Origin of the sequence: Rhizobium sp. B21/90 (assembly GCF_019355815.1) — a bacterium.
Taxonomy (GTDB): domain Bacteria; phylum Pseudomonadota; class Alphaproteobacteria; order Rhizobiales; family Rhizobiaceae; genus Rhizobium; species Rhizobium rhododendri.
Genome location: NZ_CP072164.1, coordinates 57,672 through 115,342 on the forward strand (window position 1 = coordinate 57,672; position 57,671 = coordinate 115,342).

51 protein-coding genes and 10 pseudogenes (1 of these 61 only partly in view) are annotated in these 57,671 nt (G+C 54.1%); 24 read left to right on the plus strand and 37 right to left on the minus strand.

Going from position 1 to position 57,671, the window contains the following annotated elements; translation table 11 throughout:
- Nucleotides 1–135 precede the first annotated feature (135 nt).
- Nucleotides 136–507, plus strand: a complete 372-nt coding sequence (locus J5278_RS26215) for a hypothetical protein (RefSeq protein WP_206423133.1) — start codon at nt 136–138, stop codon at nt 505–507.
- 34 nt (nt 508–541) lie between these two features.
- Here the strand turns inward: J5278_RS26215 and J5278_RS26220 are convergent, their stop codons facing one another.
- From J5278_RS26220 to J5278_RS26230, 3 genes are read right to left on the minus strand one after another with little or no spacing between them, the layout of a single operon-like run.
- Nucleotides 542–1,537: a tyrosine-type recombinase/integrase gene (locus J5278_RS26220; protein WP_111218327.1), complete on the minus strand. Its 996-nt coding sequence runs from the start codon at nt 1,535–1,537 to the stop codon at nt 542–544.
- The gene (locus tag J5278_RS26225) at nt 1,527–2,471 is read right to left on the minus strand and encodes a tyrosine-type recombinase/integrase (RefSeq protein ID WP_111218329.1); all 945 of its coding nucleotides are present in this window, start codon (nt 2,469–2,471) and stop codon (nt 1,527–1,529) included. The genes J5278_RS26220 and J5278_RS26225 overlap by 11 nt, the downstream gene beginning before the upstream one ends.
- Entirely contained in the window at nt 2,468–3,694 is a 1,227-nt protein-coding gene (locus tag J5278_RS26230) for a tyrosine-type recombinase/integrase (RefSeq protein WP_111218331.1), read from the minus strand. Before J5278_RS26230 ends, J5278_RS26225 begins: the two co-directional genes overlap by 4 nt.
- Nucleotides 3,695–3,843: 149 nt before the next feature.
- Between J5278_RS26230 and istA the strand changes: the two are divergent.
- Both istA and J5278_RS26240 read left to right on the plus strand, forming a co-directional pair.
- Nucleotides 3,844–5,028 (plus strand): annotated as a pseudogene (istA, locus tag J5278_RS26235) (IS21 family transposase); the annotation flags it as partial.
- Nucleotides 5,029–5,042: 14 nt separating this feature from the next.
- Nucleotides 5,043–5,543: pseudogene (locus J5278_RS26240) on the plus strand (ATP-binding protein); the annotation flags it as partial.
- Nucleotides 5,544–5,634: 91 nt separating this feature from the next.
- Here J5278_RS26240 and J5278_RS26245 read toward each other — a convergent pair.
- Genes J5278_RS26245 through J5278_RS26255 form a run of 3 tightly spaced genes read right to left on the minus strand, consistent with a single transcriptional unit; the run spans nt 5,635 to nt 8,860 of the window.
- A complete protein-coding gene (locus J5278_RS26245; RefSeq protein ID WP_111223097.1) occupies nt 5,635–6,666 on the minus strand; it encodes a tyrosine-type recombinase/integrase in 1,032 nt (343 codons plus the stop codon).
- The gene (locus J5278_RS26250; protein WP_111223096.1) at nt 6,663–7,640 is read right to left on the minus strand and encodes a tyrosine-type recombinase/integrase; all 978 of its coding nucleotides are present in this window, start codon (nt 7,638–7,640) and stop codon (nt 6,663–6,665) included. Before J5278_RS26250 ends, J5278_RS26245 begins: the two co-directional genes overlap by 4 nt.
- Before the next feature lie 11 nt (nt 7,641–7,651).
- Nucleotides 7,652–8,860 carry a tyrosine-type recombinase/integrase gene (locus J5278_RS26255; protein ID WP_111223095.1) on the minus strand — a complete coding sequence of 403 codons (1,209 nt, stop codon included), beginning with the start codon at nt 8,858–8,860 and terminating at the stop codon, nt 7,652–7,654.
- A gap of 160 nt (nt 8,861–9,020) precedes the next feature.
- On the opposite strand from J5278_RS26255, the pseudogene J5278_RS26260 reads away from it, so the two are divergent.
- A pseudogene (locus tag J5278_RS26260) lies at nt 9,021–9,284 on the plus strand (ATP-binding protein); the annotation flags it as partial.
- A 225-nt stretch (nt 9,285–9,509) separates the two neighbouring features.
- Nucleotides 9,510–9,860 (plus strand): 2'-5' RNA ligase family protein, encoded by a 351-nt coding sequence (locus J5278_RS31775; RefSeq protein WP_374108337.1) that lies wholly within the window; start codon nt 9,510–9,512, stop codon nt 9,858–9,860.
- A 61-nt stretch (nt 9,861–9,921) separates the two neighbouring features.
- On the opposite strand, the gene J5278_RS26270 is transcribed toward J5278_RS31775, so the two are convergent.
- Nucleotides 9,922–10,554: a CatB-related O-acetyltransferase gene (locus J5278_RS26270; RefSeq protein ID WP_111223091.1), complete on the minus strand. Its 633-nt coding sequence runs from the start codon at nt 10,552–10,554 to the stop codon at nt 9,922–9,924.
- Nucleotides 10,555–10,849: 295 nt separating this feature from the next.
- Here J5278_RS26270 and J5278_RS26275 point away from each other — a divergent pair, with 295 nt between their 5' ends.
- The 4 genes from J5278_RS26275 (at nt 10,850) to repC (ending at nt 14,058) form a co-directional block, all read left to right on the plus strand.
- Nucleotides 10,850–11,296, plus strand: a complete 447-nt coding sequence (locus J5278_RS26275) for a hypothetical protein (RefSeq protein WP_111223078.1) — start codon at nt 10,850–10,852, stop codon at nt 11,294–11,296.
- Between the two features lie 437 nt (nt 11,297–11,733).
- Nucleotides 11,734–12,369, plus strand: a complete 636-nt coding sequence (locus J5278_RS26280; RefSeq protein ID WP_111223092.1) for a hypothetical protein — start codon at nt 11,734–11,736, stop codon at nt 12,367–12,369.
- A 273-nt stretch (nt 12,370–12,642) separates the two neighbouring features.
- Nucleotides 12,643–13,854: a helix-turn-helix domain-containing protein gene (locus J5278_RS26285; protein WP_209186714.1), complete on the plus strand. Its 1,212-nt coding sequence runs from the start codon at nt 12,643–12,645 to the stop codon at nt 13,852–13,854.
- A gap of 45 nt (nt 13,855–13,899) precedes the next feature.
- On the plus strand, nt 13,900–14,058 hold the full coding sequence (gene repC, locus J5278_RS31780) for a replication initiation protein RepC (RefSeq protein ID WP_374108328.1): 159 nt from the start codon (nt 13,900–13,902) through the stop codon (nt 14,056–14,058).
- A gap of 85 nt (nt 14,059–14,143) precedes the next feature.
- Here repC and J5278_RS26295 read toward each other — a convergent pair whose 3' ends face one another.
- Entirely contained in the window at nt 14,144–14,425 is a 282-nt protein-coding gene (locus J5278_RS26295; RefSeq protein ID WP_111223080.1) for a hypothetical protein, read from the minus strand.
- 297 nt (nt 14,426–14,722) lie between these two features.
- Here J5278_RS26295 and J5278_RS26300 point away from each other — a divergent pair, with 297 nt between their 5' ends.
- On the plus strand, nt 14,723–15,589 hold the full coding sequence (locus J5278_RS26300) for a helix-turn-helix domain-containing protein (protein ID WP_111223081.1): 867 nt from the start codon (nt 14,723–14,725) through the stop codon (nt 15,587–15,589).
- Here the strand turns inward: J5278_RS26300 and J5278_RS26305 are convergent.
- Together J5278_RS26305 and J5278_RS26310 are read right to left on the minus strand one after the other, a co-directional pair.
- Entirely contained in the window at nt 15,576–17,111 is a 1,536-nt protein-coding gene (locus J5278_RS26305; RefSeq protein WP_161959402.1) for a response regulator, read from the minus strand. The genes J5278_RS26300 and J5278_RS26305 overlap by 14 nt on opposite strands.
- Nucleotides 17,112–17,272: 161 nt before the next feature.
- Nucleotides 17,273–17,797 carry an oxidoreductase gene (locus J5278_RS26310; RefSeq protein ID WP_111223083.1) on the minus strand — a complete coding sequence of 175 codons (525 nt, stop codon included), beginning with the start codon at nt 17,795–17,797 and terminating at the stop codon, nt 17,273–17,275.
- A 504-nt stretch (nt 17,798–18,301) separates the two neighbouring features.
- Here J5278_RS26310 and J5278_RS26315 point away from each other — a divergent pair.
- On the plus strand, nt 18,302–18,844 hold the full coding sequence (locus J5278_RS26315; protein ID WP_240539179.1) for a hypothetical protein: 543 nt from the start codon (nt 18,302–18,304) through the stop codon (nt 18,842–18,844).
- 299 nt (nt 18,845–19,143) lie between these two features.
- Here the strand turns inward: J5278_RS26315 and J5278_RS26320 are convergent, their stop codons facing one another.
- Both J5278_RS26320 and J5278_RS26325 read right to left on the minus strand, forming a co-directional pair.
- On the minus strand, nt 19,144–19,722 hold the full coding sequence (locus J5278_RS26320) for a Fic family protein (protein WP_209186716.1): 579 nt from the start codon (nt 19,720–19,722) through the stop codon (nt 19,144–19,146).
- A 2-nt stretch (nt 19,723–19,724) separates the two neighbouring features.
- The gene (locus J5278_RS26325; RefSeq protein WP_240539180.1) at nt 19,725–19,937 is read right to left on the minus strand and encodes a hypothetical protein; all 213 of its coding nucleotides are present in this window, start codon (nt 19,935–19,937) and stop codon (nt 19,725–19,727) included.
- A gap of 322 nt (nt 19,938–20,259) precedes the next feature.
- Here J5278_RS26325 and J5278_RS26330 point away from each other — a divergent pair, with 322 nt between their 5' ends.
- From J5278_RS26330 to J5278_RS31310, 6 genes and pseudogenes are all read left to right on the plus strand, one after another.
- Nucleotides 20,260–20,451 (plus strand): WGR domain-containing protein, encoded by a 192-nt coding sequence (locus J5278_RS26330; protein ID WP_307877492.1) that lies wholly within the window; start codon nt 20,260–20,262, stop codon nt 20,449–20,451.
- Between the two features lie 272 nt (nt 20,452–20,723).
- Complete coding sequence (locus J5278_RS26335) at nt 20,724–21,134, plus strand: SyrB-like regulator (RefSeq protein WP_111223086.1); 411 nt, start codon at nt 20,724–20,726, stop codon at nt 21,132–21,134.
- Nucleotides 21,135–21,277: 143 nt separating this feature from the next.
- A complete protein-coding gene (locus J5278_RS26340) occupies nt 21,278–22,072 on the plus strand; it encodes a hypothetical protein (protein ID WP_111223087.1) in 795 nt (264 codons plus the stop codon).
- A complete protein-coding gene (locus J5278_RS26345; protein WP_209186717.1) occupies nt 22,035–22,487 on the plus strand; it encodes a hypothetical protein in 453 nt (150 codons plus the stop codon). Before J5278_RS26340 ends, J5278_RS26345 begins: the two co-directional genes overlap by 38 nt.
- Nucleotides 22,488–22,672: 185 nt before the next feature.
- Nucleotides 22,673–22,843 (plus strand): hypothetical protein, encoded by a 171-nt coding sequence (locus J5278_RS26350; RefSeq protein WP_154677490.1) that lies wholly within the window; start codon nt 22,673–22,675, stop codon nt 22,841–22,843.
- A gap of 363 nt (nt 22,844–23,206) precedes the next feature.
- A pseudogene (locus J5278_RS31310) lies at nt 23,207–23,464 on the plus strand (hypothetical protein); the annotation flags it as partial.
- Between the two features lie 196 nt (nt 23,465–23,660).
- Here J5278_RS31310 and J5278_RS26355 read toward each other — a convergent pair.
- Both J5278_RS26355 and J5278_RS26360 read right to left on the minus strand, forming a co-directional pair.
- Complete coding sequence (locus J5278_RS26355; protein ID WP_111223089.1) at nt 23,661–24,740, minus strand: IS630 family transposase; 1,080 nt, start codon at nt 24,738–24,740, stop codon at nt 23,661–23,663.
- 390 nt (nt 24,741–25,130) lie between these two features.
- Nucleotides 25,131–25,391 carry a hypothetical protein gene (locus J5278_RS26360; RefSeq protein WP_111223090.1) on the minus strand — a complete coding sequence of 87 codons (261 nt, stop codon included), beginning with the start codon at nt 25,389–25,391 and terminating at the stop codon, nt 25,131–25,133.
- Between the two features lie 731 nt (nt 25,392–26,122).
- Here J5278_RS26360 and J5278_RS26365 point away from each other — a divergent pair.
- A complete protein-coding gene (locus J5278_RS26365; RefSeq protein ID WP_209187080.1) occupies nt 26,123–26,494 on the plus strand; it encodes a hypothetical protein in 372 nt (123 codons plus the stop codon).
- A 228-nt stretch (nt 26,495–26,722) separates the two neighbouring features.
- Entirely contained in the window at nt 26,723–27,124 is a 402-nt protein-coding gene (locus J5278_RS26370; protein ID WP_247750636.1) for an MATE family efflux transporter, read from the plus strand.
- A gap of 134 nt (nt 27,125–27,258) precedes the next feature.
- Here the strand turns inward: J5278_RS26370 and J5278_RS26375 are convergent, their stop codons facing one another.
- A complete protein-coding gene (locus J5278_RS26375; RefSeq protein WP_209187068.1) occupies nt 27,259–28,473 on the minus strand; it encodes an IS701 family transposase in 1,215 nt (404 codons plus the stop codon).
- 121 nt (nt 28,474–28,594) lie between these two features.
- Between J5278_RS26375 and J5278_RS26380 the strand changes: the two genes are divergently transcribed.
- Nucleotides 28,595–29,349, plus strand: a protein-coding gene (locus J5278_RS26380; protein WP_219259408.1) for an IS5 family transposase whose coding sequence is annotated in 2 segments (ribosomal slippage) — nt 28,595–28,928 and nt 28,928–29,349 — 756 coding nt in all. Because the reading frame shifts where the segments join, the coding sequence is not laid out codon by codon here.
- Between the two features lie 1,316 nt (nt 29,350–30,665).
- Here J5278_RS26380 and J5278_RS26390 read toward each other — a convergent pair.
- Together J5278_RS26390 and J5278_RS26395 are read right to left on the minus strand one after the other, a co-directional pair.
- A protein-coding gene (locus tag J5278_RS26390; protein ID WP_206423162.1) for an IS630 family transposase occupies nt 30,666–31,726 on the minus strand; the annotation gives its coding sequence in 2 pieces (ribosomal slippage) (nt 30,666–31,240 and nt 31,240–31,726; 1,062 coding nt in all).
- Between the two features lie 382 nt (nt 31,727–32,108).
- The gene (locus J5278_RS26395) at nt 32,109–32,678 is read right to left on the minus strand and encodes a RolB family protein (protein ID WP_111219450.1); all 570 of its coding nucleotides are present in this window, start codon (nt 32,676–32,678) and stop codon (nt 32,109–32,111) included.
- Between the two features lie 851 nt (nt 32,679–33,529).
- Between J5278_RS26395 and J5278_RS26400 the strand changes: the two genes are divergently transcribed.
- Complete coding sequence (locus J5278_RS26400; protein ID WP_111219448.1) at nt 33,530–33,889, plus strand: transposase; 360 nt, start codon at nt 33,530–33,532, stop codon at nt 33,887–33,889.
- Nucleotides 33,890–34,800: 911 nt separating this feature from the next.
- Here the strand turns inward: J5278_RS26400 and J5278_RS26405 are convergent.
- The 3 genes from J5278_RS26405 to J5278_RS26410 all read right to left on the minus strand — a co-directional run bounded on the left by J5278_RS26405 (nt 34,801) and on the right by J5278_RS26410 (nt 37,221).
- Nucleotides 34,801–35,178: a hypothetical protein gene (locus J5278_RS26405; protein WP_111219446.1), complete on the minus strand. Its 378-nt coding sequence runs from the start codon at nt 35,176–35,178 to the stop codon at nt 34,801–34,803.
- Between the two features lie 1,409 nt (nt 35,179–36,587).
- Nucleotides 36,588–36,827 (minus strand): hypothetical protein, encoded by a 240-nt coding sequence (locus J5278_RS31315; protein WP_257623503.1) that lies wholly within the window; start codon nt 36,825–36,827, stop codon nt 36,588–36,590.
- Entirely contained in the window at nt 36,775–37,221 is a 447-nt protein-coding gene (locus J5278_RS26410) for a RolB family protein (protein ID WP_257623504.1), read from the minus strand. The genes J5278_RS31315 and J5278_RS26410 overlap by 53 nt, the downstream gene beginning before the upstream one ends.
- Before the next feature lie 1,468 nt (nt 37,222–38,689).
- Here J5278_RS26410 and J5278_RS26415 point away from each other — a divergent pair.
- The gene (locus tag J5278_RS26415) at nt 38,690–39,838 is read left to right on the plus strand and encodes an NAD/NADP-dependent octopine/nopaline dehydrogenase family protein (RefSeq protein ID WP_219259410.1); all 1,149 of its coding nucleotides are present in this window, start codon (nt 38,690–38,692) and stop codon (nt 39,836–39,838) included.
- A gap of 2,254 nt (nt 39,839–42,092) precedes the next feature.
- On the opposite strand, the gene J5278_RS26420 is transcribed toward J5278_RS26415, so the two are convergent.
- From J5278_RS26420 to J5278_RS26490, 16 genes and pseudogenes are all read right to left on the minus strand, one after another.
- On the minus strand, nt 42,093–43,130 hold the full coding sequence (locus J5278_RS26420; protein WP_209186775.1) for an IS110 family transposase: 1,038 nt from the start codon (nt 43,128–43,130) through the stop codon (nt 42,093–42,095).
- 105 nt (nt 43,131–43,235) lie between these two features.
- Nucleotides 43,236–43,595: a transposase gene (locus J5278_RS26425; protein WP_156634900.1), complete on the minus strand. Its 360-nt coding sequence runs from the start codon at nt 43,593–43,595 to the stop codon at nt 43,236–43,238.
- A 142-nt stretch (nt 43,596–43,737) separates the two neighbouring features.
- Nucleotides 43,738–44,310 carry a group II intron maturase-specific domain-containing protein gene (locus J5278_RS26430; protein ID WP_307877489.1) on the minus strand — a complete coding sequence of 191 codons (573 nt, stop codon included), beginning with the start codon at nt 44,308–44,310 and terminating at the stop codon, nt 43,738–43,740.
- Nucleotides 44,255–44,566, minus strand: a pseudogene (locus J5278_RS26435) (transposase); the annotation flags it as partial. The pseudogene J5278_RS26435 and the gene J5278_RS26430, both read right to left, overlap by 56 nt.
- Before the next feature lie 79 nt (nt 44,567–44,645).
- Nucleotides 44,646–45,897 (minus strand): annotated as a pseudogene (ltrA, locus tag J5278_RS26440) (group II intron reverse transcriptase/maturase).
- Between the two features lie 418 nt (nt 45,898–46,315).
- Complete coding sequence (tnpB, locus tag J5278_RS26445) at nt 46,316–46,630, minus strand: IS66 family insertion sequence element accessory protein TnpB (protein WP_161959318.1); 315 nt, start codon at nt 46,628–46,630, stop codon at nt 46,316–46,318.
- A gap of 2 nt (nt 46,631–46,632) precedes the next feature.
- Nucleotides 46,633–46,740, minus strand: a pseudogene (locus J5278_RS31320) (IS66 family insertion sequence element accessory protein TnpB); the annotation flags it as partial.
- Nucleotides 46,741–46,931: 191 nt separating this feature from the next.
- Nucleotides 46,932–48,023 (minus strand): IS5 family transposase, encoded by a 1,092-nt coding sequence (locus J5278_RS26450; protein ID WP_209187069.1) that lies wholly within the window; start codon nt 48,021–48,023, stop codon nt 46,932–46,934.
- Nucleotides 48,024–48,087: 64 nt separating this feature from the next.
- The gene (locus J5278_RS26455) at nt 48,088–48,369 is read right to left on the minus strand and encodes a transposase (protein WP_111218078.1); all 282 of its coding nucleotides are present in this window, start codon (nt 48,367–48,369) and stop codon (nt 48,088–48,090) included.
- Between the two features lie 102 nt (nt 48,370–48,471).
- Nucleotides 48,472–49,056 carry a plasmid pRiA4b ORF-3 family protein gene (locus J5278_RS26460; protein ID WP_111217016.1) on the minus strand — a complete coding sequence of 195 codons (585 nt, stop codon included), beginning with the start codon at nt 49,054–49,056 and terminating at the stop codon, nt 48,472–48,474.
- The gene (locus J5278_RS26465; protein WP_219258763.1) at nt 49,056–50,714 is read right to left on the minus strand and encodes an IS66 family transposase; all 1,659 of its coding nucleotides are present in this window, start codon (nt 50,712–50,714) and stop codon (nt 49,056–49,058) included. Before J5278_RS26465 ends, J5278_RS26460 begins: the two co-directional genes overlap by 1 nt.
- A gap of 77 nt (nt 50,715–50,791) precedes the next feature.
- A complete protein-coding gene (tnpB, locus tag J5278_RS26470) occupies nt 50,792–51,073 on the minus strand; it encodes an IS66 family insertion sequence element accessory protein TnpB (protein WP_257625801.1) in 282 nt (93 codons plus the stop codon).
- Between the two features lie 62 nt (nt 51,074–51,135).
- Nucleotides 51,136–51,483, minus strand: a complete 348-nt coding sequence (locus J5278_RS26475; RefSeq protein WP_111217014.1) for a transposase — start codon at nt 51,481–51,483, stop codon at nt 51,136–51,138.
- 164 nt (nt 51,484–51,647) lie between these two features.
- Nucleotides 51,648–51,911, minus strand: a pseudogene (locus tag J5278_RS26480) (helix-turn-helix domain-containing protein); the annotation flags it as partial.
- Nucleotides 51,912–52,010: 99 nt separating this feature from the next.
- Complete coding sequence (locus J5278_RS26485) at nt 52,011–53,351, minus strand: amidase family protein (protein ID WP_111220954.1); 1,341 nt, start codon at nt 53,349–53,351, stop codon at nt 52,011–52,013.
- A 40-nt stretch (nt 53,352–53,391) separates the two neighbouring features.
- A complete protein-coding gene (locus J5278_RS26490) occupies nt 53,392–55,077 on the minus strand; it encodes an NAD(P)/FAD-dependent oxidoreductase (RefSeq protein WP_111220955.1) in 1,686 nt (561 codons plus the stop codon).
- 738 nt (nt 55,078–55,815) lie between these two features.
- Here J5278_RS26490 and J5278_RS26495 point away from each other — a divergent pair.
- A complete protein-coding gene (locus tag J5278_RS26495; protein ID WP_209187082.1) occupies nt 55,816–56,649 on the plus strand; it encodes an IS5 family transposase in 834 nt (277 codons plus the stop codon).
- Nucleotides 56,650–56,731: 82 nt separating this feature from the next.
- On the opposite strand, the pseudogene J5278_RS26500 reads toward J5278_RS26495, so the two are convergent.
- Nucleotides 56,732–57,061, minus strand: a pseudogene (locus J5278_RS26500) (DAK2 domain-containing protein); the annotation flags it as partial.
- 129 nt (nt 57,062–57,190) lie between these two features.
- Here J5278_RS26500 and J5278_RS26505 point away from each other — a divergent pair.
- Nucleotides 57,191–57,671, plus strand: a pseudogene (locus J5278_RS26505) (IS110 family transposase); it runs 559 nt beyond the window's last position.

Here is a 57,671-nt window from a genome sequence, read left to right on the forward strand (position 1 = left end):
ATTCCAATCAATAACCGGCCAGTTTTCGGCACTCAAGTTCCCCTGGGTCAGCAACCTTGGCATGTGTCCCCTCGATATCCACGAGGGGATTTAATGCCTGCAAAAAGAAAGCTGACCGTGCGACACATTCGATAAATGCTGCGGCTTGCGGGTAGCGGGACGAGTAGCCGCGAGATCGCGGTCATACTTGGCATTGCTCGCAGCACCGTGCAGGACAATTTGAAGCGGGCTGCGATGGCAGGGCTGAGTTGGCCGCTCGCCAGCGACCTGACAGACGATGTCCTTGAGGCCAAGCTTTTCGTCCACCCCGGCGTCAAGCAGGGCCAGCGATTGCGCCAAGAGCCCGATTGGGGCCCGCTTTCAATAGAGCTGAAGAAGCCAGGCGTTACGCTGCTTATCCTTTGGGAAGAATACCGCAGCATTCATCCAGATGGGTATGGATATAGCCGTTATGTTGCGGCCAAATTTATGTTGCGGCAGCAGGGAATGAGCCAAGGATTTCGGTGATTCCTTGGCCCAAGCCGTCACATAAGATAGTTGCCTACAATGCTTTCAGGAATGCCATCAATGACGGCAGGGATCGCTGCCGTGGGGTGCTTCTCAAGCCGCTGATATCAACCTTTTCCAACGCCTTGGCCTTCATCTCGAGATCCACCTCGGCGTAGATGTGCGTGGTATCCAACGACACATGGCCCAGCCAAGCGCGGATCGTGTTGATATCGACGCCTGCTCGCAGGAGATGGACAGCTGTCGTGTGCCGGATCGTATGGGGGCTGATGCGCTTCGTGGCCAATGTCGGCACGGTTTTGCTCGCCGTGGCAGCGTATTGCGTCACGACGCGGTGATTTCCGAACCTCGTCAGAGGCTCCTTCGTCCGACCCAGAAAGACCGCATCGCTCCTATCCCGATCGGCAATGAGTCGAGCCAGCGATATCGCCGTCGCTGGCCACAATGGGCAAATTCGTGTCTTGTTTCCTTTGCCGTGAAGGCGGACTGACGGAGACGTGCCCAACTGAAGATTGCCAATCGTCAATTTTGCGGCCTCATCCGCGCGAGCACCGCTGTTGTACAGGAATAGCAACAGAGCATGATCACGCGCGCCGATAGGCGTACGCCTGTCAGGTTGACCGAGAAGCGCATCCATCTCGGCCTTCTCGAGATACCCGATTGCGGCCTTCGCTGTCTTTTTGAATGGTATTGCCCTTATCTCGGAACACCACGCCAGATGAACCGGTGATCGCATGCCGACGAAGCGTGCCAGCGAATGAATGGTCGCCAGCCGTTGGTTACGGGTTGCCTCGCTGCATCGGCGATCACGTTCTAGATGGTCCAGGAATTTGCGGACGACTGCCGGCGTCAACTCCTCCACTGTCATACGTTCGATGGCGCAACTTCCTTTCTCACTCGCAAACGGCAACAGCAGTTTAAGTGTGTCGCGGTAGCTGGCTTGGGTGTTGCGGGAAAGATTGCGTTCGGCGACCAGATGCTCCAACAGGAAACGACGGATCCACGGACCAAGGAGGTTCTCATCCTTCATGGTCGGCCCCCATTGCATATTGCGCAAAGCGCTGGCTGGCTGCATCGAGGAGATCGGGCGTCATGTGCAAATAGCGCTGGGTCGAACGTATATCGATATGGCCAAGGTAGGTTGCGAGTTGCGGAAGCAACCTTTGCACGTCTTGACCGGAGCGATACCAGGCGACCACCCGGTGCACGGCGGCGGTGTGACGAATATCGTGCAGTCGTGGCGGCCGAAGCTCCCCGATAGGGCAACTGATTCCGGCGGCTCGACGGACATGCTGGAACCAGGAAATAACCCGCACGTAGTGCCACGGCCGGCCATCGCGCGTAGTGAACAACGGTGATTGTTCCCCACGCGGCAAAGGGAGAAGGCGCCGGCGTTCGATATGCGCAGACAGCTCGTAGTTGAGCTTTGGTCCGATCGGCACGAGACGCGTTTTGAAGAACTTCGTGTCGCGGACAGTGATGATCTGCTCGGTCAGGTCCACGTCTTGCAAGACCAAGCGAAGCGCCTCGCCGATGCGCATACCGCTACCGTAAAGCAGCAGGAGAAGGGTGCGATACATTGCCGGCACCTGAGGACTGTGCCCAAGCTTCAGGATAGAGGTCGCGTCCAGCAGCCGGCGCAGCTCTTCCGTCGAATAGACGTACGGCGTCTGTTGCGGCGGCAGCTTCGGCAATGATGTCGGCAGTGGCGAGAACGCCGGATAGTCGCGGCTGACGGCGAAGCGGTAAAGACCGCTCAACACCCTGTAACGCAGCATCCAGGTGGCGCTGAGCGATCCGCTGCCTTGGAGAAACGCGGCTACCGCCTCCGGGGTAATCTCGCTGATCTCGGGATTGCCCATCACGCGGCAGAATCTGCGCAACAGCACCTCGGCGGACTCGAAACGCATGCCCAATGACCGCTGCTTGGCCAGATACGCGTCGACAACATTGGACAGCATCATTGCAGCGCTCCCAAGTCGAATGCACCAACCTCGCGAAGGGCTGCCAAGTTCACCTTGGCGTAGATACTGGTCGTCGCCGCGCTGCGGTGCCCCAGATGGTCCCCGATCTCCTTTATCGACAGACCTTCGGCAAGAAGCCGAGAGGCGCAGGCATGCCGCAGTGCGTGCCCCCCGCGATGGGCCGCTTCGATTCCAAGCGCGACAAATCTGCGGTTCGCGACATCATAGATGCTTCCCGCCTTCAACGGCCGACGGGGCGCTTGCATGCATAGGAAGACTTCCGGGTGCGACGACGACGGCCGAACCGTGTCGATGTAGCGGGCAAGCGCCTCAGCAACAGACGAAACGAGAGGATAGATCTGCGGCTGGCGGCGCTTCAGACGGAAAAGCCCTAGGGTCCCACCGGCCCAGTCGATCCGATCGAGGCGCAATGCAACTATCTCGCCGCTCCGCATTCCATAGACCGCAAGCAGCAGCAGGATTGCACGATCGCGAATGTCCCGCGGCTTGTCGGTGTCGGCATCGGCCAACATGCGCTGCACGTCTGACCAGTTCGGGGCGTACGGCAGCGACTCCTCTCGGTAAAGCCGGGGACGATCGATCGATCCGGCCAGGTTGTTTGCGCATAATCCCCGCTTTCCGGCATAGCGCAGAAATACCCGCAGAGCAGAAGCAGTGGTGGCGACCGACACACGGGACCATCGTCCCGTTGCCTGGGACACAAAATAAGCGTCGATGTCGACCGCCTGAAGATCTCCGAGTTGCCGGTTCGTCTGATCGCACCAGCGCAGGAACCTGCCGATCACACGGATCCATTGCTCAAGCGTCGATGGTGTGAAGCCGCGCTCATCGCGCATCCATCTCACATACTCTTCGAGTTGCCCCTGATACTCGAATCCGGTACTCGGTTCTCGCCACCAACCAAGAAATCGAAGCCAAGGACGTCCGATATCGACCACTCTTCGGGCGGCCGTGAGCGCTCCGTGCGCCTGTTGCCTCTCAATCGCAATCTGTCGGAGGACCTCGATGTCGATGCCCTCCGAAGGAGCATTCGGACCGAGGCGCGGGGCAATCCACAACAGCTCGTTGCGTTTGATTTTGAGAGAAGCGTGAGTGGCACCGCGTTCCGCGCAGTGGCGAAGATAACGGTTCCGCTCTTCGGCAAACGGCGCGTCATCATGATAGTGGGCCGCCGAGCGGCCGGCATCAGTCGTATGATCCATAGCAAACCTCCATTGGAAAGCTTGCTACCCAGTCATCGAGTTATGTTGCGTCAAGCCCCCCACGACACCGAGGCGCTTGAGCAAGAGAGGCCTTCCACTACATAAATTTGGCCGCAACATAACGGCTAATATGTTATGCGAAACATATTAGCCGTTTTTGCGAGCTGTTCCGTGGCTTTGAGAAGTGCCTTTCACCGACGATGCGCCAGGAACACGTTGCCGGCGACAAAGTCTTCGTGGATTATTCCGGCAAGAAGGTGCCGATCGTTGATCGCAAGACGGGTGAGATCCGCGAGGCGGAACTGTTCCTCGGCGTGCTCGGCGCGTCGAGCTACACCTACGCCGAGGCAACATGGACACAGACCCTGCCGGACTGGATTGGGTCACACGTCCGCATGTTCACCTTCTTCGACGGTGTGCCCCGGCTGATCGTGCCCGATAATCTGAAGTCCGGCGTCAACCGCGCCAGCTTCTACGATCCGGAGATCAACCGCAGCTACGGGGTGATGGCTGCTCATTATGGTGTTGGCGTCCTGCCAGCACGTCCGCGACGCCCGAAGGACAAAGCCAAGGTCGAGAATGGCGTAAAGTTCGCCCAGAGTTGTATTCTCGGCCGCCTTCGCAAACAGACATTCTTCTCGCTCACTGAAGCCAATGCCGCGATTGCTCAGATGCTGGAGCGCATCAACAATCACGTTATGCGCCGGTTGGGCGTCAGTCGTCGGAACCTCTTTGAGACGGTCGAACGGGCAGCACTCGCTGGTCTACCTGCCGAGCACTACGAGTTCGCAGAATGGCGCTTGGCGCGGGTGTCGACGGATTATCACGTTGAGTTCCAGAGCTACTTCTATTCGGTCCCGCACGGCCTCATCCGGAGCCAAGTCGATATCCGCGCCACCGCACGGATGATCGAGATCTTCCACCGAGGCAAACGCGTCGCTGTGCATCAGCGCCGCTATGGTGGTCCGCGCTACGGAACAGACCCGGCGCATATGCCGAGTTCGCACCGCCGATATGCGGAATGGACACCGGAGCGCTTCCGACGATGGGGCGCATCCATTGGGCCGCAGACGGAAGGACTTATCATCGCCATTCTCGCCAGCCGTCCGCATCCGGAACAGGGCTTTAGAACATGCTTGGGGATTCTGCGCCTCTATCGCGATATCGGTCATGACCGCGCCGAGGCCGTTTCAGCACGCGCTGTCGATATCGGCGGCTTGAACAGCAAGACCATCGCCTCACTCATCGCCACCTACAAGGGCAAAAAGCCTTCCACCGAACCTGCCGCCGTTATGGAACACGCCAATTTGCGCGGTCCCGGTTACTTTCATTGAGGAGACATTCCATCATGCTGACCAATCCCACCATCGACATGCTGCGCGATCTCGGCCTTTCCGGCATGGCAAGCGCCTATCAAGAACTCGACACGCAGCCGGAAGTCAGGCACCTCGAGCACGGAGAGTGGCTCGCGCTTCTTCTTGAGCGAGAGACCACCGCACGCCGCCAGAAGCGCTTCGAGGCAAGGGCTCGGGCCGCAAACCTCCGCCATGATGCCCAGCTTGAGAACATCGACTTTCGCGCCACCCGTGGCCTCGATCGCAATCTCTTCCTGAAGCTCGCCGGATGCGACTGGATCCGGCAGCGCCATAGCATACTGATGATCGGACCTGCGGGCGTCGGCAAGAGCTGGTTGTCTTGCGCTCTTGGGCACAAGGCATGCCGCGAGGACTTCGCTGTCGCCTATCATAGGCTTCCGAGGCTCTTCGCGACCCTGGCTTTGGCGCGTGCTGACGGCCGATATCCAAAGGTTTTAAAGGCTTTGGCGAGAACCGACCTGCTCATTCTTGATTAATGTGCACTGCGCAGAGATGTGGAGTTGATACCGCATGAGCCCGCAACTGCGCACCTTTCCGACGATACCACTCCACATAACTGAGCTGCTATAAGCGGCGCAGCCAGCCTAACATCCCGCCATCATAAGCAATGATCGTCTGATTTTTTGTAGATGACATCACGTCCGGAAAGACCTGTTCGAGCGCTTGCCGCTTCATATCGATATCGGCTCGCGCGTAGCGCATCGTTACGTTCAGGCCCGAGTGGCCGAGCCACTGGCTGATGGTGGCAATGTCAACGCCCGCCTTGAGAAGGTGGATGGCCGTTGTGTGCCGCAGCGAGTGGGGATGGATGCTTTTTTCGGCCAGAGTGGACTCTTCCCGCGCGGCCATATCAACATATTTGCGCAGCAAGTATCGAACACCGAACCGGGTCAGCGGTGTGCCGCGGTCGTTGAGAAAGACTCGTTGCTCGGCGGGATTATCCGAGGGCGGATGCTGCGTGTTGATCAATTCCTGAAGAAGCTGGGCCGTGTTTCGCCAGATCGGGCAGAGGCGAACCTTGTTGCCTTTGCCATGCAGGCGCACCTGGCAGGGCGATACCAGACGAAGGTCACAAATGCGAAGGTTCAGAATTTCCTGAACTCGTGCACCCGTATTGAACATCAGCGAGAACAGTGCGTAATCCCGCCGTCCTGAAGGCGTGCGGCGGTCGATACACGCCAGGACGCTCTTGATTTCTGGCTCTTCGAGATATTCGACAGGTGCCACCCGCGCGCCCCTTTTGAAGGGAAGTGTCAACACCATTTGCAGGTTATCCATATGTTCGGGATGCTCTGAGATCAGGAACCGCGCAAAGGTATGCATCGCCGCCAGCCTTGCATTGCGGGTCGCAATGCTGTTGCCACGCTCGACCTCAAGCGACGTGAGAAAGCTACCGATCCTGTCGGCATTGATGTCGGAGACGTCGATGCTTTCGACGGATCCCTTGGTCTCTGCCGCTGCAAATCGCAGGAACAGGACCATCGTGTCGCGATAGCTCCGGATCGTATGATGGCTCATGCCGCGGAGAGCGGGAAGATATTCTTGAAAGAAGCGTGCCATGCTTCGTCCCAATGCCGTGGATTGATGCTTCTTCATGCCACGACCTCGCTGACGAGACCGCCGAAAGCCTCTTCAAAGCGGTCGCTGGCGATCGCCCTCAGCTTCGGAAGGAAGTGCAGATAACATGCCGTCGACGCGATGCTAACGTGACCCATGTAGAGAGCCAGCTTCGGCAAATTCGATTGCACATCGGCGCCGTCCAGATACCAACGGATGAGCGCCCCGACTGCAAAGCTGTGACGCAGATCGTGAATGCGGGGCCGTCGGCCCTCGCTATCCTCAACATTTGCGGCCTTGAACAGGGCATGGATTCCGCCACTGATCCCAGTGCCAGTATAGGAACGAAGACCGCCTTCCGTGTTGATAAGAAGTGGCGTGTCGGGATCCCTGCTGAACGGCGGGGCGAGACGTTTTCGAAGGTAGCTACACAATTCGGTATGTGCGTCGGGCGACAGCGGCAATATTCTTGATTTGTGGAACTTGGACTCCCGAACCCGTAACACTCCACTTTCAGGCTCACAGTCTGCCAGCGTAAGGCGCAACAATTCGCCGCGACGCATCCCGGTCGTGTACAGCAGAATGACGGCCATCCTATAAACCGCAGGCCGCAGCGGCGATCCAGAAGCGACGGGCATATTGTTAGCGGCGGTCAGCATTCTGGCTATTTGCCCGGGCTCCACAATAACGGGACGCCGGTACGGCCGGGGCCGCGCGAAGTACAAGGGATCGGGGACAAAGCAGCCCGGCTCCTTGCGCCGCCGATAAAGGCAGAACATGCGGACAACGCGTTGGCGATAACGCAAGGTATTGCTTGCCAGATGAGGGAATGCGGCACACCATCGATCAAAGCTTGCACGGTCAAGATCCTGTCCCGGGGTGCGGCTGATAAATTCACGCAAGGTCACTAGAACCCTTTCCTCCGGGTAATAGCGGCGGCCAAGAGCACGCTGATGGGCAAGCCATGCCACAATCGGCTGATCGAGGGGTGTCGGAGAGATGGTTGTGAACATTGCCATTCTCCTCAATGAGCAGCAGTGCCAGGTACTGGCAGAGCCACCGTACGCAGCATGTCCGTCTCGATGCGAAGATAAACACAAGTGCTCTCAAGGCTGTGGTGCCCGAGCAGGTCACCGATCGTTTTTACCCCGACGCCTCGGCCTAGCAATCGCATGGCAAACGAATGTCGCAATGCATATGATGAGACACCATCGAGCGGTAGGCCGCTTTGCCGTGCCCGTTTAGTGAAGATGTCGCATATCCCCCAGCTCGTCAGGGCTCCCACAGGACTACGCGCTTTCGGGAACAGGACGTCCGTCACCGTACCGCAGGGACGCCCTTCGGCAAGATATCTGTCGAGGATTTCAAGGGTCTGGTCAGCCAAAGGAAGAACCAGGGTGGAACGAGTCTTGCGCTGTTCTACGCGCAGAGTACGTCCCTTCCAATTGACCGCGTCTAGCGTCAGCGCTGCAATCTCAGAAGGCCGCAGACCGTAATAGGCCATGAGGTGGAGGATCGCATGGTCACGTCGGCCGAGATAATCAGTCCTGGCGACCGAGGCCAGCAATTTTTCGATCACCTCCCAACCAAGGGCACGAGGCGGCAATTCTCCACGATAGGTTCTGGGCGTATCGATGCGCTCAAGCCCTCGCGCAGTCTCACCACGATCGCCGCAAAAGCGCAAAAAAGCGCGCAGATGGGCGACTTTATGCTGGAGCGTTTGGCGCAGCACTCTGCGGCTCAAGGTATGGATGAAGTTTTCGACGTGCTCTGATGTCAGTGCGGAAAGGTCCTGTGCTGGTCCAGCCGACAAGGACAGAAAAACCTCGATCGTTGCCAGATGCTGGCCAATCGTCGCTGGTGCCAACCCCCTTACGTCTCGAAGATATTCTCGATATCGTAGCAGCAAGTGCTCCAGAGGCCCTTTCGGCTTTGTTTCTTCAAGCCGTCTTTCTGCCTCTAGGAAGCGGCGATATGCCCGCTCAGTGGAAGCGTCGCGCAGAGCGCCAGGAACGAGGGCTAACGCTTCTTCCAATTCGGCTTCGCGTATAAACTGGCCACACTCAAGGGCCGCTGTGGCCTCGAGGATGCGCTTCAATCGGCGGACATGACGGCGTGCCGCAGCACCAGGGAGATACCCTACTGCGAGCAACCACCGGGCAAACAATTCAAGCTCCGCGCCGAAGCGCGAATATTGGTAATGGCAAGACTTCGGGAATAAAACCTTTAGCATGGCGCTCTCCTGTTGGGTTTGGGGAGCGGTCAATCTAGGCGGACGATGATTCAGTTATGTGGAGTGGTATCGTTGGAATGGTGCGCAGTTGCGGGCTCATGCGGTATCAACTCCACATCTCTGCGCAGTGAACGTTAATCAAGTAATGTTGTGCTACACATTACTCGATGACTGGGGGCCGGAGAAGCTCAATGACGAGCAAAGGCGCGACCTCTTGGAGATCGTCGAGGACAGATATGAGAAGCGTTCCACCATCGTCACCAGCCAAGTCCCCGTCGAACACTGGTACGACATGATTGGCAATCCGACCATCGCCGATGCCGTCCTGGACCGCCTCGTGCACAATGCATACCGCATCGAGTTGTCCGGGGAGAGCATGCGAAAGCAACGCTCCGTTACCGCCGCGGAAACAACCCAGGCATGACGGCGCGACAATCAGGATCCATTCATTGCAAAGACCCAGAGTTCAGCTTGAGATGACCGGCTTCACGCCGGAATCGTGGCCGGAATGAATTCGGAATGGGTGGCCGGCTTCGCGTCGGAATAGATGGCCGGCATCATCGGAATACGCACCATGCAGGAATTAGGGTACCCGCCCCATCTGACGTTTGCAGTTCTAACTCAATGGCCTGTCGATATAAGCACGATCATGACGGCGGTGTTTTCAACGCAAGAAAAGTTGTCAATTACCTTAGACGCCGTGAAATATTTCGATAACGACCCTATGGTTCTATGGGCAAAACCGCGCCCGGACCAAGTGTTATCGCGCCTTCACGAGAGGTTGCACGACCATTTAGACCCGCTTACTTGTCACGAACACTATCGCGTCGGCCAATGGGTTCCCCACTGCTCCCTCGCAACCAAAGTACCGCTGTCTGCCAAACCGGCCGCTATTGAGTGGGCAAAGACCCGGAGGCTCGCGTTCACAGTCGAGTTCGATTTGGCGGATTTTGTGCGATTCCCGCCAGTCGTGGTTCACGAAGAGCTTCGGCTACTTTGAATGGCCGCTCTTGGCGCTTCTGCCAAGCGCGGTGTCAGCCCAAAGCGGACGCGGCCCGGCGCTAAGCGATCTTGAGAGCGGCTAGGTCACCATTGCTCAAGGATGTCAAATTCACTTCAATCTTCTCGATCGGCCAATCCCACCAGGCAATTTCGAGGAGGTCGCTTATAACGTCCGCCGGATAACGCATTTTAATGACGGCGGCCGGATTGCCACCGACCATTGCATACGGCGGCACGTCGCGAGTAACGACCGAGCTTGCGGCCACGATTGCGCCCGCACCAATGCTCACGCCGGGCATGATTGCTGCGTCGTGGCCAATCCATACGTCATGGCCGACGACCGTATCTCTGACAGGCAGGTCCTTGTAGCCAAATGTCTCGGGCTTGAAGACCCGAAATGGATATGTCGTGAAACCAGTCATTGGATGATTGGCCGAACTGGTTATGCAATAGCTGCCCCGAGCAATCTGCACAAATTTGCCAATCACCAGCCGCTCGCGACATGCGTGACCGAGATAGGGTGCCAGTATCTGTGCCGTTTCTTCCGGTTTTCCAGAATGCGTGAAATAGCTGAAGTTGCCGACCTCAATACGCGGGTGGTCAATGACGTTCCTCAGGTAAACCGTGTCTGAGTAGACTCTGCCGTCAGGCAGAGTGATTGGGTGGATTGCGTCCGCATCAAGTAGCGACATGGAGAACCTTTTCGAAGGGCCGATTGCCGCGCAACGGGGAGGTCTCGGCGCGATGGACAAGCTGAGCCGATCAACGATATCGCTGCCAAGCGGCCAAATCCAGCCTTCTGGCTTCATCGCTTCCATGAATAGTTTTAATGAGACGTTCCGATTATATTGACCTCAATGACCACTTCTGGCGCGATGTTGTCAAAGTCTTATGTCCGATTTCGGGCCGAAGCGGCCATAGACACTCGGCCCGCCAGTCGTGTCAAAAAGTCTATCGTTCAGGTGATAGACCGTTTTTGGGGGTGCCGTGCAGAAGATCACAGTCCAATACAAACCAGACGACGATCATCATGGTGAATTGACCGCTGTCGTCCAAAGCGGAGACTTCTCCGGAAAAAGCGCTGCATGGTTTAGCCTTGCCGAACTTCGTAAATTCGAGATGTCCCCTGGGGCATATCCAATAGGCCAAGGCGACGCCCCAGCGTTATTAGAGGGAGGCTTCTTCGAAGATGACTCGATTGATCATGTACATCTCAGCCTCCAAATCGTTCCGATTGGCCTGAGAGGATTGTTGAGTGTGAAGGTCCTCTTGGCTACATCCGCACGGGAAACCATGCAGATTGAGCAAGAGCGGAATAAATTCAGCGCCGAGTTTTCTGTAACTTACGGGGACCTTTCGCGTTTTCAGTCGTCGCTTCAAAGCCACCTCAGTGGAGAACGTGGCGACGCCGTGTTAAAGCAGTCGTCGACTTAGGATGATAGGGGCTTTCAGCAGCGCGGTCATGCCTCGTCGGAAACTACTTGCTGACGTGCAGCATCAGTCATCGTCCAACTGACAAAGGGCAATGTCGTGGAAACATTCGCTGCTGTACTTCTGGGACTTGGATGCGGGATCGTTCTGCTCGCAATAGCTTTTCGAGTTGGTTTCCGTAGAAAAGCCACACAGATAGGGCCACGCCGCTCCGTGCAGAACCAAGACGTATTCGATAGACCCGAGCTTCTACAGTCCAATGGATAAAGATACTGGTGATTAGGTAGATGGGCTTGAGCAGGTCAGTTGGCATGGTTCGGCCCCGCGATTTCTCGCGAAAGCTGTTGTCTTGCGGCCCGCATGGTCAACCTATATGATTCGAGGAGCGAATATTCGCTCCCTCCCTTCCAATTGGCTTGGCTCCTGGCTTCAAGATCAGCATGACATCACGCGAAAAATACAACGCCTATCGTCGGGCCTGGTGGGCTAAATCGCTCGGTGAACACCTGACCGAATCTCGAGTATTCCTTCCCCGGGACGCCCACGAATGGGTTATGCGCTTCGCGGCGGAGGTTGAGGAGCGAATGCCTCTCGTCCTGGGGAAGCTGGTTGTCGCGCAGATTGCGGCGTCTGAGGGACGGGCGCAGGACAAACCCGCCGTTTCCGACCAACCGCGGGCTGAGTCTGCTGAAACCGTGAGCAGCGTCGAGGCCGTCTCAGCCGACAATCTTCACAAGCTATTTTATGTCGTGCTGGCATCGCGTTTCCCTGGTGATACAGGATCTACGCGTTTGCGACAGGTCGGCTTCCTGGCAGCGGTAGCGGCAGAGATTGCCGCCGGCCGAAAGCCTACCGCCAGTTCGATTGCCAATTGCTCGGATAACCACGTCTCGCAGATTACTGGACTTGCGAAGACGATGAAGGAGAGGGGCGTCATTGACGTTAGGAGTGCCTCGTCGGTTCGAAAAGGCAAGGCTGCGAAGATCTTCAGTATCCGTCAGGACGCACTTAAAGCCTTGCACGCCGCTCACGTCGAGGTGACGGGACAAGCGATCGACGACATCACGCCTCCCTGAGAATATTTTTCAAGATCGCTGTGCTTACCCATCGACTGTGGGAGAGACGTCACGCGCTTGTATTCACCGCATCGTTTGTTATATTGCTCATTTAAGCGGGTTGCCTAAGCCGCTTAAATTGAAAGGCTTCAATATCAACGATTTATGAGATCAGCCGGTCCCTTGGCGAATCGATTAATCAGGTGAAAGGATAGCGCACGGCAAAACGAAAACGACCTCGAAAGTTGCCGCTTTCAAGGTCGATCCGTCAAAGCTCAATGCTTGGATACGGGGTTGATCACCCGCAAGAATGACGAGATCATCTCCAAAAACCCTATTGTTGTCAAGCATCGGCGCCATTTGGCGAGCGGATTTCTGCTGCCGTGTCCTTGGAAGAGGACGCTAATGATAAGCACGCCCAAATCACATCATGAACGTACACACCGGCGGGTGAGTGTCGCCAGCATCAAGACAGAACGCATCCTCACGGCTTACCGAACGGCTAAAGCAAGTGGGTGCAGCAAGAGCCATCCGTCGCGAACACAGGCCCTGCAGGTGGCCAAGCGCTTTGCATCGGCAATAGGGTTGAAAGCCGCAAAGATTGCCCTGATCGACCAGTTGTTTGCTTTCACCAAGGCGGTGGATTGGTCCGACATTGGCATAGACCCTGTCGTCTGGCCGTCAAATGAATTGTTGGCCCGACGCCTCGGCATCAAGATATCGACGCTGAAATATCACCTTGCTGGTTTGGTCGACGTCGGTCTGATTTGTTACTCGGACCATCCGACATATCAACGGCGCGGCCGGCGCGGTGAGGACGGCCATATCGTCGAGGCCTATGGTATCAATTTATCGCCAATTGCTGCTCGTTACCGCGAATTGCTCGATCTCGCGGATGCGGCGGAGTTTGAAGCAAGGCAGTGCAAGGTTCTTTCTTATCGGCGCACGTCGCTCAGGCGGTCCATTGCGGCAATCGTCGAGGCGGCGAGACGGGAATTGGGATCGCTGAACGAGACGTGGAATTTGCTGTTGGCCCGCCGTGACCGACTACGCGAGCGTCGCGCCCAGGGATCCCCGGAATTGATCGAGGTCGTGGGCGCGCTCGAGGCCCTGCGCATTGAAGCGTCCGAGCTCCTGGAGGCTCTCTATCAGAGCCGAGATGCTAACACCGTGCTGGTGAAATTTCGGCCCCTACAAACTACAGCCGAAACTCTAGATTCTGAATCTCGTAGTGAGCTGAGGAATTGCTCCGACGCGAACCGCATCAGTGAGGCCGGCGACATTGGCGCGAAGGCTTTTGAGGAAAACCCTTCGGAAGCAGCGGCGCTAATAGAGCAAGGAAGGCGGCCGGTGGGCCGGGATGACGACATCGTCTGCGTTTCATTGCCGCTCTTGCGGTCGGCATTTTTGCAACTATCGGAGATGGTGCCCGAAGTGTTCAGCCATTGGGCGGTGTTCCGTTCGTCAGGCGGGCTACTTTGCCGCCTTTGTCACGTCAATCCGTGAGTCTATCAGGAGGCGGTAGGCGCGCTTGGGCAAGATCTCGCGATCGTGGCGCTGGCACTGACCGCTGAACGAAGTGCGAATGGCTCGGTTTCCAATGCGGGTGGATATCTGCGGGAACTGGTCAAGCGGAGCAGGCGGGGGACACTCAGATTAAGCCGATCGCTCTTCGGGATGGCCGCAGCAGGGCGGAGGGTACATTCGTAAGAGCCGCGAGGCGTTCCCGCGACTCGAGGCGGATCGTACGCAAATTCGCCGGGATCGCTTTGTAGGCCAGATGAAAGGCCTACTCTTAGCTCTCTGCCTTTTGAAGCCGGAGAACGACCTCGTAGCCAAATGTTTTGAGCAGTATCCCCGCCGGTTCGTCTGAGGGAATGGTGACGTTGATAGAGTCGCTTTCACGGACTTCACCAGAGATCTGCAACGCCTGATCGAAGCAGTGAACCGACCATTCTGCAAATGATTGATAGCCCTGCTGTCTAGCAAATTGATCGAGCGCAAAGCCCCGCGCGCTGTGCTTGCCCAAACCGACATGGGGAACACTCACGACGATGTTGTTACCGGCGTCTTCCATTCGAACTCATTTCCTTCGTCGTCATTGATAGGCTGAGGCAAAGCAGCCGGGGTGATCGCCGATTTGTGGTGGCCGTCGAACGGTCCAGGACTAGAGAGCTGTGATTGCCGGACAAGACGTCAACGTCTGGCCCACTTCGCCTGCGCGCCAGTTGATTTAAATGCTGTCTTGAGACCGCCAGGATCCCGTCCCCACGGGTTGAACAAATGCGCTCCAACATCCGAAAGTAATGGCATTGCGTTGTGCTACATATATATATCCGTGAAGCACGCGTTCGCAAGAGTGGAATAGTTGCATATGAGCGAAAATGTCTCGAATGATATAGATGTTACCGAAAAACGCTCAGATGGGCTCGACGGCGAGCCCGGTCTTGCCGCGCGGTGTATTGCCGCCCTGTTGGTTCGTCACGGCATTCCAAAATATCGCCATGCGGTTACAGTTTCAGAAATTCTAGGGCTGTCCTATTCAGCCGCCAATCGCCGCCTGACTATGAACGCTTCCTGCTCCTTGGAGGAATTGACACAAATTGCCGCGCACTTCGGGGAAACATTGGAAGAGCTCATCAGTCTCGACACCACAGACGCACTGATTGACGCTTCGATTGTTATCAACAGTCACATCGTGCCCTGCCGGATCCGATTGGGAAATGCTGTGGGGCAGGTGCCTCCAGGCACTCTGATCGCAACCGAGATCGATGGTGCGTGGCGCGTCATGCCATCAGATGCCAAATCGACTATACCGGCACACGCTGTGACGCGTCTGTTGATCGAGCCGACCAACTCACGTCGTCGGGTGGCGGTTCTCGACGATCACGTCGACACCGCAGAAACAATTGTCCGCTATATGGAGACGTCAGGTCTTGATGCGGTGGCTTTCAACGACCCTCAAGATTTGTGCGATCAGAGCGGGTTCGACGCCTATGTGCTTGATTGGATCATCGAGCGTGATGCACGCCGCCAGACGGTGCTCGAGTTGGTCGAAAAAATTCGCACGCGTAACGCCCGCTGCCCAATCATCATATTGACGGGGCAGATCAGGACAGGCAATGCCGATGAAGCAAATATAGCCGCGGCTCTGGCGCGGCACGATCTGAAATTCTTCACGAAGCCTGCGAGTATGCCGATTCTTGTCGCCGCCTTGAATGCCAGTTTCAAGAGTGCATGATCGCCAGCAACTGCTGGTCACGTACCGGTTTATCCAATGCGGCGTCGAACAGTGACAGGTCATGCTGGGGGCGATGTCTTGCCGCTGTTATTGCGACCAATCTGGTCCGACGGTTCGGATCTAACTTGCGAATATGCGATGCCAGCTCACATCCTGTCATGACCGGCATGTCGAGATCGATCAAGATAATTGAATAACTGTGTGCGGCAAAAAAATTTAATGCCACCATGCCGGAAGCGGCAGTGTTGGCCGAGAAACCATGGTCTTCAAATACGCTTGAAAGCCCTTTCAAAACGTCAGGATGATCGTCGACAATCAGAACCCGTTTCTGGGTCTCAGATGCCTCGTTGGAATGTTCAGACGCTTCCACGGCAGGTATTTCCAGATCGAAGCCCGTGCCGCCACCCGGCAGGCCTTTGATTGCCATGCATGCACCGAGCTGTCGCAACAAAGTCTGGACAACCGACAGACCGATCCCTCTCCCGCCGCCAAGGCTCAGCAGTCCCTTTGCATAGAGGTTGCTCTCAAGGACTGTTGGTGGCAATCCAGGCCCGGTATCCATCAATCGCAATATCAGCTTGCCTACCTTCTTGTCGAAAGGGGCGAGATCAACCTGAACATAGCCGGACGGCGTGTATTTAACTGCATTTGATATGAGGTTATGCAGCAGTTGTGCGATGCGCTCACTGTCGGCCACGACGAAATAGGCCTCATCGGGAAAGTTTATCCGCAACTCGAGGTGCTTGGCTGTTGCAGCGGCCTGATAATCCCCGACTACCCCTCGAACGAGTTCCCGTATCTCAAATACGGCCGGCTGCAGCTCGATATAACCAGTTTGGGCACGGGCTAGCGTCAGCATGTCACGAAGCTGGATAGTCAGGCTGTTTGCCGCCCGACGAATGCGCGCAGTCGTTTCGTTCCGGGTTCTGCCGTCTTGAGGTCTGTCGAGAACATCCAACGCCGAGACGATAACCTGAAGCGGTGTTCGAAGCTCGTGGCTGATCATTGCGAGGAAGCTCATCTTGTCCTCGACAGCGGCTTCCGCTGCCTCTGCCGCGCGCGTCTTTGCCAAGATCGCCCGCCAGTAGAATATTGAGGTGATGAGAGAGGACAAAACGGCGCAAGCCAGCAGTGCGGCGATAACGAGAATAATCGAATTTGCGGTCCGGATGGTTTCGAGGGACTTTTCCTTTAACCGGCTGTCTTGGTCCCAGGCTTCCGTGGACAATCTCAGCAAAAGATTGCCCACATCCTCAAACGTTGGCATCAATGCTTTAGTAGCCGATGCCGATATTCCCGGCTTAATCGAAGGCAGAACGTTTGTCGCGAACTCCACTAGAAGCGGGCCATCGCGTGAAAATCCCGAGATGCGCTTGTATCCGTCGTTTAGTTCAGACGGCCGTACGATGATATCGATGCCGGATATGAGGACGTCGATGTGAAATGATAGCCCTTCCGGGTCGACGCCAGATCCGTCGGCAATTGACTTCAAATCTAGCCTGACGGTTTCAAGCTCCCTCATGACTTGCGCTGTCGGCCAGTAGAAATATATTGGGTTCCGGGTGCTGATGTCGGACCACGGCATGTATTCGGTTCTCAGTATGCTCCAGTGAGAAGCGACTATGCCGATGCATACCGCGACGATCGCTGCTGGGAAACCGAACCACGCCAGATGAAGAGACCTCATTCCACCTCGATCCCGCATAATTGCCAGACCATGTTGGATGCCCTGACCGGTGTGTCCAACTCCGTCCTAAAGCGATCACGAGGAAACATGACGAAGATCGGCCCGAAATCTCTCACAGTCATGCGTACTCCGTCCTTGGTGGTGGCCAGTATAGTGCCATACCTGGCAAGGAAATCACCATCTACTTCGACGCTGAAATTATCGAGCGCCATGAGGCGCATCTTATTTCCCTTCGCCGCGACTACTTGGAGCAAATCGCTGAATAAGGGCCCGACAAACTCGCTTTTGGGGGTCCAGGGTGTTGATGTCGTTACAGTGGATGTCGGCAAGGCAAGAAATTCACGCTCTGACAATTCATAGGTTTTGTCGATATTGTTTGTAATTTTGCCAATCCTGCCGCTGATCGTCAGGAAGACGCCTTTTTTGCATCCGTTGGCGGTCAGAGCGGTCGCACCTGCCGCAGGTATATTCAGCATCAAGCCAACCGTCGCCAAAACGGCAGACATCGTCGCCTTAGACATTCTCTTCGGTTCTATGCAGCTCTCTCGGCGGCAGGTTGAGGGCAATTTCAAAAATATCATGCAAATCACGAGCTATAGTAAGGCTGGGTCGAGATCGGGTGATAGCTGCCAAATCTCCCAAATTCCATACCTAAATTTTATTCATCTGTGTTGTGATTTGAGCTTGATACGCTCGGATATATCCCGTATTTGGAATCATACGACTAAAAATAGGACATATTGGCAGAAATTAACGTATTACGCTTATGCATAATTTTTGCCGCGTTTTGGTTGATAGGCGATAGGAGACCATCATCTCCAGCCAGCTATCATGGAATGGGAGGTCAAATATCAAGTCCCTCCGGTCGCACCGCTACATGGTCCGCAGCCAGACGGCGCGTCATGCGTCTTCCTTGATGTGAAGGTAGTAAACAGGATCCACGCGACGTGACTTCCATCTTTTGCGTTCTGAGATCTGGCGGGGAATACACCGCCCACCACGTCTTGCGGCTTCGAGCCCAGGTGATGAATCATCTGCCGAATGCCGACTTTCGCTGTCTTTGCGACATTGGGATCAGGGGTGTCCAGACTCTGCCGCTGACCTACGATTGGCCGGGCTGGTGGTCGAAGATGGAGTTGTTTCGACCTGAATTCTCCGGAGACATTCTTTTCATGGACCTCGACACCTCAATAGTGGGGCGCCTCGACGATATCGTCTCCGTCGGCCGCCTCGCTCTGATGCGCGACATTTATCGTCCAGAGGGACTGCAATCGTCCATCATGTATCTGCCGGAAGCAGTTCGCCGTCCGGTTTGGTCCGAATGGATCAGTTCACCCGAGCGTTGGATGGAGATTTGTCGGAAGGGTGGCGACCAGGCGGTATTGGAACACTGTTGGATCAATGCCGCCGACCGCTGGCAGGATATATTGCCTGGCCAGATTGTTTCGTGGAAGTCGCAGGTGAGGCGGGCACTTGCTGACGATGAGAGTGGCAATGGTTCGACCCCCGACAACGCGCGTGTTGTGGTCTTTCACGGTAAGCCGCGCCCGTGGGAGATTGGATGGTAAACTACGCCCGCCAATCGTGGCTAATGCGATGCATGGCACTGCGGGTGCAGGCAGGTATACACACCCAGCGGCCAGGAGTCCCTTTCCCGGTATAAGATTTGGTGCGCCGGGGATGTCAGCCACACTCGGGGATAAAGCACCTCTCACCCACCACTTGACTGACTCGAGGACTCGCCTGCTGACTGGCAACGGGAAGCAACGGATTTGGCAATTCCGATACGCGCTGCGATGGATGATGCCGGAGACCCTCAAACGATCCTCACAGCACAGAGAGGCAGTACCAGCATTATTTTGATGCGTCAGGCGCTGACCAGATCGAAAATCAGCTGCCGCAGAGGCTCCTCGTTACCATCGAAGCTGTCGATCATGGCGGAAATGACACGTTCACGGACGAGTTGGTCGTCGTCGAACGGCAGGCCGGCGTTTTCAGCCAGCAGTGACAAGAACGCGAGCTGGGTACGACCGTTGCCTTCGCGGAACGGGTGAATAGCGTTGATCCAGGCGAGGATATTGGCAGCGATGCGGGCAAATTCGGCTGGCTCCTTGTCTGACAGAAAGTGATGACCTTCAAGGGAGCCGAAGGCGCGCCTCATTTCCTGATCGATATATTCGGGATAACAGAACCAGTTTCTACCCTTCCCGATCCGGATGGTGCGGGCTTGGCCTGCCCATTCATAGACATCCTGGAATAGATGGTGGTGCAACGCCATGTAGTGGGGATAATCCAGGCGGCCGGCTGGTGGATCTTCGTCGGCGCGAATTAAAAACAGGGCTAATTCGGCTTCGTCGAGTTCGTCCTGGTCAACGAGATCGAGCTTGTTAACCAGCACCGTAGTGCCGGGATAGCAGGCGGGATCCTGCGTGGCCGTATAGACCACTCTTAGACTTTGATTTTGGTAAATTGCGCCCGGACCAGCGCACGACGTTCGTCACCACTCTTGCCCTGGGACTGTGCGAGAATAGCACGCATTCTTGGCGACAGGTTCATCCCTTCGACCGCACTGATTTTTTCACCGCGTGAGCTGGTGAGCTTGCTGGGTTGGATAACCTGACTGGATAGAGTGGAGTGTTTTTTCATCGCCAGAGAATACATCAGGTTTCGGACCAGGACAACATTTTCCTGATTTGATAATGCCGTCGACCTCCGAGTGCGATATGCCGGATGTTCTCGGCGTTTGATTTCCCTGTCTTGCCATCTTGGCCAATCTCGTGGCTAACTTTCGGTCCTTCGCGCAGCGTGCTGATGCCACGGTCAGACCATCAACAAATTGAATCAATGGAGTTCGTCTGATTCAATAGTGTCGTTGGACGTAGGAGCCTGTGCCAGCCAATCTAGCCTCATGATGATCACCCAACCCTACAGCGTCTACATCGAGCGGACGGAGAAGGCAGAGAACAAAGCACGCTTTTATGCAATGTCGATAGAGCCAACATTGTTCGGCGACGCGTCGCTGTTGCGACGGTGGGGCCGGATCGGATCAACCGGGCGGCAGAAAATCCATTGCTTCGAGAATGAAAGTCAAGCTGTGGAGCTGTTTCTAGCCATCGTCCGGCAAAAGCGAGCCAGGGGGTATAAGACTAGGCTCGCTGCGCGAATTAAATTGTAAGCACCTCCAACACGCATCACTTCCGCAGTGGCGTGCAAGCGAATGGGATGCGATTGTGTGATCCGTCAGTCAGCAGGACCACGCCCAGCGGAGCAGGGAGCAACCGTTGCCTGAGGCAAAGTTTGCAGAATGGATCCGTATAAGTCCTGTAGATAGGAAATTTCGCGAGATTTTCAGCCGCATTGATTGAAACCGACGGCAATAAAGGGCAGTTCTGTTGACACTAGCCGTTCTGAAGTCGAAAAGAATCTCACCCGCACATAGAGATAGCAATGGCAGACGAGACCGAAACAGGCGCCCAAATTGATGTTGTAGCACCAGAGACTCCAACTGAGGCGCCTGCGTCTAAAAAACAGCGCGCGCCTCGTCGTTCTAAGGCCGAGATTGAAGCCGCTGCAGCTGCAAAGACACCAAAGGTTCGCCAGAAACGGATTGGCAAGGCTGAAGCCGCACCAGTGAGCGGAACAACGACCGTAGCGGCTGCCACGAAGAAAACGGTGGCCAAGGGTCCTGCAAATGCCAAGCCTGTTAGTCAGCCGGCAACACCGCCAGCGCCTCTCAACGCCGCTGATGAGATGGCTGATCTTCTTCAGCTTGAGGAAGAAAACAAGAAGCTTCGTCAGGCTTTGGCCGAAAAGTTGCGCGCGGAAAATGCTGATCTGCGCAAACGCCTCGGCGTTTGAGCTGGCTGCAGCGTTGTTCGCTGCTCGCGCAATCGATCTCCGTTACTAGCGAACAGCTTAGCTTTTAAAATATCCTGGCTCGGTTTCGAGCCGGGACGGAGCTGTTAGAATCGTTACACATCTGCCGCTCAGAAAGACGTCCTATGAAACCACCTTGGAAATATCTAGCGCAGCTGCTGTCCCGGCAAAGATCCTCCGGGACGGCGGACGAAGCAGGCGCGCCTGCCAGCGCTCAAAAGCTTGTCGAAATAGAACTGCGGCCAGCTGCGACTATCCTGCTCTCGTCCCAGGAGGCTATCTCTGGAACCGAGCGAGTCGACGGGGAGGAGTCTGAAGACCTCGCACCGGCGTCGGCGTCGATCGAGAACGAAATCGTTCCCGAGACGCCCAATCTGCCACTGGACTACCCTGAAGCAGCTAAGGCCGAGGTGACAAAGGAAAAAGCGCAATCCAACTCCGATCTGTTAGAGGAGCGGCCAGAGGTAGAGGCTGCTGCTCATTTGCCGAAACTTCGGCAGGCGAGGTCGAAGATCGCAAAAACAGTCCTCGCATTCGAAATTCCTGGCGCCATCGCGGACTTGCCCATTTCTGCCGCATCTTCGAATAGGGACCCGTTCTTTGAAAACGCGACAAGCCTGGATGAAGACATCAAACACCTCAAGGATCTGCTGGCGCAAAAGCTACGTATTCAAAAATGCCCAGCTCAGAGAAATGCTCAAGCGCTTCGAACGCACCTGAGTACGCAGACTATAATCAGAGAAGAAAATGAGAACACAGCAGCGCAGTTTCGTCGTCGAAATCAAATCGGCACGCCGGCGACTAAAAACACAGCCGAAATCCATCTGGGGCAATACCGATTTCGCGGCTCTGGTGAGGGATACCGAGGCAACCCTTCCGTTTATGCACAACGCCGACTCGGAAACCCTGGTCAGTCGTGAAAACGTGGCAAGCGACCTGAAAAAGCAGATCGAAGTCGCCGAGGTCAGCGAGGCCGGTGGAGAAACGCCTCGCGCGATGCCGCCAGTTGATCCCGACAAAAATGAGCAGAATCAGCAAGATGCGGTTTCCAACGATAGTCAGGCCGTGAAGGTGCCCGCCAGTGAGCCGACACGCCAGACAGTAAAGGCTCTAAAGCGTCTTCAAAGACGCCGCCGGTCTATTGACGAGGATGTCCTCGCAGCGCCTTCTGTCGTGATGGCGGTCGATGTAGCCGGGACCCACTCGGATGACTTGGCATTGGTCTCTGCCGAAAACCTCCGCCTAAAGCGGCTCGTTGCGGAACACCTGCGGCACCAGAATGCACAGCTTAGGCAAATGTTGGAACGTTTTGGAATAGCCTCAGGGGCAAGTTGAAGCCGTGTCGCAGTGCAGTCTTGTTTGGCGCATTGGAGAAGGTCTTCAAGAGTCCGCCGCTGTGACAGCGCTCGAGCCATAGCTTGCGCCGGCTTGGGAGGGACTAGATACAGACGGTCATTTCGTAGCGACCGACAATTCTGCCTAACGCATGTATCCCTCAAAGTAGGTTTCAAGGATGATGAATGCCGTATTTCCTGGTCTCTCACACCGCGCTGGTCGAGGCGGATGATGAAGCAACCGCTGCCGCGAAAGTTTATGGAGAAATTTGCGACAAAGATAACATCACCTTCACTGTTACGGCCGATGAGAACGTCACAACGAAAATCACGATCCCTACGCGCACGAGCACCTAACTCGATGCCTTGGGCGCCTTCTGCGAACTCACCTGAATCCAGTCGAGCGAGGCACCTCAACGCAGCAGTCGGGGGATCCTGATGAAATATATCAACGAGGATCCGCCAAGCATCTTAAACGCGTTTGCATCCGTCATGGCCTCAACTGTTCTGGTCGAGTTGCAAGCGAAGCGGACGGACTTGGCAACGGGGAGATCACACTTGCGCGGTATTCGACACGCGACATAGTCGAAGTCGAGCACGCCATGTCCTACCGCGCAGAGATCTTGAAACATTCACGGAGCCATCGCGCCGACCGACATCATGTCGATCGTGCAATAGACAAGCAGGATATAGCGATCCGCACAAGTACATCAGCGACACCGCCGAGACCGGATGGTCTTCCTGGAGAACGATCGCGATCTCGGCGTTAAGAATGGCACGCTAGGGACTGTGAAGGCCGTCGAGCCCGACGCACTACATGTGGAGCTCGACGGCAGTATGCTGTCGCCGGGGGATGGAGTTGGCTTGGTCAAGATAGACACAAATTCTTATCAAAGTCTTGATCATGGCTATGCGACGACAATCCACAAGAACCAGGGTGCGCCACGGGGATCGATCGACAAGGCGGTTGCCGCCGCTGTCATGAACGCCGCTCGCTGGGATGAGGGGATTGCCGCAGTCGGCAAGCCCGAAGGATGCGTGTTATTGCCGATGCCAGTGCTCTCGTGCGTGCCAATCAGCAGGCGTTCACGACCTGTGCGGAAAAGAGGTGGCTGCCAACGCAAAGAGCGAGCTGCCTTGCACGCTCGCGGCTGCCGTGCTTCCTTCCGACTAACTAGTGGATGGAATCTAACGCTTGGTGCCCGCGTTTAACGGCGGCGATGATTTTGTCGGGATCGGCGGTCCAAGTGAAGGGCTTTGGCTTTTTGTTGTGCTCAACGAGGAAACGGTTGATGGCGGCCTGGAGATCGACGACGGAATGGAAAACGCCGCGTTTCAGACGCCGCTTCGACAGCCTGGCGAAGAAACCCTCCACCGCGTTGAGCCATGAGCTTGAAGTCGGAGTGAAGTGGAAGGTGAAACGCTCGTGACGGTCGAGCCAGGCTCTCACCTTGGGATGCTTGTGGGCAGCATAGTTGTCGAGGATGACGTGGACGGCCTTGTCGTCCGGCACCTGGGCGTTAATGGCGTTGAGGAAGCGGATGAACTCCTGATGACGATGACGCTGCATGTTGCGGCCGATGACGGTGCCGTCGAGCACGTTGAGGGCGGCAAACAGCGTGGTTGTGCCGTGCCGCTTGTAGTCGTGGGTCATGGTGCCGAGCCGACCCTTCTTCATCGGCAGGCCCGGCTGGGTGCGGTCGAGCGCCTGGATTTGGCTTTTCTCATCGACCGACAACACGACGGCGTGGGCTGGCGGATCAACATAGAGGCCGACAACGTCTCGCAGCTTGTCGACGAATTTCGGGTCGTTGGACAATTTGAACTGCCGCCACCGATGAGGTGCGAGGCCATGCGCTTTCCAGATACGCCTGACTGCGCTGGCGCTGATGCCGGCGGCCGTCGCCATCATGTCGGCCGTCCAGTGCGTCGTCTCGCCCGGCGGATCAGCCAGCGTCAGGGCCACCACACGCTCGGCGACATCGGGTCCGAGCCGCACAATACGCGACGGCCGCGTCTTGTCGCGCAGGAGACCCTCGACGCCTTCTGTGGCGAAGCGCTCTTGCCAGCGCCATACGCAGGTCTTCGATTTGCCGGTCTGGCGCATAATCTCGACAGTCCCGACGCCATCGGCACTCAGCAGGATGATCTCGGCCCGCCAGACGTGCTTTTGGGGCGCATTGCGATCCCTGGTCAAGGCCATCAGGCGTTGGTGATCTGTTGGCGAAACGGTGAACGATATTCCTGTGCGCATGCGCCAGACTCGCATGCCAACCCAGCAAATGGAATCCCATACGGGACTCTTATGTCAGGCGGTAACCACTAGGAGTGAATTAGCAGAGATTGGTCATTCACAAGGGTGCCCAACTGCCGCCTTTGCGTCAACAGTGTTATTCGGCTTAGGGAAGCTGTATGCTGAATCACAGACGAAAGGAAGCTCCGTGCGGCAATCGTCAAAAACTCATAGCTCATCTAAGTTTCAACGCACCGAAAATCAGCGCTGCCAAACCGCTGACCCTCGCTGAGAGCTGTGTTTCCTAAGAAGATTGAATGACGCTCGAAAAGACAGGACCCTTGCCAGGTGAGCCTTATGCTAATTGCGTTACGCGCGCAATTTTGAGCGACTTGGTAAGACGTACGCCGTTCAGATCCACTCAAGTGCCTCGGCACCAGAATGGGGGATGAAGGCCTTAAACTGGATGATAGCCCAAACGATGCCAGCTTCATCGACAATCTCAAACTGCTGACCGCCGATGGGTTTTCCGGAGGCGGTACTGTCCGCAACGATCTCCTTTACGGATCGTTGCGCCTCGTCGATAGCTGCTTCAAGATCCTTCACTATACTTCCTTCCAAATCCTGGAAGAAGATTGGCCCGTTCCGGACGTGGAAAAAATAGCGTTTCATCCTGAGTATCTACCGCCGGGGGATCATAAATCAATAGTTGCATGTCAAGATCATGCAACCAACCTCCAAGGTAAGGTTCGATAACCCCCTCAATTCGCTGGGGACAGAAGGTCTGGGTGCTTGCACCATCAACAAGAGTTGGCCAGGATCAAGGCTCGTTAATCGAGAGATACATAATGCGTTTCCCTGCCCAAGCCATTTCGCGAGCCCGCCTTGAGCAGTTGCTTTCTCTCAATGCTCAATCCAAGCCGATTTCGCCTGAAGTCGAGCTGAGAAGCCCCGAGCCAGAACAGACAAGCCTAAATGCCTCCCGGCCAACGGACGGAACCTCACGCTAAGAGCCGGAAGACAGACGAAACCCGTCTTGTATCAGTTACTTAGCGGAAACTACGTAATAAGTATTATGGAACTTTCAGTTCCAGCGATAGCTCTATGTTCAATACCAATTTACCGTAAGAACACTATATGGCAGGTGCTCGATGCCATGCATGTGCGCCACCGCAATTCGCACCTCCTGTCCTCGTGATTCGAACGACAGTCGACAAGGGGCCACTGCCGTACTGCCGCAGTTTGATCCGTAAAAGTGGCTCCAACATTTTGTAACAACAAACGACACACTGCAACAGTACCAAGGCGCACAATGTCGTTGAGCTACGCATCGCCTCCAAACATCGATCTAACTTGGTCGCCAAATAGGACGGGGTAGAGCGTTTTAGTCAAAGGGAAAATTCATGACACGTTATGTCATCGCGTTCACCGCGGCCGCTGCTCTAACCGCTATCGCCGCCGTACCGGCCTTCCCGCAGGTCGTAATCTACGATGGCGAGCCTTCAGATCCCTACTCGGTCGACGGGAACACGGAATCCAACTTTCTAGATTCTTGGAACCGCCATCATGACGATCAGAACCGCTGGTTCGGCCAACAGTCTAGCTTTGGACCGGGTGACGTCATCACGTTGCTTGAAGGTCGCGGCTACCGAGTGAGGAATGTCCAGGATGTCGGCAAACGTTATCTGGTCAAGGCAACCCGTGGCGGCGACAACCTGCTTGTGAGCGTATCGCGGTCTGGCGATATCATGGGTGTTGTGCACGACCAGAGATAAAAGTGATACCGGATTTCGCACGGTGAAGAGCTCACTCGCATATTGATTCCAGGGTCATAGCGTGGCAGTTCCGATTTCCAAACGGCTCAAAGCTCAGATGCGTCCTAACTTCGAAACGTTTGAAGGGCGCTGATCCGATGAGCGTGACTTGGGCTTGCATGGGCAATAAATTAAGGGCGCCATCTATTGATAGATTTAGAGTTTTACGCGTAAGGACGAGGGAACCCGATGACACATGCAACGGACGCCATTGCCCAACCGCCACCTATGAATCCACGCATCCGGCGCATGCTCACAGATCCGATCCTGCCCATGCTTGTTCGCCTAGCCTGGCCAAACGTCCTTATCATGCTGGTACAGGCGTCGACTGGGCTCATAGAGACTTGGTGGCTATCCCATCTGGGTACCGATGTACTCGCCGGAATGGCGCTCGTGTTCCCTGCAGTCATGCTGATGCAGATGATGTCTGCCGGTGCATTCGGCGGAGCAATTTCGTCAGGGATTGCGCGAGCGCTCGGCGGAGGTCGAAACGCGGACGCAAATCAACTTGCGACCCACGCCATTATCATCAACGTCGCTCTCGGCATTATTTTTTCGGCAATTATGCTAGCATTACAGTTGCAATTTTGATTTCAGGTGAGCGCGTTGGGCGGCAGCTTGATGCGCTCGTCTCCAACATGACCATGCGATGATGTGGGCGGGCTTTATACGCCGCTGGGCAAGCTTATTCGCAATGCGTCGGACCTCTTGGATGGACCAGCGGATCAGATCGTGATGGTCGGCATCCTCGGTCTTTTTTGGGGTGCCGCATTATTGGCGCGATATCGGATCACAGCCATCATTGCGAAGGCGAGCATGACGAGCGAGACATGGCGATGCCAGCCATGCCACGAGCGGGTCTCGTTATGATCGAGGCCGAGTTCGTTCTTGGCTGTCTCGAAGCTATCCTCGATTGCCCAACGGTGACCTTCGACGGATACGAGCGTCTGAATGCCTGTTCCGGCCGGGCACCAAGTCGTGAAGAATGCGAGGTCGCCATCGCTGATATTGCGCCGGATCAACAAGCCACGCGTCCAAAGCCCGGTTTGCGTATCACTGTATTCGTCGGCATCGATATCGGCCAGTTCGCAGTAGGCCCAGTCATGAAGCCGCGCGCCTTTTGTGCCATCGCCAGCGGAAAGGCGATGCCATGCAGCCGGATCGAGATCACGGGCAATCTCAAGAGCGGTTCCTGCGACGAAAGGCTTACCAGACCAAGCGCCAAAATGATGGTCGGATTTAACCCCAAGAACGTAACCTTTGCAGGCTCGGCGCAGCGCTCCTTCGACGTCTCCGACGCCATACACCGCATCTGCTGCCACCCATGAAAACGGCACTTTGGCTGTCAGCGCCCGCCGAATCATATCGACAGCGAGGGCAGGCTTGGTAGCGAAGGCTACAGCTTCAGGAACATGAGCGGCGGCAACCCTTGCCGGATCGCTGGTCCAACTCTTTGGCAAGTACAAGGCTCGATCGATAAAGGCATGACCACGATCGGAAACATAGGCGGTGAACACACCGATTTGGCAGTTCGTTACCTTGCCCGCTGACCCTGTATATTGACGTGAAACACCGCAAGATGTCTTGCCCTGCTTGAGGAAGCCGGTCTCATCAATGACCAGGACCGCATCATCTGTGGCAAGGTGCTCCACAACATACTCGCGCACAATGTCGCGAAGTCCGTCTGCGTCCCAGCGTCCACGACCCAAGATGGCTTGCTGTCGCCACGGACCAGGATCGCCAGCCGCCTCAGCGCGCATCCAACCTGTCTTACGGCGCTCATCACCTAACAAGCCGTCCAGGAAAAGGTTCGCAGATGCTGCAACGCGCTCCTGCGTAAACAATCCGCGCATACGCGCCTTAACTTCACGCAGCGACGATGCCCAAAGTTCCAACGTTGTCTCGATCGATGCACCCATCATCCATGACCTCCGAATCATGGAGGCCTATAGATTCAGAACTTGTAAAAATACGCAACTGTAATGCTAGGCTCAGGACCTATTAAATAGCTTGCGGGGTTTCCTCGGTTCTAATTCACTGGGATCGAACGGAGGGACCGCCATGAGTGATTTGATGTTTTTGTCAGACGCGCAAATGCGCCGTATCGAGCCTTATTTTCCGCTATCGCATGGCGTTCCGCGCGTGGATGACAGGCGTGTCTTGAGCGGCATCATCTTCGTTCTGCGCAATGGGTTGCGATGGCGTGACGCTCCCAAAGAGTATGGGCCGCACAAGACGATCTACAACCGCTTCATCCGGTGGAGCAGGCTCGGGGTGTTCAATCGCATACTGGCCGAACTGACAGCAAAGCGGGGCATGCCTGAGCAATTGATGATCGACACGACCCATTTGAAAGCCCATCGCACCGCAGCCAGCCTGCTAAAAAAGGGGATGTTCCCCGACGTATCGGACGCACCAAAGGCGGGTTGAACTCCAAGCTGCATGCTGTTTGCGATGGTCACGGTCGGCCACCGATCCTGCTTTTGAGCGAAGGGCAGATGAGCGACTACAAAGGTGCCGCGCGGATGCTGCATGCTTTTCCCAAGGCAAAGACGCTTCTTGCCGACAAGGGATATGACGCCGACTGGTTTCGAGACGCCTTGGCGCAACGCAAGATAACGGCCTGCATTCCATCACGGGCAAACCGCAAGGTGCCGATCCCGCACGATCCAGCGCTCTACAAAAAGCGGCACAAGATCGAAAACATGTTCGGCAGGCTCAAGGACTGGAGGCGAATTCACACCCGATACGACCGTTGCGCTCACACCTTCTTCTCAAGCATATGCATCGCGGCCGCCGTTATCTTCTGGCTCTGATTTAACGCGTCCTGAGCCTAGCGTGGCTTCGTCACGTCCTCATTGAGCTGCCTCAGCACCCCGCAGACGCAGATCTTGGCGACCTATTGCCCTTCAACTTTACTCAAGCCAAAGCGGCCTGAACGCCCCGACGCTTACAACGCAGAGCGGCACGGTCAGCACAAAACGTCAACGCGCGTAGAAAAGAGCGCTTACACCTGTTCCAACTCCCCCGCCACGACATCCCCTCAAGCCATCATCGCGAATTGCATTCAGCGGCGATGAGCCTGTGGACAAAAATCGCCTGAGCATGACCGATGAACTCGGCCGGCCTCACGGTCTACCTTCGTGGTCGTTAAATTGACGATGCCGGCATCTAATTGCAAGCTTGCTCGGACGGATACCAAAGATCGGCGGCTGGACAGTCAATGATCAGAACGATTTGGTTGCGCCTTTTCGGACTTATAAAGGTTAACAAAACATGAAAATGGCATCGCTCAAGGAATAGTTGCGGCCTCTGCGGAAGTTTGCGACAAGCGCAGTATGGTTTCGGCACAGACAAATGCAAGCATGGCATCTTACAGCATAGAGTTACAACCTCAGATTGATCCGCTTTTCTTTATCGAACAAAGCCATGAATGCACGAATGCACGATTTAAACATCAATATATATCCTGCCAATCCACTATTAAGATGGCACACACGAAAACATGCGTAAACCTACCACCTGCCGACCGGGCAAACGATCCAAGTTCCCGTGTTCCGATTTCCAACCTTCTGCCTTTACGCGGTGAGCTCCACCCCGTGCAATGCGGGAGATGGGGCACAGGAGCCAGTCCCATCTCAGGTCTCTTCGAGAACGCGGCATTCAAGATAGACGAGCCTTGTGACGGAGTGCCTGCCTCTTAGCAACTTTGCCAAAGCAAGAAGGCAAGCAAAATCAGCATACGCAATTGGCAAGGCCAACAACCGTGCACTCAATGTGCGGTCAAATATCCACACCGGGACTTCGAGCAACCGGCATGACGTCGAACCCGATAGGCTACAGCGGAACACGGTAGACCCCTTGTCCACCAGTCCATGGATGCGGACGAGCCGCCCAGACCAGGGGTGCCACGGATATAAAAGCTCCCGAACCTCGGTCCCGTGGGTTCGTCGCCCTGTTGTACAACTCACGACGTCCACATTCATTGCTTGACCGGCAGACGCTGGATCAGGCTTACTTCAACGCGCTGATCCCAATGAAGGCCGCAGCGTAAAAACGGCGGAAATCCGCTTAGCGATCGTCGCAAACTGTCTCGACGAACCGCGCCAGCTCTTATACGGGTTCTCACTGATCAAAACTCATTTGCCCACTCTCTGCGTCCGATGGACATGATGCGCCAAGGCTGGCTTTCGAGCTTTCGCCAGGCATCGCAGCAGTGAGCGACGATGTCTTCGTACGACTTAAAGATGCGGTTCGAGGGCCAGTTCTCGCGCATGAATAGCCAGAGGTTTTCGACCGGGTTCAGCTCGGGTGATTTCGGCGGGAGTGGCAGGATGGTGATGTTTTCAGGCACGACGAGATTGTTGGACATGTGCCAGCCTGCTTGATCCATGATGAGGACGGCGTGGGCATCCTCGTCGACATGGCGGGCGATTTCAGCCAGGTGCTGCGTCATCGCGTGGGTGTCGCACCACGGCATGATGAGAGCTGCCGCTTTATCGAGCTTGGGGCAGATCGCACCGAAGATATAGGCCGACCTTGTGCGTTGATCATGTGGCGCGGATGGCCTCGTTCCGCGCTTGGCCCAGCGGCGCGTGATCTTGTTCTTCTGCCCGATCCGGGCTTCGTCCTGAAACCAAATCTCTAGGCGCTTTCCTTGGGCCGATCCGGCGGCAATTTCTGCCACTGCGGCGGGGAAGTTTTTTCAAACTCCTCAATGGCTTGAGGGTCCTGCTCATGATGCTTCGGTCGCGCAGCCAGCTTGCGATAACCAAGGGCACGCACCTCCCGGCTCAGCGTCTGTTGGCTCACCGAGACACGAAAATCTTCCCAGAGGCATTGGGCCAGATCACACAGCCGCCAGCGCACGACCCCGTCGAGATAGGGTGTCGGACCCCGCTCAATGGCCTTCGCCAGTGCGGCCCGCTGAACATCGTTCAACCGTGACCGGGGTCCTGGGGCCTTGCCATCGATCAGCACCTCGGGGCCATTGGCATTGAACCGCAGTACCCAGTCGCGCACGATCTGCAGCGTCACATTGCCCAGCCGCGCCGCATCCGAGCGTGAGCCTCCCTCATAGATCGCGGCGAGTGCCAAAAGACGACGCGCTTGAGCAGCATGCTTGCTCTGGCGGGCCAGACGCCGAAGACCTTGAGCGTCAAAATCTGCACGTAATGAAATCGCTGCTCCCATCGCAAACCTCCAGTTTGTGTCAGAGATTCAGATTCATCACCTTTTGGGAAGCCCAAGAGTCGAAATCAGCGAGGGCGCGTATTACGTTAATGGAAGGCTCTTAAGATAATCGAAAATCAAATTAAGACAGAAGTATAATTAGTGTTTATCGATTAAAATCGAAATATATTTTTAATTACGCGTATTGCGTATTTATTACTGCACGGCAGGTAGTTGGTACAAGGTGAAGCGCGGCCATAAGCCGACGCCATAAACAAGAAAGCGATAACAGACACGCGAAACAACATCGCAACAACGGCACCTACCGCTCTACGGAGCGGAGGATTCGGCTTATTTGTACTTAAAAAAAACCGCTCTGGCACATTGATCGCGCACAGCCCTCTTAAACGAAGAGCGCCACGCCATATGCAATGATATCATAACGGACTATGTGGGAGTCATGGGGACGCTCGTGGACCGCGTAGGTCAGCTCGTTTCCTTCCAAGTCCTGCAGCTGCATATTGACAGTATGCACGAAACGATTGCTCGGAAGAATTGCCACATAGTGTGAGCAATAAACCTGATCGATGTAAGAGATAACCCCACCGTCTCCGAGTCCTCTTAAGGCTTGACAAACTGCCGCGGCAGTGACATTCACCTGAAATGGTGGCAGCGTCGTTGCCCTGACGGCACCACTCGCAGCATTGGAATGCAACTGCTGACCAGCAACGCACATATTCATAGTGGATGCGTTAATGTAGATATAGAGCACCTGTCCCTCAAGGTCGATGTCCTCAGTTCGTGAGTAGACGTACAAATTTCGGCCGTCCACATTGGCTCTGTGTCCACCGCGAATACTACGAGCCGGTTCGCGAAGTGTCCTGTAGAGTGCCACAGCGTTGTCCAGAGCCGTTTCAACCTCGTTCGGATTGTAAAAACCAGTGAGATCTACAGCGTCAGAAAGGCCTGCCATCTTCTTAAGGTGGAGATCGAAATGTACTGAATAATTCGACTATCAAATTTCTGCTGTGGGGAACACCCTTAGCGCGCTTCTATTTATAGAAACGGAAACACCTGATGCCAGCCTGTTAACGCCCGAAATGGGGCGAGGCTTTCTCTCATCCTCACATGGTTCCGTAAATCATTTGCCCCGCGAGAGAATGGCGCGAGTTTCGGCTAAACCACGTGATTAGAGAACCCTACTTGTATCGCACGAGTCAACCAGCGCACTTATTGCAGCATCACCTCAAAAACACGGTGTGACCCCAACTTTCGCGCCGGTCGGGTCGCATTCATGTGCGCTAAAAGTCTCCTAAGGCGGCAGCCCGACCAATTTGACTTTGCTACTGATAACACAGCTAACGTGGATCTCAGGAAGACGCTTCACGTGTTCGTGCTCGTGGCAGATCTCTCTCAACGAGATATCAAATCATAGAGAAGTGCCGAATCTCTGTTTAAAATATTCCGCCATCTTCGGAATTACATAGTATCATAGTAACGTTAAACATTATCATTCTAGCATGCATCGAAGGCTGCGCCACTTTTTATTGTTTGAATGAATTTATCTAATTTCCTTATTTAGGTCACGTTAATTACGCACCGGAACTATTTCGAACGGTTCTGCCGGGACGGAACCTGGCGTCGTATCCATGATGCGCTTTATTGCCGAACGCGGCAGCTTGAGGGGCGCGACGAGCAACCATCATTTGCGATCATCGACAGCCAGTCGGTGAAGACTGGCCCGGACGCCCGTTTTGATATCGGTTATGACGCAGGCAAAAAGATAAAAGGCCGCAAGCGCACATTCTGGTCGATACCTTGGGCATGCTCCTAAAAGCCGAAGTCCACTCAGCAGGAATTCAGTATCGCGACGGAGCGGCACTTGTTTTCAACAGGCTCGCCAACCGGTTTCCATTCATCGAGCAAATCTGCGGCGATGGCGGCTATCAGGGCCCCAAGGTCGAAGAGGCAAGTCCGCGCCCGATGCAAATTGTCAAACGTAACCAGGTCGGTTTCCAGGTGCTCCCAAAGCGATGGATCGTCGAGCAAACGCTGGCGTGGCTCGGCACAAACCCCAGAATGGCAAAGGATTTTGAACGTTTCTCAGCCACAAGCCTCGCCTTCATCCAAACCGCAATGATAAAGCTCATGACCAGAAGGCTCGCTCGCTACCCGCTTTCTTGAATGGACTCTAAAGTCATCAAAGGCTGCAAAAAGCCTGCCACAATATGAAAATCTTGGACCACGTGGCGGCTACGAGTCCCAAAAATATGTCCAACTTCAATGCCTTAAATCACCCGATGGGATACTTCAACAAGTTCTCTCATTTCGTGGACAAACCTACCAACAAATACAGGAGTGGGCATTACCGACAATAAATCTTGTCAGGTTTTCCTAATGTCACGGGTGGCGACGGCACAAACTTACAACAACTCATAATTCAACCTTGCGTGGCAACGCTGACTTCGCTTTGCATTTTAAATGAGAACATTAGTGAGTTGCCGTCTGGTCTGGCCCGTGGAAAAATGGGCTTAGACCATTCATCAGGCGCCTATCCGCACGAAGGGTGTTGTTTTGCAAATTTACCAATTTTTGCAAACTATGGAACGCCATGACGTCACTACCTGAAGAAGCATGAGCGGCCCTTTGGTCAACAACCTACGCAAGTAAACAACTGGTTCGGTTGTATGCCATGGAAGAAGCTACGGTGTATATAGCGTCCGATTCATAGGCTCTTGGATCATGGCAGGCTTCTCTGCCGTTGCCAGCGGCGCTGCGGATCTGGCCTAGGCTTACATCTTTGGCCGTAACTAGTCCTAGCGAGCCGATTAACTAGCCTATTTGCTAAGTAGGATATTCTGTCTGAACATCTATCCGGCCCTTACTCGTTTCATCAGGCGCACATGATAACAGAATTTCTTTCATTAAACATTTAATTAGATTACATATTATTAATATCCGAAACATCGTATCAAGTACTGATTTATTGAAAATAGTAAATTTTGACCAAAGGTCATACAATACATTTTGGCGACGGTGAGCAGCGAATATCTTTAAGGCTAGCACGGGCACTAAGCCGCGCACTTCTTAAATTTTCACATTGCTCCATACGCGACAACAGGATACAAAGTCTCTGAGTCATGGCATCTTGCGAAGTAGGGAACAGGCTGCCTCAGATGCAAAAAGTAGGTGCTTGGGAATATAGCGACGTAGTAGGTCGCAGTGCTGTCTGATGATTTCACCACATTTGGCGCATTGGCAACAAATGTTATCTCCCGTTTCGCTGCGAGTTTGAAATATCCGTCCTCGATTTGGGATATCAGTTCGGCTCCTCCGTACCTATATAGAAGTGGCTTGTTGGTGGAGATTTTCTCACCAGAATTCAAAACCGGGAACTGACCGTGGTCGGTGATAAAGTTCTGCTTTGCCCAAGCTAGATCGTGGGAAGCCGAAGGAATGTCTGTGAAGTTCATCGTGGTTTTTTTCTTGTAAGGGTATATCGCAGTTTTTTCTGGTTAAATAGGCATCCTAGCGTAATAAGCGCCCGAATTTCCGCATTACGCAATAGTTTTTAAAACTTGGCCCACGACCCCGGGCAGAGAATTCAAGTTAATGCCTTAAGATTTTTTTGTATAAACTCGGTTCTCCAAGCACGTCTGACTTCTCGGCATAACTCTTCCCGAGACCCCAATATCTTACCCACCACTTTATAGACCAATCCCTAATTCAAATTTGCGAATTTGCAGTAAAACAACAAATTCGCCGCAGATGGCGCATATCCAATGTGGCTGAAAGCTCCGACCTGGATCGCATCGACAACCCTTCGGCCTACTAAACATCATATGCATCACACTTACGCAAAGGCACGACTTGCTTTCGGTTCACTCCGAAATATATTACGTCAATCTATCGCTGTTTACTTTAGCACCGAAAGTCAACCATTGTCATGGTCCCACATTTCAGTCGGCATCACGAGGGTAAATTTATCAACCCGAAAACGTTAACAGTTATTCAAGTGATCTCCTTGACAACGGCGATGAAAGTGTCGCGCCTCTTTTTCAAAAAGCTTGAAAGGAGTTCAGATTCATCAAATCCATCCGCTCTGCATCTATATCCCGTAAATTGCGGGCACGGGCAACTAACACGGTCTTCACTGACGAAAGTGACTTCAGATCACACATTTCAATCTTGTTTGGACAAAGCAGTCATTTAAAAAGACAATTTCCATTCCGCACATCGACATAATTGGGACACTTGCTTAGGCACTTCGGCAGGAGATTCGCGAGGCATTTACACGTCATAGCTAATAAATGGTTCGGGTCTAATAGGCAATCGATTTGAGGACTGAATGGAGATAAGACACTGGATATCGATAATACTTTTATCAATTTAAAAATTAATATTGTGATCTTCTCGTAATATGCCACAGGACGCCAATACGTGTAGTAAGTAAAAAATGGACATATTTTATGATCGAATGGGATCTGTCTCGAGTTTTCAGCGTCTCCTCAGTCCTTCGACGCCATTATCTATCAGCAGCGCCATTCAACGGGATACAGAATTACTGTCTATAAATTAAATATATTATTTTCCAAAATAATATATGCTTAAACATTTATTTTTATGGCAGTCATAATTTTATGCGAGATACGATAACATAAACTCCCGTCAGGAGAATTAATCGAATATATATTTTTTTATACACTCAATGATATTGATTTGTATTTATAACTAAGCATCCTAATAAAACCTTTCCCAGATTTCATTAATATTAGTCTCCACAGAACAGGAATAGCTTTTCACAATTTCCCATTCTGACGCCGATGCTCCATCGCTCCTCTTGTCTTTTTATGGCCGAGATACTTTTGTTCATTTGAAGGGTCTATAGAGAAAAGTGGCCCGTTCCAAAGGCAAAAATTGGATAATGGATCAGATTACCAATTTGGACCTCTCTTGCCTGCACTTCGTGATCTTCATGCTCCTCATAGATCTGCGTGTCCTCGTCTTCATCATCCTCTCCTTCCTCCGTGTAGTTTCCGTGCCTAGAGTAGAAGCCGTAGCTTTCACCATTAATGCGTTCTGTTCCGAATCGCACAAAAACTGAGCTCGTAAAAATTGCCAAAAAGGAAGTATTTGCCTGTGGGCCGTTGTAGTAATTGACCAGCCCGCCTTGATCGCAAACGCTCCTGCAGTATGTGGTTCAACTGTTGAGAGCTTAAAAGCCACGGCGGAATTTGGGTAGCCACAGCCCCACAGTTAGAGGAACTGGAAGGGAGGAAGCGATTGAATGCACAGGCCATGGCAGTAGCTTGATTAACATAAACAAAAGTGATGGCTTGATTGGTCAAAATATATTCATCATCGAACTCATTTGGGTTTTCACTGGAACGATTGAAATACACAATATCAGTGAGCATAGCCCTGAAATCTGTACGTGCCTGCTCTAGACGAACTTTCAGTTCGGCCTCTCTGGAGATAAGAGAAAAATCACGAACTGCCCAACTTGAGACTGCCATAGCTAGAAAACCTTCTAGCGAGTTTATTATGCTTAAATCGGAGTGGAATAGCAAACCCTTATATCTACATGCGGATGTTATCACGTCATGGGTGACGTCCACCTTAAGACCGTTAGCACCGATTTAATTGACTAAGACTTCCAAGCCAACCTTTTTTAAGCGAATTTTTTGATATGTAATCAACAGTATATCTTATATGATAAAACTTGGAATTACTGCACGAACGATAACATATTGTTGAAATTCCAATAATGGTGGCGAAAACAGATTAACGATGTCTTGCTACCTATGGTGGCGACGACACGCTTACGTCGCTCTTGGGAAGCCAACGTATAGTGACCACTGATCCAGACCAACACGAAACCGACATCGTATACCCTCCCGTCAAACAACAGAAGTGAATCATGATTTTGAGGCAGACGCAACTGTAGTACTAAATCACCCAAGCTGAACCTGGTTGAAAATCTCTGGCTCTTCATGCGCGAGAATGGGCCCATGGGCTCTGATCAATGAGGACGCGTATAAGTGAATCTTTGAGCGGATTCTCCATTCAACAGCCACACTTTAGCTAGCTGAGCCTGCCCCACCTTCCAGGCAAACAATATGGAATTTTTAGAGCGACAATATTTTTATTGTCTATTCGCTCAATTGAGAATTAAGACATTTAAATAAAGACTAATACTTAATTTTAAATATATTATTTCAGAGTAAAATGTTATCAACTGCAATTATAAATCTCACTTATGCACTACTGCTTCAAATCCCAGTTTTGACGAAAATATTATATTATTAATAGCGTATATCCCTCTTATTGTTGACACGAACTTTTCATTTTTCAAATTATGGGATAACTAGCACTGCTCTATCGGGACTATCGACAGTCCGTATTGTATCGCACATCCAATTATAAAAGCGCCTTTAATTCGCGCGGATTAATTCTACGGCTATATTTCATTCAGATCTATGATGTTTTCACTGTATTCACGATCGGCATCGACATAGGTGTCTGGGATTTCCAACGTTTGTCGTATCGCATTCTGTTCGGCCGCATTGTGTTAGCTAAATATGCACCTTCTAAAAGTCCCCTACTCATGAATACACCTGTTATTGCATTTATCCTCCACAATCGCATTTTGTCGGGCTTGGCCATCTGCATCCCTAATTGATGCGGCAACGTTTAACCGGGGGTACGCATATGTGCCTTAAGGAAATGCGTCATTCCTACGTTTCATTTGAGCGGCACGTAAAGTATCGCACGCTTCGTACGTAACCTGCCTTCATGAGCAATATGCCTTTAGGATATTGTTAGCGTAAGGGCTGCGACCTTCTTTATGGTTGCTTCACGTTGTTCTTCGAGAATATTGTGTGCTTAAGCCCTAGGGAAATACGCTCTATAAATTGATCTTCAACCACGTTTTTATCCACTCCAATCAAATAAGCCTTCCATCTTAGTCTTATCAATTGATTAATGGCATCTGAACTTACTGTTGGTGTTCTTGGAGCCGGTCACGCCGGAACAGCATTGGCGGCCTGGTTGTCGAGCCGGAAAATTCCGACATTGATGTGGGCACCTGCGAATCATACCGGTTCACTGCCTTCGATCCGCCAGAATGGTGGAATCGTAGCCAGCGGCCTCATCGAAGGAAAGTATGAGGTCACGGTATACGAGGAATTGTCCGACCTGCTTGCTTCAGCGAAATTTCTGATCCTTGCGACCCGTGCTGATGTGCACGAGGGATTCGTTAGGGATCTTGAAAGGTTCGTACTGAAAAAAAGCTTGCTCGTCATCTGCGGGCATGGCTTCACTGTTAACTACGCATCTCGCTTGATGTCCACACGAATTCTGGAAACTGACGACTCTCCCGTAACAGCAAAGCTGACTGGCGGGCAAGGCAACGAAGGTCACATCAAAGCGATCCTGCCTTCGTTTGGTGTCTCCTCTTACCCAGTGAAGTACGATGCAAATGGCAACTTTGCACTTCCAAATTCAACTAGTGCAACTCTACAGAAGTGCTTTGGCACCACGATAACTGCCATTTCGCCGCTTCACTCGCTTTTTTTCTCCAACTATGTCATTCATGCAGTTTCCGCAACGCTCAACATTGGCAGGCTTCGCGATCCAGAAGGCTCTCTTACTCAGCGTGCCGAGAGTTGGCGCATGGAGCTAGAAACTCGTGTGGGCGGGGGTCATCTCTTTTATTTCTACGGCCAAGGCACCAATACGTACGTTTGTAATGTGATAGATGCTGTAGACAAGGAGCGTCTTGAAGTGGCGAAGGCCTTGGGGCTCACACTGGACACTGTTTTAGCAGAGTGCAATACCCAGTCAAATACTGACTATGTCAACATGAGGGAGTTTAGCTTGGCACCATTCCCTTACAACGTCAACTTTGCTTGTCCAGACACCTTGAGGCATCGTTATTTCTCAGAGGAGATTCGCACTATGCAAATGGTTTGCGCAATCGCTAAATCGTGCCGCATAAAAATTCCCGTCACAAAGAGCATCATGTCCCTGATAAAAGCGGCAAGGGGAGACGCTCCTGGTACCCTGTCCTCACTAGGAGACCTTCCCTTCGATGTAACAAAACTGTCAATCTTTGGAGCGCGCAGCGACTAGTCGCTGACCCTTGGCGCTACTATCAAATAAATTCGATGATATCGGAATAAAATGTCTAAATAATGTGCAAAGCGCTTGTGTAAAGCATCTGCCTCTGTGTGTTTTCTATTTATCTATTTCCTTTTTCGACTTTAATATATTTAATACAATATTGTTTTTCTATTGCTTGTTCAATTTTTTTATTTTTTTATTCACAACACGTAATCTGTTGATTTGCGTGAATCTTTCGATTTTTCTATGTGGTTTCATTCATAATCAGTATTCTATCAATACTGGTTTTAGGCCAACTTTAATTTGAATCGTAGCGCCACCTATACTCTATATTGCAGCCGCCATCTTTGCTGAGGGAGAGGGAGCGGTCCATGCCATCAAATGGGCCGTCCAGCGGTTCCGCTATATGACGCTGGAAACAATGCCGCACGTACGGATCTGGCCGGGGGGCGATGGGCAACCATCGTCCCTACCGGGACCGATATTCCCTCCGGCCAAGACCGGGATATGCCGTGGATGTAAAAAACTACACTACGCTACAGGACACGATCTTAGCGCTCGGTACGGAGGCTTTGCGGAATATATAAAGAGAAGCGGGCGTCCGCTGGGCCTTGTGACCCAAAATTTTACACGGGGAGCAATTTCACTCAAAACTCAATTGTATAAAATCGTGCCACATAAATTCAATCATCCTCTACCGACGCGCTATTTAAATACAAACATTTTTATATATATAATAGATGGATATAATCCATTCATCTAAAAGGTTATTGATACATATCATATATTGCTATATATAGCGCTCTTAAGCAATATAGAAGTTTTTCCATCTCAAAAAGCAGAATACTGAATTAGGATGTGAAATCCGGATTCATGTAATTTGAGCCATCTCTCCTTACAGGAGCGTCCCGACCGCAATCACCGGATATAAGGTGTAACGTGCATCAGTCCTGTGAAGCCATCCATCCATTGTGCCCTGAGCAAGGATAAATTTGTTGCTAGGAAACAAAGCTACATAATGCGTCCACCCATTGTCGGCGGCAAGGCCAGATGAAACCACCTGCGAGGGACTATAAGAGCAGAACCACCTGGTCACGCCATTTGGAAGAATAATTGTCCTGGCGAGAAGTTCTTCAAGAAGGGATTGACCTCCGTAAACAAAGACGTGCGCGCGAGCTGTGAGTATGAGTTCGGGACCTACACAAGGTTCGGTTCCACGCTCGGCTTTGAACGCATTAGCAGCTGCCTCAAGGTCGTGGTACTGTACGGGAATATTTCGGAAGTCGTGCATTTCGCAGACAGTGCAGTTAGCGCAAATGGTAAACTCCACCGTATCTATAAATAGTACGTTGGCCATTCCGATCGAGGTTATGCTCCACAAAAAATTGTATAAAGTACAGCGGTTCGATTAGTTTGCACCAATTTCGCCATGTATTTTCTTCACATAGTCTTTTGTCGGTGTCAGCTTGAGACGTTTGACGGGTCTATTTGCTACCTACCTATCACATCATCGCTTTACCACGACTTTAGGCGAGTTTTAAACCCATTCATTACTTCGCCGTTTACTTTGACAGATTCCAACAAATCATGTTTGATCTTCACGTGAAATTATGAATATGTCAAGGATAAATTGCCCCCTCATCTTTACGACTTATTGCCCAGAGGTGCCACTTACGTCGAACCTTAGCTTCAGTAGACACCGCACCGACTTACCTGATCATGCAAAATGCATCTGCAAGCAACGAAAACGGAGTATTTCTATAGGTTTCCGTCACCGCCCCGTTCCGTGGTGACGTATTGTAAACGTGCATGGTTTACATCAGAATATATCCTGCCATGCCTCACTGCCTTGGCGACACGTTCCATTGCTGCTCAGTAAGCATCCGAGGAAGGCCGCGGGATAGGGCCTCGCGCGCGTATCGGAGCCGGGCTAGTCTGATCGGATTGCGCCGGTTTTTATGAGCCGGCTGCGTCCTTAGAGTCTTCTCTGATTGGGATCGTTGAAGTCAAGCTGCTCCCGATCTAAATTTCGGATCATACCGCCCCGCGGGTCACTCGCTTCTCTTCGCGGTCGGCGCGTGGCCGCCGCATGATGGGGTCAGGAAGGCAAGGTGTCCCAATCTGTTTCACGACCTTGGGGTTTTCGCCCTCAGGTTCGAGACTCTAAACGAGATCACCTTGCCCATCGTCCCCACGGGAACGATCCGATTTGCCTTTCAAGCAGAACTTGCTGTTTGTGCCTTTTCCCTCCGGTTGTTCATCATCAGGCTGCTGCGAGGTCGGCCTGCTTTCCGAAACGGAATGCGGAACCGTCGCACCACATGCGATGCAGGATCACCGCAAGTTTTCGGGCGACTGCGACGCGTGCCCGCGCCATGCCGCGGCGCTTGGCAATGCTCATGCCCCAGGCCCTGAGGCTCGACCATTTTTTCGACCGCACCAGCAGCGAATGAGCTGCTTCATAAAGCGCGGTTCGAGCGATTTCGTCACCACATCGGCTGATCCGACCCTGGATGTCGGTCTCGCCGGATTGATAGCGCGACGGCGTCAGGCCGAGATTGGCACCGACATCGCGCGACCGACGGAACCGGTCTGGGCGATCGATGGTGGCACGGAAGGCCAACGCGGTGATCGGTCCTACGCCGGGCACACTCATCAGCCGACGGCATGTCATCTCACCTTTGGCAACGTCGAGCACCTGTTTCGTCAGTTGGGCGAACTGTTCCAGCATCGTGGCAAGCACGGCCAATAGCGGCTCGACCAGCGCCATCACCAGCGGATCGCTGTTCGCTATCTGGCGCGCCTTTCCTGCAAAGTCTGCACGACTTGGCGTCCCAAGCTTGATGCCGCCCTCCCGCAGAATGGCGCGCACCACATTCTCGATCGAGCGCATCTCGTTCATCACCGTCCGGCGTGCGACCAGAAGCGAGCGCCACAGCCGGCATTGGCGGCTCTTGACATGCACCCGCCGGAACCAACCGGTGCGCATGATCTGTGCCAAGGCGCGTGCATCATTGCGATCGGTCTTGTTGGGCATCGTCTTCATTGCCGCATTGGCCTGGCGCGTCTCGATGCAAATCGCTGCCAATCCCGCGCCCCGCAACCCGTCATGCAGCCAGGCCGTCAGCGAGCACGCTTCAAGGCCAATGCGCTCCATTGGCAGACCAATATCCTCAAGTGCTGCGATCAACGCCTGCGGCTCACTCGCCGCCCGCGTCTCCTGCACGATCCGGCCGGTCTCGTCGACGATACAGATCGATGTTTCTTCCAAAGACACGTCCATTCCAGCATAGTACATCATGGCTGCTTCCTTTCGATGCTTGTGGCCGATCAACACGGACCACGTTCTAACATCCTCAAGGGGAGCAGCCACACCCGCGGCGCAGACCCCAATCACCCCATCTGTTCAAGAAAGCGGGTATCGAGCGAGCCTTCTTGTCATGAGCTTGATCATTGCTGTTTGGATGAAGGCTAGGCTTGTGGCCGAGAAACGCTCGAAATCCTTTGCCATTCGGCGGTTTATGCCGAGCCAAGCCAGCTTTCGTTCGACAATCCATCGCTTCGGTAGCACCTGGAAACCGGCCTGGTTTCGTTTGATAATCTCCATCGGTCGCGGGCTGGCCTCTTCTACCGTTGTGCCCTGATAGCCGCCGTCGCCACAGATTTTCTCGATAAAGGGAAAACGGTTGGCGAGCCTGTCGAAAACAAGTGCTGCTCCATCACGATCCTGAATTCCTGCCGAGTGGACCTCGGCTTTCAGAAGCATGCCAAGAGTGTCGACCAGAATGTGCCGCTTGCGGCCCTTGATCTGTAGAGTCGAGGACGGGCGCGGTGGCGAAGCCCCGTTTCCCGTCCCCGCTCATCAAACCGGACGTGCGGATTTCCCGCATCCGGCTTTCCGACTGGCTTCATCGTAAGGCCCACGGCGACGACCGCCCGCGCTCGCGTCGAAGGCTCAGAACGGCCAGTTCCCCGTAGACATGCTCACGGGAAAACCGGTCCGTCCCACGCCCTTGCACTTTGTGTCGTTGTCGGAGGAAGTGCCGCGTCCGATCATAGACATGCTGATCGACGGCCTCGTATGCGGACGCCAGAGCGCCGTAGGAAAAGTAGGCCGACCATCCGCGCAAGACGCGGTTCAATCGTGCCCTGACCTCATCCCATGCACCCTTGTTACCCGGCACCAACAGTTCGCCAACCTTCAGTTTGACCCTCTGCACACTCTTCTTGGACGGGCTTGCTCCCAGATACCAGCGCCCTCCGTTGGGCAGGTGGCGCGGTCCCAGGGTGTACCCAAGGAAGTCAAAGCTTTCGCGCCGGGCATCCTTCACCGAGGTCTTCGCCTCGTTGAGCGTCAGCCCCAGATTCGTCATCACCGCCTTCGTCCACGCCAGCGCCTCATCCGCGCGACCGCGGCTGAGGATGGCCCCGGCGCGCACGACGAGAGACGTCAGCGAGTTCGAAGAACTTTCGGCGCGCATGGGCGAAGCAGAAGGCTGGTGTCACCGGCATCTGTTTCTTTGTCCGGTCGAACAGTGGATTGAAGCCGTTGTAACAGTCGGCCTGAAGTATCCCGCCAAACTCAGCCAGATGTGTTTGCGGGTGCTCGCCGCGTCGGTTGCTGGTGGCATAAAACACCGCAGCAGGCGGCGCAGGACCAGCAAAAGGTTTGTCGTCCCGAACATAGGTCCAGATCCGCCCTGTCGTGCATTGCCCCTTGGCGAGGATTGGGATCGTCGGGCGAGTAGGCCGGAGGAATTTCACCTCCAGCCTCTCTCAGAACCGGGCGTGAGGCTCTCACCTCACCCGGCTCCCATCAAGCGAGCTCCATGCCATTACCAAGTTGCCAGTGTACGAACAGCTTCCGGTTTTCACGCGCAATCTTTGCAACAAAGAGACGCGCTTGCCCCAGGCGTTTGCGAAAGCGCTTATATTTCCGTTTAAACCAAACATAGAGCGTTTCGTTGATGTATCTCGCCATCGGATAAAGTGCCGAGCGCGAGTATTGCCCATAGTATGCGATCCATCCCCGAACGATCGGGTTTATCTCGCGGGCAATGTCATCCAACGTCACCTCTGTTCGTTTGCGGGGTTTCAGGTTTCGAATCCTCTCCCGCATCGAATTCAGCGATGATATGCTGACGGCCGGGGTAAATCCGCAGAATGTTTTCTGCGTAACTGGACCCCGGACGGATCGCGGACGAAAGCAATACCCGAGAAAGTCGAACTTGACGGTCTCGTGCCTACCCCTCCGTCGATCATCTTTGCAGTAGACGATTTTCGTTTTCGCGGGATGCATTTCCAAGCGACATTCCAAAAGACGAGCTGCAAGCGCTTCTCTGACGATCCGCGCTTCACTCTCGCTCGCAATGCACCAGTCCATCATCCGCGTAACGACACCATGGCAGGTCAGGGAACTGTCTGCCCATCCACACGTCGAATGCATAATGCAGGAAGAGGTTGGCAAGTATCGGGCTAACGACACCGCCTTGTGGCGTGCCGCAGTTTCGCTCGACGGTTGCCCCATCCTCCTTCCGCATTGGTGCTGTCAGCCATCTTTCGATGTAGAGCAGCGCCCAGGCACACGTTATGTGTTTGCGTACAGCCCGTAGCAGAAGGTCGTGGTCGATATTGTCAAACAGTCCTTTGATATCGAATTCCAGGACCCAATCATATTTCCAGCACCGCTTGCGCGTAACGCCGATGGCATCCAGCGCCGACTTTTCGGGCCGATAGCCATAGGAATCTGCCAGAAAGATTGCATCTAGATCCGGCTCAATCATCTGCTTGACCACACTTTGGGCCACGCGATCTGCCACTGTTGGCACCCCGAGGATCCGCTGGCCTCCACTCTTCTTAGGAATGGAAACGGCGCGAACTGGCGGAGGAAAGTAAGTGCCTGAGCTCATCCTGTTCCAGATCTTATAGAGATTCCCCTTCAGATCGGCCTCGAACTGCTCAATCGTTACTCCATCCACACCAGCTGCGCCTCCGTTGGATCGCACCTGAAGATAAGCTTCGTACACCTTCTGCTTACTGATATTGAACGGTTTGCCTTGCGTATCCATCAACGTCCTCCTGTTGCCAGTTGTGTTGATGATACGCCCACCTGATCCGACCTCTTCGCTCCAGCTCCATTACGAGCCTTCATCGCTACTACAGATCGGTCCGTCCCAGTGCTCCGCATCGGTACTCTCGCCTCACGGTTTTCTCCGCTTGTGCTTCTCCCTTTGCATCGGAGCGACTGGTTCCTGCAGTTCCGCGACAATGCCTGCATCCGCTTCACGCCCCCTCAACGCCGGTCGCCGCTTGCCCGGTCACCAGGCATCTGACAAGCTGATCCCAAAGAGACGACACACCTCTGGTTTTGACGACAGGTTCCACGTTACGACGCTTCATCGGAAGGTTCATTTTCATTCGTCTCTCGGATGCGTACCGGCCCAGGGGTTGCCCTGGACTTACCTCCAACGCTCACGACCACGTCTCTTAACGCAGCCGCTTGGAGTGGTTTGAGCCCAGCTGCGCTGTCGAGATTGTTACCGCCCCACCTTCCACGTTTGGCCAAATGAACCGCCCTCGTTCCAGCCGCCGGGTAAACAGGCAGGCGCCCAATCCGTCATGCCAGATGATCTTGATCACGTCAGAACGACGACCCCTAAAGCAGAAAAGGTGACCACTCAGCGGGTCATGCTTCAAGATTTCCTGCACTTGAAGGGCCAAAGATGGAAAGCCGCGCCGCATGTCCGTATAGCCAGTCGCCAGCCAAACCTTCACGGTTGTGCCCATCGGAAACGGGTTCATAGTTAAAGTGTCTCCAAGCCGCGGATGATCCGCAACAACGCTTTCACATCGACCGTCTGATCAACGACGACGCGCCGACCGTTTGCGATCACCACCTCCATACGGCTGCTATTCGGCATCCGGCATTCTGTGGGAGCTATCTGCGCAGCATCTTCACCTGGACACCTCGATTTACCGGTCGCAGTTGGCAAGATGGTGCCGTGGATGTATTTCCGCGATGAACTCGCGCGGATGATCGCCCATTTTTTGTGATGATTGCCGCATCTGCGGCATGCATTTCGGCCTTCCGGCCAGCTGCGCGTTATGCGGTCCGTGGTTTTCCAGTCAGCCAGACATAGCGAAGCATGTTGTAGGTGATATTGGCCATGCCGATCTTCACCCTCGCTCGGCTGATTCCGATGGTGCGCACGAAGAGCTTCATCTTGTCCTTCTGCCGCGCAAAGACATGTTCGATGGCGGAGCGGACCTTCGAACGACGGCCGTTGGCGCGCGACATCGCCTCCGGCATGGGTTTGCCCTTTGGCTTCTTCTGATGGATGTCGGACTTTAGGCCATTGTCCTGCAACCATTCCTCGTTGGTCTTGGAGCGATAGGCCGTATCGGCCCAGACCGTCGACGCGGTATTGTCTTTGGTCACTACGTTTCGAAGCTGGGCTCCGTCATGGGCGCTCGCACTCGTCACCGTCCATCCCCGGATAAAGCCATGGGCTCGGTCGATGCCTGCATGGTTTTTGTAACCAAACATTGGAATGGCAATATCGTGCTGGTCAGTCGTCGTCGACGTCGGCGTCTCCGTTGGCCGTTTCGCCTTGGAATACTTCACTGTCCATCGCGCGTCGCGGTCCTTCTGGGCCAGCCTGGCGGGTTTATCCTTCCAGTCCTCAGGGATTTCGCCGGCCTTGATCGCGTCTTTCTCGTCCTGGCTGTTATGTTGCTTGGGAGCCTGGATGATCGTGGCGTCAACGATCTGCCCGCCTTTGGCCAGATATCCGGAACGTGAGAGATGCTTGTCGAAACGGGCAAACAGATTATCAATGGCACCTGCACGCACCAAACTCTCTCGGAACAGCCAGATCGTCTTGGCATCCGGCACCTTCTGCGAAAGGGAAAGGCCAAGGAAACGCATAAACGACAGCCGGTCCTGGATAACAAACTCCGCTTGGTCGTCGGAGAGATTATAAAGCGCTTGCAGCACCAGGATTTTAAACATCAGAACCGACGGAAATGGTGGACGTCCACCCTTCGATCCGTCGGACCGCTTCAGCGCCTTCGCTAAAGGTTTTTCAAATATCGCCCATGGAATGATGCTGTTGAGCTTCTCCAGCGGATCGCCGACGGCACTCAGCCGTTCGTAACGATCATCCAAATCCCAAAAGCCCGGTTGCCCACGCATCATCCGCTCCCAGAAAATCACACTGGCCGGATTGAATCATGAAACGCGGAAAATGGGGAGGTTTTTAGAGGTGTCCACCTGGCACGGTGCGTTCCGGAACGACCAGGGCTGGAACAAACCCTTCCGATGAACCATTGCCAAGTCTTCCTTCCCGCGCCGCCTTGCGCCAGCTATTCAACTGAAAGCGGGTGATCCCATGGCGCTGGGCTGTAACCGTCACCTGCCGGGGAGCAGAGAGGCTCTCTGCTACAATCGCAAGCTTGGCTTCGTCACTGAATCGGCGGCGCCGACCGCTGTCCACAATCTCAAGGCGGCTCACCTGTTTACGGTCTCTGATAATGTCCATGGCTACAACACCGGCTATATTGACGTCGATATAGCCAGTGCTCTTCCATATTCCTCACCCGTACAAGACGGCCTTCGTATGCATTCGCCGAGGACCGCAGGTTCAGCTTTTCTTTCGCGATCGGCGCTTCCATTTTGCAGCTAAGGCCTCGACGTTTTTGCGGAGATTGGCGGCGTCGACATCGCCAGGATCGTAGTGCGCATCGCCCCACCATTCCACTAGTTCGTGGTGACGCTCATGGTTGGTGTCCGCAATGGCCTCGCGGAACTCTTCATAACCCCACGGACCGCCGACATCCTCCGGTGGACATCGTCCGACAACGTCAAGCAGGAAGGGATCGTCGAAGCCGGCGGTCGCCGGTAAAACCTTTTCGATTTTCACGGTGTGCGTCCAGCCGTCGCCGAAGTCATAGAGATACTTGAATGATTTCGCGCCGATATCTTCGATGGCAGCAAGAAGCGTTTCTTTGCGTGCATCGATGGGACCATCAAAGCCGCCATCAGGCACGCCGAACCCGATGTCACGGATCCTGAACTCATACAGATGGCTGTTGGTCCAGCCGAAAGCCTCTTGAAGAACCTCATGAAGCCGGTCAAGCCGAATGCGGAATGGGACGACAACGCGCCGCATCACCAAGGGATCAACGTCATCGAGCGTGATCTTTAAGCGAACGAGAGGACCTGCCATCAGGCCGCCTGCCTCAGTGGCGATGTTGTGGTTTCCCGCCAATTCCAGGGGAGAAGCTCATCAAGACGGCTGACTGGATGGTCGGCGATGCGGGCAAGGACATCGGCAAGCCAGGCCTGTGGGTCAATGCGATTCATTTTCGCGGTGACTATCAGGCTGTACATGGCCGCCGCCCGCTGGCCCCCTCGATCGGAACCGGCAAATAGCCAGGCTTTCCGTCCGAGTGCCACACCGCGCAGAGATCGCTCCGCACAATTGTTCGACAGGCAAATGCGCCCGTCGTCGAGGAAACGGGTGAACGATTCCCAGCGGTTCAGCATGTAGTCAAACGCCTTTGCCAAGTCATTGTCGCGCGGTAACCTAGCGCGATGTTCGCGTATCCATATCTCCACGTCGTCGATCAGCGGTTTTGACAACTGCTGGCGGATTGCTTTTCTCTCATCGGCCGTACGGCCATTGATATGGCGCTCGATTTCGAACAGTGCGTCGATCCGCTGCACCATGTTCAAGGCGACCGGCGAGATGACGGCGGCATTTTTACCCTGCGCTTTTCGGCGCGCGTTGGCCTCCAAATCGGCTTGCGCAAAGAATGGTCGCCTCGCATGCGCCCAACACGCCGCCTCATGAATCGGGCCCGGACTTCGATCAGGAAGATAGAGCTGGCCATAGCCCGTATAGGCATCCGCCTGAAGGATGCCGCTATAATTGGCCAGATGCGCCTGTGGATGTTCGCCGGCCCGGTCCCGGGAATAATAGAACATCGCCGACGGAGGCGCCGTTCCGCCAAACGGAGCATCGTCCTTGACGTAGCTCCATATCCGACCGGTGACGGTCTTGCCGAGAGCGAGAACCGGCACGGTCGTGTCATCACCGTGGATCCGTTCAGACGCGAACGTATGGCTTTCAATCCGCCTCACAAGCGGGTCAAGGACCTGGCAGCACGCGCCAATCGCGTCTGCTGCTGTCGACAGACTGACTGGCACACCTTCCAGGGCAAAACGTTCGACCTGGCGATTGAGGGGAATGTGCTGGCCGAACTTGTCGCAGAGCATCATCGCCAAAAGGCTCGGACCCGCCCATCCTCTCGGTATGACATGGAAGGGTGCAGGTGCCTGGCTGATCTTCTCGCAGTCACGGCAGGTGAACTTTTCCCGCACCGTCTGAATGACCTTCCAGCTACGCGGTACGCTCTCCATCGTTTCGGTGATGTCTTCGCCGAGCTTGCGAAGCCGTTCACCGCCACAGCAGCTGCAGGCAACCGGACCAGGCACCACGACACGCTCACGCGGAAGATATTCCGGGAAAGGCTTCTTGACGGGCCGCTTGCGCGTAAAGCCGGTGACCGCAATCGCAGCAGCTGCGGCAACGGCCATTTCGGCGGCAAGCTCATCTTCGGTCGCCGCCGCTTCGGCGTCCTCAAGCATCAGCTCCATCTGCGCGATCAGCCGCGCTGTCCGTTCCGACTTCTGACCGCGCAGTTCCCGTTGCAGCTTTTCGATATAGACTTTCTGGCGAAGAATGATGGCCTGATCGTCGGCCTCCTTGGCCTTGGCAACAGCCAATTCGGCCAAAGCAGTAGCCCGTTCCGACCGCGCAATCGCTAGCTCTGCTTCCAGGGCTGCAGCATGATCACGGTGATTTCCCGAGCCGGTTTCCATGCTCGAAGTGAATCACAAAACCACTGATTTGTATAGCTTTTCTTGGTGCTGCCGCACGCAATCCCGCCAAAAAAACGCTATCCCGCGCTCGTCGGGCGCCATGTCTGCTGCGGGTTTCGCCAGTCAATTCCCTCAAGCAGATAGGACATCTGGCCAGCCGTCAGCGCAATCGCTCCACCCTCCGTCGCCGGCCAAATGAAACGGCCGCGCTCAAGCCGCTTTGCGTATAGCGAAAGGCCAATTCCGTCATGCCAAAGAGCCTTGATCAGCCGGCCACTTTTCCCCCGGAAGACAAAAACGTCCCCCTTGAACGGATCACGGCCCAGACCTTCCTGCACGATCAGAGCAAGACCCTGCATCCCTTTGCGCATATCGCAATGGCCGCTCGCAATCCAAACACGCACGCTCGAACTGATCGGGATCATTTGAGCGCTCGCATTACTGCTGCGGCAAGATCACAAGGTGCCCCGGACGAAATCCTCACCTTGGTACCGTTCGCAAAGTCCACAGCGATCGTCGCCGCAACGACATCGCCACCGCCCGCGGCACCCACGACCGTCGCGGGCACGAAGGCAGGACCATCCGTCACCGCAGCCGACAGCGCCTGGCGGCGCCACGTGTAGAGCAGCCCCGTCGAAACATCAAAACGACGCGCTACCTCCGACACATTTGCACCCGGCGCGAATGCTGCCTCCAGAATTTCCAGCCGATCAGCCGGTGACCAACGACGACGCCGTTCTTGACCCGTCAGCAAAATGGCCTGTGCCATAGTTCCTCATTGCGCTCTTAATTCCACTCTCAAGAGCGCAAAATCACGATATCGCAAAAAATTCGCAAGGCGGTCCACGCCGTAGGGATACCGGCCTTCCTCGGATGCGTACGATTGAGCGGCTGGTGCTGGGCGAACTTCTCAAACAGGATCATCGCCGCGAACAAGCGCCCAACCATCTCATCGAGCGTCACATCCTTACGGTCATCGATCAACGCGATAACGAATTCCTCGTGGGCATCAACGGCCGATGGTCGTCGCCAGCCTTGTGGCCGAGGCCTTAACTCGCCCTGTCGCGCTCTCGCGATCCAGCGGATCGCGGTCGAAATTCCAACGCCGAAACGAGCCGCAGCCTGTCGGGCCGACATGCCCGACGCCGACGCTTTCAATACTCGTATTCGCAGATCATCGCTCAAGGCCTGTCCCATCATCCACCTCTCCGTTGCGGATGTTGAATCAGCTTAGGCCGGCGACGTCACATCACAATCGATTCATTGATCACAGCATGTGCTCTAATTCTTCAAGCCTTACTTATAGCTTATCACTTTCTCGAGACCCGTGGCAGCTTCCAAGAGGTATCGATCTTTCCCACATGCAGCATCAAAGCTTAACCCTACTGGGAGAGCGCCTTTAGGAGCAACCGGGATAGTAATCGACGGAAGCGCCGCGTTACTGGCGAGGTCGGTGTTTCTGATGCACTCAGCAAAGATGTCTGGGTGCGCGGCCTCAGAAACAAGCGGTACCGCTTGGGGGACCGTCGGATAAGCTAGCAGATCAATATCGCCCAAGTCAAAAAGCGCATTAATTTTCCGCCGCAATCGTCCGACATTGGAAATTGCCTCAGCATAATTCGCGGGCGTAATTAGCCCACCACCCAAGTGCGCATGAATTATACCGCGAACGTTCTCGTCGCGAATATCCTCGAAAACCTCAGAAATTTTTTCTTCCCAACCTAGCGAGACTAATGTCCTTGGGAAGTCCAAGAAGAATTCGTAGAGCGGGACCGTAAAGGTGATCGTCCGGCTCAGTTCAAGTATCGAGGTATCGTCTACCTCCACGCATTGATGTTCGACAGACTTTAAGCTATCAATTGCTGCACGGCAAACCGACTTGACGTCGGCGTCGAGCCCGGTCCATAGTGAAGACGGCAGGCCTATTCGCAAAGGCGACTTATCAGGAGCCGTCATCGGTTCGTCCGATGAGAGATGGCTATAGACAAAAAGGGCATCTGCCGCACTTCGAGTCAGCAAACCGGGCGAATCTTTGGTTCTCGATACCGGAATGATGCCGGACGATGACCATCTCCCGCTTGTGGGCCTGAAACCGGTGATGCCGCAAAAAGATGCAGGTATCCTTACCGAACCACCAGTATCGGTACCAACTGCCAACAACACAATTCCTGCAGCCACAGCGGCGGCACCCCCACCACTGCTACCTCCAGCGCAATAGCCAGGCGCTGCCGGGTTTCCTACGGTTCCCCATTGGGCATTTACCGACGTGATACCAAAACTCAGCTCGTGCATGTTGTTCTTGCCGGAGACCACCGCTCCCAAGGCTTTCAGCTGCCTGACAATTTCAGCATCACGCGGAGCGATGCAGGCCGCCATTGCTGACGTCCCGACGGTGACCGGTTGCCCTTCAACACAGATGTTATCTTTGAAAGAGACCGGTATCCCAAAAAGTGGAGCGTCCACACAGGCCGCATCCGGCTTGGTAAAAGATTGCTCAATGCCACGTTCTTGGATGAAACAATTGAGCTGACTGTGTCGCAGCATCGCTGCTAATGTCGATTCTCTGATTTCCAACACCGAAGTTTCCCTGGCGTGTATTTGATGGCAAATCTTCTCGATATTAGACGTTGCAAACATTTAAGTAGCCTTATTTAAAGGAAGATAAATCTACCGGTTCTCAATATCGATAAGCGGAATCCATCTCATCAATAGGGTTCCCCTGTAAGAGTTGGCCGCCACAGCTGCGTATGACAGCACACGCGGCATTCAAGCCCGTTTGTACTGCGCCCTCAACCCAGCCGCCGGTAAAGGAGCATCCACATCCTGCTAGATAAAGGCCCGTGTCTTCTTCCGGTCTTTTTGCGGTAGCAAATTGGAAAAATAGCCGCTGTGAAAAGATGTCTTCCCCAGGATAATTGAGCTTAAAAGCACCTACTGCATAGGGATCCATTAGCCAATCGTGCTGCAGGACGTGACGTTCATAGTCACCTTTCGCCGGAACTAAATGGCGGGCGAAATCACCGCAAACTGTGGCCAGATCGTCGACTAGACGCTGGCACCTTTCTTTTTTGTCCAGGATGGAAAGCATTTTGTTTGCATCATCTTCCCATGTGTAGCTTAACAGGACCACGCCCTTACCATCAGGTTTATCTGGCTGATAGTCTAAGCAGTAGACCCCCCTAGCAAGGCCGTCAGACAGGATAGTTGTCGGCAAGCCCTCTTTTAACCAGAACTTGTTTTCCGTAAGCATAAACAGCTTGGAAGATCCGGTAAGGTGGGTCCGTCTGACCGCTCGCAAAACCTCATTGTTAAGAAATGTTTCATCCGTCGTAAGACGATGGGCCAGTTCCATGGTCCGATTGCTTGTGGTGACGATGACGCGGTCAAAGGGCTCGACCTGCCCTCCTGAGCATGTCACAAGTATCTGGCCACCCTGTTTGGAAATACCGCTGACATGACCGTTGCGCACACGCTGCCGCAAACTCAGACCGTGAAATTCCTGTTCAGCAAACCGTTTCACTAAAAGGGAAATCCCTCCAATAATCATGCGCTGGTCGTCCTCGTACCCGTTGATCACCAGACGCAGTATCTCGGTAAAGGCGGCTTGGTACACAGGTAAAAAGCCTCCAGATCCAATCCCCAGAGATCCGAAAAGCTCAAAGTCTTCTGGCCTTTTCCAGGGAACGCGCCCTGGCGGCCGCGGTCCGGTAAAGATGGTGACCAAGGCTGAATAAAAGGAGGCGTCGCGAAACGAATCCAGCCAAGCCTGCCAAGCCTCACGAGCCTCGTCAAAGCGGCGCGACCGAAGCAACTTTGTGATTTTAGCCGGCGCAAGCAGTTGAATACCTTCGTGCACGTAACCGTCGTTTATCAAAGCTTGCCATCCTTGATCAACGCGCCTGAACAAAGGCGGCGGAGGCCCGCCAGCCTGCCATAGGTAACGCTCACCTCGGTAATGTATCTCAGTATCCACGATGCCCGGATCGGGAAATGAAGCTGCGGTATCTATCCTGAATTTGTCCAGATAATAAAACAGACAGGTCGCGCTGGAAGGAAAGCGCATAGCACCCATCTCGGCAATGAGATTCGGTTCGAGCGGGTCGAAGATTTGTGACCAAGCCCTTCCACCCATGCGATCTCGCGCCTCAAACAGCACGAGATCTGTTACCCCGGCCCGCAAAAGTTCAGTCGCCGCCACCAAGCCACTGATGCCAGCGCCCACAATGCCGACTCGGGGACGGCGGCTGTTTTGGGCAACGCTCCCAATACGACCTTCAAAATCCCTCAATCGCAAAAACGATCCATAATCATAAAGAAGATCGATACTCGGTAATGAAGCTACTGGGATGGTACTGTTCAGCATATTGCTCTCCGATGATGACAATGTTTTCTCGAAAGCCAGTTTCGCCTCGGAATGCCTGCCCCTTAAATCGGTACGCCGCGGCTACAGCTTAAAGGTGGCTGCTCATACGGCGTCACAATCAGCGACGTATTTCCAGGAAGAAGCTTGCCCCCTTGCCTACTTAGCGATAGCGGATCTCGCTAACCGAAGTTGCCACAGCGCATGTATTGATCAGTCGCAATCGTAAGAGTAGACGTATTCGAACTAGAAAATACAGTATATGTGGAATTAAATATAGCAATTTGTCTCTCAGACACCATCTCAGAGGGCGTACTGGGTTGCAATACGAATAAAAATATTGATATTTATGCATCATTAATATAAGCTTATTGATTTTTATCCTTAATTCAAGAGATTTCCTTTTACAATTTTGTTTCATTTGACATCGGTTCGCCTGCCTGTCGGTCGAAGCGATCGGCAAGGCAGGCAGGCGAACCGATGTCAGAGTCGGACTCGAAAAGTCGTCTATGATCTCGATACCTTGCAAGTGTCTGGGTTATCAGGCGACTGCGGGCAATCAGAATCCATACCTCTGGGGAGGCGCACGGATGCGACATATCAATATATCCTGCCAGTAGAAGCAATTGCTGGAGCCCGATGATAGGATCGATTTTTTCTGATTGGCTGCCTCAAAAAGAGGTGGGTGATTTCAACAGGTTATGATTCCTTCGGATTTGCAAAGATTCGATGGAGTTCACGATGGCCTGGACTGAAATCACCCGTCGGCAATATGCCCGGCGAACGGCTCGCTATGCAAGTGACATGACGGATCGGGAATGGGAACTGGTTGCGCCTTTTTTGCCGATGCCCCGCCGCTTGGGTCGACCTCGCACCACTGATTTGCGCGAGGTCGTAAATGCTCTGCTTTACATCGCCACCACCGGTTGCCAGTGGCGGATGCTGCCGAAGGATTTTCCGCCCTGTTCAACGGTCCAGGGCTATTTTTATGAATGGCGGGCACTGGGACTTTGGACACGCATCAACCATCATCTCGTGATGGAGGCACGCGAGTTGGAGGGCAGAGAGGCAAGTCCGACGGCTGGTGTGATCGATAGTCAGAGCGTGAAAACTACGGAAAGCGGTGGCATACGAGGCTATGATGCAGGTAAGAAGACGAAAGGGAGAAAGCGCCATATCATCGTCGATACGCTTGGCCTGATGGTCGGTCTCATGGTGCACAGCGCCGACATCCAGGATCGCGATGGTGCTCCTGATCTTCTGAAATCCATCCGCCACAGGTGGCCATGGTTGCTGCATGTCTTCGCTGATGGCGGCTATGCAGGCGATAAGTTGAAGCGGCGATTGAAGAAGATCGGACGCTGGACGGTCGAGATCATCAAGCGCTCGGACAAAGCGAAAGGCTTTGAAGTTCTGCCACGACGCTGGGTCGTCGAGCGGACCTTCGCGTGGCTTGGCAGGTGCCGCAGGCTAGCAAAGGACGTCGAAAAATCCATCGCCTCCTCAGAGGCATGGATTATGATCGCCCACATTCGCCTGATAACCCGGCGGCTCGCAAGGTATCGATATCATTGAAGCCTTTTCGAGTCCGACTCTGATCCAAACAGGTGCCAAATTCCATGTGCGTGTGCGTGTGCGTCTGCGTCTGCGACGATTATCACCCTGTCACGCTCATAGCGACGGTCTTTTCGCCAGCTGACTGGCCTTCGAAGTCGGGCCGCACCGCCAGGTACTCGAACAGTCGGGCAACGGCCTCTGCTCCGGGATCGACATGACCTTCCAATTGCTTTGCATTGACATATGCAGCACGTCCCGCCTTTGCGTGGATAAGTGTTGCCGTCAGGTCAGCTCCTGCACGTGCTGCTTTAGCTGCGGGGGCGAAACCTTGTTCGAGTGCGTCGAGTGCAGGCAAGAGAGCATCGACCATTGTCCGGTCGCCAAGCCGCGCGCCACCAATCTCCTGCATCCTATAGAGGCCGGCCTTTAACAGATAGGATATTCGGCTTGAGTCCCTGCCTCGACATCACAGGTTTGATGAAGAGGCGCTGCGCTTCGAGTTGATGATAAACGTGGTCATGTGAGAACAGCCACAAGCATCAATGAAAGGAAGCGCAGCATGAAATATTTTGCAGGCCTTGACGTCTCGTTGCAAGAGACATCCGTATGTGTCGTTGATGAGACCGGTCGGATTTGCCGGGAGATGAAAGTCGTCACGCACCCGGACGATCTGGTCCTGGCGTTAAAGAACCTGGGCCGGGAATTTGTCCGCATCGGGCTGGAAGCCGGCCCGATGTCGCAGTGGCTATATAGTGGCCTGGTTGAGGCGGAGCTGCCGACAGTCTGCATCGAAACCCGTCATGCGAAAGCCTTTCTCAAAGCGCAGGTCAACAAGACGGACCGCAACGATGCTCGCGGTATTGCCCAGATGATGCGGGTGAACCTCTTTCGTCCCGTGCACGTCAAGACGGTGACCAGTCAGAAACGCCGCGCTCTTCTGACCGCACGTAAGCTGCTCCAGGAGAAGGCGCTCGCATTTGAGAACGATATTCGCGGGCTGCTGCGTAACTTCGGCCTTAAGGTGGGCATTGCCAGGGTGG

Coding starts and splice junctions, on each gene's coding strand:
- J5278_RS26215 (WP_206423133.1), top strand. CDS start 136: ATGCTGCGGCTTGCGGGTAGCGGGACGAGTAGCCGCGAGATCGCGGTC.
- J5278_RS26220 (WP_111218327.1), bottom strand. CDS start 1,537: ATGAAGGATGAGAACCTCCTTGGTCCGTGGATCCGTCGTTTCCTGTTG.
- J5278_RS26225 (WP_111218329.1), bottom strand. CDS start 2,471: ATGATGCTGTCCAATGTTGTCGACGCGTATCTGGCCAAGCAGCGGTCA.
- J5278_RS26230 (WP_111218331.1), bottom strand. CDS start 3,694: ATGGATCATACGACTGATGCCGGCCGCTCGGCGGCCCACTATCATGAT.
- J5278_RS26245 (WP_111223097.1), bottom strand. CDS start 6,666: ATGAAGAAGCATCAATCCACGGCATTGGGACGAAGCATGGCACGCTTC.
- J5278_RS26250 (WP_111223096.1), bottom strand. CDS start 7,640: ATGTTCACAACCATCTCTCCGACACCCCTCGATCAGCCGATTGTGGCA.
- J5278_RS26255 (WP_111223095.1), bottom strand. CDS start 8,860: ATGCTAAAGGTTTTATTCCCGAAGTCTTGCCATTACCAATATTCGCGC.
- J5278_RS31775 (WP_374108337.1), top strand. CDS start 9,510: ATGACGGCGGTGTTTTCAACGCAAGAAAAGTTGTCAATTACCTTAGAC.
- J5278_RS26270 (WP_111223091.1), bottom strand. CDS start 10,554: ATGTCGCTACTTGATGCGGACGCAATCCACCCAATCACTCTGCCTGAC.
- J5278_RS26280 (WP_111223092.1), top strand. CDS start 11,734: ATGACATCACGCGAAAAATACAACGCCTATCGTCGGGCCTGGTGGGCT.
- J5278_RS26295 (WP_111223080.1), bottom strand. CDS start 14,425: ATGGAAGACGCCGGTAACAACATCGTCGTGAGTGTTCCCCATGTCGGT.
- J5278_RS26300 (WP_111223081.1), top strand. CDS start 14,723: ATGAGCGAAAATGTCTCGAATGATATAGATGTTACCGAAAAACGCTCA.
- J5278_RS26305 (WP_161959402.1), bottom strand. CDS start 17,111: ATGAGGGAGCTTGAAACCGTCAGGCTAGATTTGAAGTCAATTGCCGAC.
- J5278_RS26310 (WP_111223083.1), bottom strand. CDS start 17,797: ATGTCTAAGGCGACGATGTCTGCCGTTTTGGCGACGGTTGGCTTGATG.
- J5278_RS26315 (WP_240539179.1), top strand. CDS start 18,302: ATGAATCATCTGCCGAATGCCGACTTTCGCTGTCTTTGCGACATTGGG.
- J5278_RS26325 (WP_240539180.1), bottom strand. CDS start 19,937: ATGTATTCTCTGGCGATGAAAAAACACTCCACTCTATCCAGTCAGGTT.
- J5278_RS26330 (WP_307877492.1), top strand. CDS start 20,260: ATGTCGATAGAGCCAACATTGTTCGGCGACGCGTCGCTGTTGCGACGG.
- J5278_RS26335 (WP_111223086.1), top strand. CDS start 20,724: ATGGCAGACGAGACCGAAACAGGCGCCCAAATTGATGTTGTAGCACCA.
- J5278_RS26340 (WP_111223087.1), top strand. CDS start 21,278: ATGAAACCACCTTGGAAATATCTAGCGCAGCTGCTGTCCCGGCAAAGA.
- J5278_RS26345 (WP_209186717.1), top strand. CDS start 22,035: ATGCACAACGCCGACTCGGAAACCCTGGTCAGTCGTGAAAACGTGGCA.
- J5278_RS26350 (WP_154677490.1), top strand. CDS start 22,673: ATGCCGTATTTCCTGGTCTCTCACACCGCGCTGGTCGAGGCGGATGAT.
- J5278_RS26355 (WP_111223089.1), bottom strand. CDS start 24,740: ATGCGCACAGGAATATCGTTCACCGTTTCGCCAACAGATCACCAACGC.
- J5278_RS26360 (WP_111223090.1), bottom strand. CDS start 25,391: ATGAAACGCTATTTTTTCCACGTCCGGAACGGGCCAATCTTCTTCCAG.
- J5278_RS26365 (WP_209187080.1), top strand. CDS start 26,123: ATGACACGTTATGTCATCGCGTTCACCGCGGCCGCTGCTCTAACCGCT.
- J5278_RS26370 (WP_247750636.1), top strand. CDS start 26,723: ATGACACATGCAACGGACGCCATTGCCCAACCGCCACCTATGAATCCA.
- J5278_RS26375 (WP_209187068.1), bottom strand. CDS start 28,473: ATGATTCGGAGGTCATGGATGATGGGTGCATCGATCGAGACAACGTTG.
- J5278_RS26395 (WP_111219450.1), bottom strand. CDS start 32,678: ATGGCAGGCCTTTCTGACGCTGTAGATCTCACTGGTTTTTACAATCCG.
- J5278_RS26400 (WP_111219448.1), top strand. CDS start 33,530: ATGCTCCTAAAAGCCGAAGTCCACTCAGCAGGAATTCAGTATCGCGAC.
- J5278_RS26405 (WP_111219446.1), bottom strand. CDS start 35,178: ATGAACTTCACAGACATTCCTTCGGCTTCCCACGATCTAGCTTGGGCA.
- J5278_RS26410 (WP_257623504.1), bottom strand. CDS start 37,221: ATGGCAGTCTCAAGTTGGGCAGTTCGTGATTTTTCTCTTATCTCCAGA.
- J5278_RS26415 (WP_219259410.1), top strand. CDS start 38,690: ATGGCATCTGAACTTACTGTTGGTGTTCTTGGAGCCGGTCACGCCGGA.
- J5278_RS26420 (WP_209186775.1), bottom strand. CDS start 43,130: ATGATGTACTATGCTGGAATGGACGTGTCTTTGGAAGAAACATCGATC.
- J5278_RS26425 (WP_156634900.1), bottom strand. CDS start 43,595: ATGCTTCTGAAAGCCGAGGTCCACTCGGCAGGAATTCAGGATCGTGAT.
- J5278_RS26430 (WP_307877489.1), bottom strand. CDS start 44,310: ATGCGCGCCGAAAGTTCTTCGAACTCGCTGACGTCTCTCGTCGTGCGC.
- tnpB (WP_161959318.1), bottom strand. CDS start 46,630: ATGAACCCGTTTCCGATGGGCACAACCGTGAAGGTTTGGCTGGCGACT.
- J5278_RS26450 (WP_209187069.1), bottom strand. CDS start 48,023: ATGCGTGGGCAACCGGGCTTTTGGGATTTGGATGATCGTTACGAACGG.
- J5278_RS26455 (WP_111218078.1), bottom strand. CDS start 48,369: ATGGACATTATCAGAGACCGTAAACAGGTGAGCCGCCTTGAGATTGTG.
- J5278_RS26460 (WP_111217016.1), bottom strand. CDS start 49,056: ATGGCAGGTCCTCTCGTTCGCTTAAAGATCACGCTCGATGACGTTGAT.
- J5278_RS26465 (WP_219258763.1), bottom strand. CDS start 50,714: ATGGAAACCGGCTCGGGAAATCACCGTGATCATGCTGCAGCCCTGGAA.
- tnpB (WP_257625801.1), bottom strand. CDS start 51,073: ATGCAGGGTCTTGCTCTGATCGTGCAGGAAGGTCTGGGCCGTGATCCG.
- J5278_RS26475 (WP_111217014.1), bottom strand. CDS start 51,483: ATGGCACAGGCCATTTTGCTGACGGGTCAAGAACGGCGTCGTCGTTGG.
- J5278_RS26485 (WP_111220954.1), bottom strand. CDS start 53,351: ATGTTTGCAACGTCTAATATCGAGAAGATTTGCCATCAAATACACGCC.
- J5278_RS26490 (WP_111220955.1), bottom strand. CDS start 55,077: ATGCTGAACAGTACCATCCCAGTAGCTTCATTACCGAGTATCGATCTT.
- J5278_RS26495 (WP_209187082.1), top strand. CDS start 55,816: ATGGCCTGGACTGAAATCACCCGTCGGCAATATGCCCGGCGAACGGCT.